We start from the raw sequence: 57391 nt of genomic DNA, 5'->3' as shown, positions 1-57391 counted from the left end.
TATTGGGGTGATTTGCCATATATGATGAGGAGGCGCTAAAGTTTATGTCCAATAAAAAAAGTTACTATGCATTTGAGGATCCCCAGGGCATTACAATTGAATTTCAAGCCACTAGCTTACAACAAGCCATGGTGATTAAAAAGAAGAAGGCTCAAGAACTGGGGATTCCTAAAGAGGCTTTTGAACTTACAAGCATACGCAAGAAACCAAGCCAGAGCGCATAGCCTTTTTCGAGTGGCTTCCTCATACATGCATAAAGCAATTACGATTACATCGTAAATGTCAATCTGCCGGGCATTCGGCAAAATTGTTATTCTGGGCAGCCGACCAAAAGATCGGCTGTCGTTTTCTCAACTAAAGGGAAAGATAGTTGAAACTCAATCGTGCTAAACCATCCCACAAGTAACGGTGAATTATATTGCGGAAGATTACAGGAGAAGCCCATCAGCCCATCCCGAAAAAAATGATGGATAGGGACTTGTTTATTCAGTCCTGTTGAACTAGCCAGAGCCAGTTTGTATGTAACTCGCAGGAAATGTAAGAAGAGCCGCAGATGCTGCTCCTGTGGCTCTTCTTAACAATCTATCTATTTATTTTGTGTATACCTCATTGTCAGAGCACCCGCTTCTGCTCCCGCTCATCAATAATAATCTGCACCGCCACTTACATGAAGAGTTTGGATGCGGCAGGCAGCCCTTCTTTACACCTCAAACTGAACACTCATCCCTTCCGTCTCCACATAATCAATGACCGTCCGGTTAGTGCTCAGGTCAATATGCAGTGTGCAGCGCAGATCACCCTTGGTCCACTCCAGCCGGACCTCATTACTTGCCGCTTCCAGTACGCGGAAATCGCCGTTAAAGGCGCCGTATTCGTTGCGGAACCGGATCAGCGCAAGAAGACGCTGGACTGCGCTTTTGCCAAGCGCCTGCTCAATCTCGTCTATACTGAAGTTATGACGGTTGATTTCCCGCCCTTCTCCTGTGCGGCGAACTCCTTCTTCATCGTTCTCTCCGGCCAAAAGTCCGACGTAATACACCTGCGGGATGCCCGGAGCGAAGAACTGGATGGCACGGGCCGCCAGATAAGCGTCATCATCGCTGTTCAGCACGGAATAGTAGGAGCAGCGGATCTGGTGCACATCGAACCCGTCCTCAGCCTTATGCTCGCCGGAGACGATAAGGCTCAGATTGGAGCCGCGTTCAAGACAAGTATCGACCAGCCTGCGCGCTTCCTTCGTGTTGATCAATCCGTCGAGATCGGGCTTGACGGGGATGCCGTCATGGCAGTCCAGCATCGTGAACTGCTTCGCAGGACGCGTGGTCAGGTATTCCTTCAGCGCTTCCGCATTTTTATTGACGAGAGTATCGAGAATGCGGTAAGGCAGAATGAAATCATAAATCCAAAAACCGTGCTCCGCCAGTTTATATTGAATGCTGTAGTGGGAATGAACCTCCGGCAGCAGCTCGATATGCAGCGAATCGGCCACCTCCTTGATCCAGTCCAGAAAGCCGTAAATTTCAGGCTCCACGAAGAAGCAGCTCGTGCCCAGCTTCTTGATGATGTAGCCTACGGCATCCAGCCGCACAATCTTGACGTTGTTGTTACGGAAATTTTCAAAGATATCGGCCAGCAGACGTTTTACCTTATCCGAATGAATGTCGAGGTCAATCTGTTCCGAAGGATCGGTTTTGCCGAAAGTCGTCCACACCTGCTCTTCTTCACCCGTCTCTTCAATAGTGAACGTGGAATACGGCAAGGGACGGCGGAGAAACATTTTGTCGATATCGGCTTGAACGGGCTGTCCGCCTGCCCAGATTTTGTCGAGTGTCAGGAATAAATCCGCGTAGGGCGAGCATCTTCCCTGCCTCAGCAAATCCTGAAAATACTCCGACTGCCGGGAAATATGATTGACCATCACATCCAGCAGCACATCATGTTTCGCACCGATCGCCCTAATGTCTTCCCAAGCACCGAATGCCGGCTCAATCTCAAAATAAGTAAGCGGAGCGAATCCGCGGTCTCCCGAGGAGGGAAATGGCGGAAGAATATGAATGCCGCCCTTGAAAATATCCGGAAAATGCTCATCCAGCACACGGTTTAAGGTTTGCAGGCTTCCGCCCAGCGAGTCGGGATACGTAATCAGTTATACTTGATTGTGAATCGCCACTACTCTCGCCCCCCTAGATTTGGTACTTCGTCTTGAATGTCTCAAGTACCGGCAGCTCTACGACCGCCCCCGTATATTGCAGCTTGTACGCGCTGACCGCCAGCCCGAACTCCAGCGCTTTGCGAACCGGATACCCCTTGACGAGCGCCGTATAAAAGCCGGACCAGAAGGCATCTCCTGCCCCTGTTGTATCTGTCACCTGCGTAGCCAGAGTATCGAACTTCACTGTTTCCTGCCCGTTGGAGACGAGCGCGCCGTCCTTGCCTAAAGTCAGAATGACCAGCTTCACGCCCAGATCCAGAAACTTCTGCATCTGATTCTCCGGGGTGTCTTTCCCGAACAGCCGCTCGGCATCGTCTTCCGACGGCTTGGCGATATCGACAAGGGGAAGAATAGATTGTAAATACTTAACTCCGTCCTCCCCTTTCTCCCAAAGCGCCGGATGGGTATTGGGGTCAAAGCAGACGAGAATCCCGTTCTGGCGGGCTTCCCGGATCACTTGCTCCAGCGCCGATCTTGCCGGCTGCCTGGACAAAGGCCAGCAGGAGAAATGGACGATCTTCGTCCGGAGAAGGGCTGTGCGCAATTCCTCTGTGTAGGCTAACCGGTAATCGGCTCCCCGGTAGAAGATCGGGATCGGCGTGGACTTGCTCTTGGTGACGACCACCAGGCTGGTTGCTTCGTCCACACGCTGTACGCAGCTTGTATCCATCTCAACTCTTCTCAAATGCTCCACCAGAAATTGCCCAAGCCCATCCGTCCCCACCGTGGATGCCACAAGCGGACGGATGCCCAGCCGCTTCGTATTCATGGCGATATTGGCCGGCGAGCCTCCGAAATACCGGTGGTACGTGCCGTTCTCAAAGGAATCGCCGTAATCCCCCGGTATCATGTCCACCAGCAGTTCCCCGACAGTTAAAAGATCCAGGTCTTTCTCTTCAAATTCCACGTTATTATCAAAATCAAACACGGGTATTCCCCCATTCATGTATAGATACGGCTTTGGTTCAGTGCTCCTGGTTGTGTTTCTTGTAGGACATGGGAGAGGTTCCCGTTATATTTTTAAACAGCTTGGAGAAGTAGAGGGAATCCGTTATGCCGACGGAAGCCGAAATCTCCTGAATGTTGAGGTCTGTCTTCTGTAGCAGTACTTTGGCGTTCTGGATACGGATTTTGCTGATATATTCCGGGATGGACATACCGGTAATCTGCTTAAAGTAACGGGAAAGGTAGGAACGGCTGTAGTTGACATGCTTGCACAGTATATCAACATCAATATGAATGTAATAATTTTGCTCGATAAAAAGAACGGCCTGCTGCACCACGCTTTCGGAGCCTGTCCGCTTGCCGGCCTCGCCGTAATGCTTCGCGCCCTGCTCAATCAGGTGAAAAATATGCAGCAGATAGCTGATGCACAGCAGCTGCCCGTCCCCCGCTTCCGGGAGCTCCTGGATCAGCAGCAGCATTCTATTAATAATGGTATGCGTCGCAATTCCCGTCAGGCAGCAGTGATTAATATCCAGCTCCATCAGGCTCAGATAGTAGGGAATATGCTGGCCGTTGAAGGAGACCCACATGATTTCCCACGGGTCTTCCGGGTCGGCATAATAAAAATGCTTTTCCCGGGAAGCAGGATAAAAATGTCTCCCTGGTTCAACATTTTGTTGACATGATCGCCCTGGGTTAAATAACCTTTGCCGCTGAGGACAAACACCATTTTATAGGTTTCCAGGACACGGGGGCCTACGACATGGTCTTTGCCGCACTTCCGGTGACCGGCCCAGGTAATGTAGGCGGACTGCTCCATTTGTGTTTTTGTCGGTGTGTAAAAATGCTGTACAATATGATCTTTCATTGCTGCTTCACCCCAAAAAAGTTGCCGTAATTTAGGTTTCTCACTGTACCGCACCGTTTTTTCTTTGTCAACCGATCAAAAAAAGCCCCAAAAAGGGGCTCAGCCCGGCAGCAGTCCGGTTATTCGGCACCGGTAACCCACTGCTCCGTGAAGGAGACAAACTTCATCGTGCGGCGGTTGCCGAAGGAATAGGCTGCATGCAGACTTCCGTCCGCAGCCTGCATCATGCATGGATACTCGTACCGGCGGTTGCGGATTAAGTTTTTGTGGCCGCTGAAGCCTTCACCTGTCTCCACATGGCGGCGGTAAGGCCACGTTCTGCCCTCGTCCTCTGAAATGGCTACAGTAACAGGGCAGCGTTCAAACGGCCAGACGGTAATATCAGGCTTGTCGTTGAAGCGCAAATCATTGTAGATGACGGCGAGCTTGCCGCTCGCAAGCTTAATGGCGGAAATGCTGGAGTTGTTGTTCGGCAGCTCGGTGCGCACCGGTTCCGTCCAGGTCTCCCCGTTGTCGTCCGATTTTGCAAAATAAATATTGTCCGCTGAGCGGCTGCGGAAGAGCCCGATCAGCTTCCCGGGCGCCATCTCGATCACGTTGCAGTGCACGCGGCCGCGGCTGCCGGGAACCTCGACATTGCGCCACGTGGCGCCTTCATCGTCGGAGATGTTCATGACCGTAATGTCGCTGCCGTTGCGGGTGTCGTCATTGAAGCAGATCCAGTTCTCAAAGATCCATCTTCCGCTGGAGAGAATCTGGATTTTCTGGCGGCAGAACGAGCCTTCACGCGGAAACATCACCTCCGCCTTCCCCAGGTCTCCCCGTTGTCCCTGGAAACTTTGCGGTAAATCTTGGAGGTGTACTGCAGGTTGAACTCCGGCGACTCGTCGCCCGTACGGGCCCGCTGGGCAGTGTAAACGACCCACAATTCGCCGTTCGGATGAAGAAACAAGGACGGGTTTTGCTCACTGAAGCCGTTGTCGTCGGAAATTCTCACAGCGGGCGTCCAGGCGTCCGAACCGGCGTTCAAACGGGACATCACGATGCTGACATCCGAGTTGCCTTCATCCGAGCCGGCAAACCAGACGCAGAGCAAATCGCCATTAGGCAGCTCCTGCAGGTCGCAGGCATGGCTTGATTCGAGATCGCAGGGCAAAAGGGATTCCACCAGTCCGAGGCGGCGGTTGAAATACAGCTTTCCGTCTTCCGTAAGGTCGTTTAATTCGAGTATCGGATGATTTAACATAATGTTCGCTCCTTATTTTAACAAATTGTCAGGAAATGGCCGAGCGGTTCCTTGCAGGCAAGACGAGCTTACTTCACGGAACCGAGCAGAATCCCCTTCTTGAAGTACTTCTGCACAAACGGATAGACCAGCACGATGGGCACCATCGCTACGAAGATAGCCGCAGCCTTCAGGTTGCCGGGATTCAGCATAATGCCGTTCTGGATAATCGTGCGGAAAGCCGTATTAGAATCGCCCGAACTGATGACAAGTTTTTTCAGCATAACCTGAATCGTCTGCAAGTTGGGATTTTGCAGATAAATAAGCGGCATCAGATACTGGTTCCAGATAAACACGGCGTAGAAGACGCCGATAGTGGCCAGAATCGGTTTGGAAATGGCGAGAAAGACGCGGCTCATAATCTGGAAATCGTTGGCGCCGTCGATTTTGGCAGCTTCCTCAAGCTCAACCGGCAGGCCGTCCAGGAATGTTTTTGTAATAATCAGAAACTGCACATTGATCGCATTGGGAATGATCATCACCAGCCAGTTGTCCACAAAACCAAGCTTGTTCAGGACGATATAGGCCGGAATAATTCCCGCTTCAAATACCCAGCTGAATACGAACAGGCTCATAATCAGAAAGCGGCCTTTAATCTGCCTGCGGGACAATACATAAGCCGTCATATACGTCAGCAGAAGCGCAACAACCGTGCCGACCACCGTATAGATGCCCGAATTCAGCAGCCCCCGGAAAATGCCGAGCCTCGAATTCGTCAAAATATATTGATAGGCTTCAAAGTTAACGTTCTTCGGAAAAAACGCGACGTCCCCTGAGGCGATGCTTCTTCCGTCACTGATGGAAAGAAAGAATATATACAGGAAAGGATACGTGCAGACAAGAGCGATCATTAGCAGAAAAATATTGTTGCAGATGTCGAACAGACTGATCTTCGTTCTCATTATCCTTCTCCTTTCTCAGAATAGCCGCGTATCCGAATATTTAGTAGACAGCTTGTTGGTACCAACAACCAGAATGTAGGCGACAACGGATTTCAGCAGATTGACTGCCGTGCCGTAGCTGTATTCCGGGAATCCCGTGCTGGCGAAAGCCAGGCGGTATACATAAGTCTGAATGACGTCGGCCGTCTCATAGACGCTTTGATTGTACATGAGCAGAATCCGGTCCAGATCAACCGTAAAAATGTTGCCGACGCTGATAATCAGCATGATGGCAATCGTCGGCTTAAGGGAAGGCAGCGTGATGTGAAGCATTTGCTGAAAGCGGCTGGCGCCGTCCAGCGAAGCCGACTCATAGACGGATGGATCAATAGCCGCCATCGCAGCAATATACACGATTGCCGAATAGCCGAAGGTCTGCCATACCTGAAGCAGCACATAGTTGCTGCGGAACCATCCCGGTTCAGCCATGAAATAGATCGTGTCCAGGCCAAAGCGGGCCAGAATATCGTTAACAAGGCCGGTGGAAGGCGAGAGCAGCGTGTACAGAATGCTGACCATAACGGCTGAAGAAATGAAATATGGCAAAAAGCTCAGCGATTGCACGCTTCCTTTGATCCAGCGGACCCGCACCTCGTTCAGCAGCAAGGCGAACAGAATCGGAATGGGAAACGTGAACAGAAGGGAATAGAAGGCGAGAATGATTGTATTTTTGACAAGGGTCCAAATATACGGGTCCTCAAAGATTCGTTGAAAATGTTCCAGACCGACAAAGGGACTGCCCAGCACCCCGCGAAAGGCGCTGAAATCTTGAAAAGCGATAATCATGCCGCCCAGCGGAGCCAGTTTGAACAATACCAGGCTGATCAAACCGGGCAATAGCATGAGCAGCAGCAGCTTGTTGGTATTCATATAGTCGAGAAAACGGCGTATCCTCGTTTTTTGGGGAAGAGGCGTCATTCGTTCACTTGTTATCACTTTCTCCACCACCCATTTGCTCTGTATTTGTACCTTGTATTTAGGAGCCACGCCGTCCCTTGGGAGGATGGCGCGGCCGGCACTGCTGTTTATTTATACATTGCGTCGTAAGCTTCTTGCTGGAGGGCTACAACCTTCTTGTACCCTGCCTTTTCCATTTCGCCGAGGAAGGTGTTCCATTCACTCATTGGGCGTTTGCCGTTGACGAATTCCGTCACTAGTGAGGTAACAGCCTCATTGACCTTGGCGGAAAGGTCAGCCAATTGTTTGGCCTGATCAGCCGTGTACGTCACCGTTACGCCGGTTTTCAAATTTTCGTCTGTGAACAGCTCATGTGCGGCATTGCGTACAAGCTCGGTGTTCCAGGAGTAGAACGCGTCGTTGTCTACCGGCTTGACGAATGTGAGACGGTCGTTGAGGAAAGACCAGCGCGGCTCTCCGGCAGGCGTTGCTTCCTGCTCCGAGAAGTCCACGATGTACTGCTTATTTCCGCCCTCTACTTTATAGCTTTCTCCTTCAACGCCCCATGAAACAAGCGTCTGGCCTTTGTCGGAATAGAGGTAATCCAGGAATTTAATAATCGTTTCCGCCTTGTCTTTACTGTCTTTGTTAACAACCATCGCTCTTAAGGTGTTGTACTGGGTTTCTGTTGTCTGCACGGAAGGTTTGCCGTTCAGGTCTTTCAGATAAGGCAGGATGGCAATATTATAGTCCGGATCGTTCTCCGGTCCTCCGTTATCCATGAACCACGATGGACGGGTCAGGTGGTCATAGCTGATGGAGCCTTGTCCTGTCAGCATTTTCGATTCCCAGCTTTCCTCCGTGCCGGAACCTGCCACCCATTCAGGATCGATCAAGCCTTCACTATAGAGTGTTTTATACCACTCCACCATTTTCTTGTACCCGTCGGAATACAGGTCAGTGCCTGTTTTACCGTTGGCGTATATACCTTTGGATATGCCGTCATCGAAGTTCGCGGCTGCATTGAATGCGCTCTGGAAGCGGAAATAGTGTTCACGGCCGACCATCGGATAGTAGTTTTTATTATCCTTGCCGTAATACGCTTTCAATTTGCGCATCGCATCGGTCAGCTCGTCAATCGTCTGCGGCGCCTTGGTAATGCCGGCCTTCTCAAAATGGTCAGCGCGGTAGAAGATGAAGTCTGCAAAACGTGGAGCCTCGGCAACCAGTCCATAGATATGTCCTTCTTTATCGGTAATCATGGTTTTATAGGTTGGGTTCTTTTCAATATAACTCTTGATATTTGGGCCGAATTTATCAATATAAGGAGCCAGATCGACAAACGCGCCTTGGGCGCCGTATACGGTAGCCTGCGAAGCGGAAACGATGCCTGAATCAGGGAAGGTGCCGCTAATAATTTTCTGGTCAACGGAAGCGTAGTACTCATCGTCGTTGGAGCCGCCGGGAACAAATTCGACTGTCGTGCCCGTTGCCTTTTCCACGTAAGGATACCACTTGTCCTCCTTGAGCCAGTTAATAAATTTATCATGCATCAAATAAGAAAAGCTGCTGCCTCCTTCCGTACCCCCGTTTCCGCTGTTGGTAGTGTTGGCGGTGTTGGCGGTGTTGGCGGTGTTCGTTTTTGCATTTTGTGAGCAGCCGGCAAGCACGGACCCTGACGCAAGCAGAGCGGCAAAGACTAAATAAAACGCTTTCTTTTTTCTCATTATTTGTTCCCCCTCATAGTGTAATTTGAATTACTAGGAGTGTCTTTATGACTAGTATCTCACAACCCAAGACTAATATTAATGCAAAAATAGCTATAACTCATGTAAAATTGTGCACAAAATCTTTTTTGTGCTACTCATTTTAAAAATGAGTTGCAATTTGCAATAGGGTTGGCAAAAATTTTTTACAGCAATCCTCTCTCCGCATAACCGGCCACCATCCGGCGCACTTCCTCCAGCGCCTGAGGTGTCAACGAAGCCACAGGCCGCCGGGCCGGGCCTGCCGGCAAGCCGATTTCGTCCAGTACAGCTTTCAGCACGGAAGGCAGGGTGCCAAGCGCGAAGGCTGCCCGCAAATCACGGAGGACGCGCTGTGCCTGCTCTGCCTGCTCATATTCACCGCAACGCCAATGCTCATAAATCGCCACCACCGTAGACGGAAAAATATTAGCCGTTGCTGCAATAGCCCCGGTGCCTCCTGCCATGAGTGTGGACAAGATCAGCGAATCGGTTCCGGCAAGCACGGAGAAGGATTCCGGTGTGTGGTCGATTAATTGCAGAATGTTATCGAAGCTGCCGCTGCTGTCCTTGATGCCAACCACATTCGGCAATTCCGCCAGCTTGGCCACAGTCTGCACGCTGAGCGTGTTGCCTGTACGGGCCGGAATCGTGTACAGCACGAGGGGCAGCGATGTATCTCCCGCTACGGCTTCAAAGTGGTATTGCAGTTCCGGCTGCGTGTAGGTCAGAAAATAGGGCGTAATCACGGAAAGCGCATCCGCTCCCGCCTGCTCCAGTCTTTGCGCAAGGCGGCGGGTCTCGCCCGTTCCGGCACAGCCTGCCCCGGCATACACAGGCACGCGGCCGCGCGCCTCTTGGATGACGATTTGCGCTACTTTCAGCTTTTCTTCAAAAGAAAGATTAAAGAATTCGCCATTGGTTCCCAGGCAAAAAAGTCCGTGCACTCCGGCGTCAATATAACGGTTCACCATCTGCCGCAGCGCCTTCTCGTCGATTTCCTCCCGCTGATCCAGCGGAGTGACCATTGCAGGTATAATTCCCTTCACTTCAAGCATTATCCTCAGCCCTTCCCTGTTATTTCAAAATATTAGAGTTTTTGTGTGTCCCAAGGATTACGCTTAAACTGCCTGCTGCGGTGCCAGCTCGACAGCGGAGCGGAGCGCCGCCAGCATGCTTTGTTCATCCGCAATGCCCTTTCCGGCGATGTCAAAAGCTGTGCCGTGATCAACGGAGGTACGGATGATGCCGCCCTTCAGGCCAACGGTGATATTGACGCCGGCTTCAATGCCAAGCACCTTGATCGGCGTATGCCCCTGGTCGTGGTAGCAGGCGACGACGATATCAAAGTCTCCCCGCATGGCCCTATAAAAGAGAGTGTCCGCCGGAGCGGGACCGTATACTTCCATCCCTTCCGCCCGCGCTTTCTCTACGGCCGGAAGCAGCTTCTCTTCTTCCTCCCCGTTTCCGAACAAGCCATTCTCCCCTGCATGGGGATTGATGCCGCACAGGGCGATGCGCGGATGCTCATTTCCTGCTGTTCTGAGCACCTGATCCGCGAGCTTCAGCACATTGTACGTCCGCTCTGGCGTAATCATCTCCACTGCCTTGATCAGCCCGACATGGGTCGTCAGGTGAATAACCTTGAGCCGGCCAGTGGACAGCATCATCGAGAAATCTTCCGTTTCCGTCAGCTTGGCCAAAATTTCGGTATGGCCGGGATAGAGATGCCCCCCCTTGTGCAGCGCTTCCTTATTCAGCGGCGCGGTACAGATTGCCAGGACTTCACCGGCCTTAGCCAGCTCAACGGCCTTGGCAATATAATGGAACGCCGCATTTCCCGCCGCAGCGGACAATTGCCCGAAAGGCACAGTGTCCGGCAGAAGATTCAGGTTGATGCAATCAATGATGCCTTGCTGGAAAAGCGCCTCCGCGACTCCCGCTACCGGGTGAATTTCCATTTCACTCCGGCCGGTGACGGCGGCTGCCCGCTTCAGTGTTCCGGCATCGCCGATGACAACCGGCCGGCACATCTCGTAAACATCAGGGTGCGATAACGCTTTCACAATAACCTCAGGCCCAATACCGGCCGCGTCCCCCATAGTAATGGCAATAATCGGCTTCATCATGTCACACCTTTCTGCAGAGCCTTCACGGAGCGAACCAGTACCTGATCGCTTCCGAAAGCCCCCGCTTTCGTAATAATATATCTGCCGGATTCGCCCGGCGTCCGCCCGAGCGGGACTCCGTTCTCCACCTCATCAATGAGCTTGATCTCCACATCGCTTAAATGGCGGCAGACCTGCTTCGCGGTATCGCCTCCGGTCAGCACCATATGGCGGATTCCGCATTCGGCGATAATATCAGCAGCCACCCGGCCAAGCGCGGCGCTGATGCGCTTGCCCACTTCCGTAGCGCTCAGGCCGCTGGCGCGCCCAAGCTCGCGGACCCGTTCGACCTCGTCAGGATCGCCCGACGTATAGAGTGCCACATGCTTCCCCTCCCGGGAGATGATGCCGGTTACAAGCTCGCGGACCCGGTTCAATTCCATCTCGCATGATCTTGGGAAGAGCAGCTTATCCGACTCAACGACGATAGCAGAAACGCTGTCCTCCTTCACCAGTTCGGTTAGCTGGCGGCGGGACCACGGGTTGACGCTGCCGACGACAATAAGTACACAATTCGTATCGTAATACACGACATTATTGCAGGATGTTGCCTGTTTCTTGCCTGACTTATTTAGTACAACACCCGCTTGCTCCGGGGCTTCTCTCAGGCTGCGGAGAATCTGCGCTGTCAGGGCGCCTGCCAAGCCCGCTGACCCGGCCCATACTACATTCGGACTTCCCGGTCCTTCGGGAAACAAAGAAGCGATCAAGGCCAGATCCTCTTCCCGCTCCGCGTCGAACACCAGATAGGGAATGCCTGACTGGCGGTACCCAGCAATCAGTTCATCAAGCGCAGCACGCTCCCCTCTCAGCTGTTCCAGCGAAATAAGGGCTGCCGGATATCGGCTTTGCCGCTCAAGAATGGCAGAGAAGGCCGATTCCGTTGCCGGATGCTTGGGATCACAAGCCATCTCTGTCTCGTGCAGCGGCATCCCGTTCACATACACAATTCCGTCCTCCAGCGTGCGCCCGACCCTTGGAAAAGAAGGGGCGATGACAACAAAATCAGGCTGCAGCGTCTCATAGACGGCGTCCAGCTCACTGCCGATATTTCCGCGCAGCGTGGAATCAAACTTTTTGTAGATGACAGGAGAGGAAGCTTCTCCGCGGCGCCCCAGAAACAGGCATACATCCTTGACTTTCTGATAAGCCTCCAGGGGAGGAAGAGAGCGGCTGTCGGTATCAAACACAACAGCCTCCTGTTTCCCCCCGCCCGTCTTCAGCTCAAGCAGTACAGAAGTGTTCAAACCCTGACGGGCCATTTGCACCCCTGTATCGTTCGCCCCGGTCAAGTCATCTGCGATGACGGCGAAGTTCATTTTCTAACCCCCTCCATACAACAGCAATCATACAAGTACGGCAGAACGCTGTTCAGCCGCCCTGTCAGTCTTCTTTTAATTTGCGCCACAGGGTCGAGCGGTTGATGCCAAGCCGCTTGGCAGCCAGCGACTGGTTCATGCCCTCCTGCTCCAGCACGGTCCGGATGATGTCCCGCTCAATGTCCTCCAGCGGCTGACGCAGGTTCAGTCCTTCCCTGCCGGGCGCCGGGGCCAATCCGCTGCGGGCTTTCCGGCTTCCTTCCTCCAGCATCGCCAGTGCTTCCCGTTCAATGAACGGTCCCTCCGCCGCTGATACAAAGAGCTCCATTACCGCGCTCAGTTCGGTAAAATTACCTTGCCACGGATGTGCGAGAAGCGCATCCATCACTTCCCCCCGGATACCGGCAATCTGCTTGCCCTGGCGTTCGTTCGTCCAGATCAGGCAGGCGCGGATGCTGCGTTCCAGCCATGGCGTATCCCGCAGGGCCGGAAGCGAGATTCTCCGGTTCTGAAAGCTGCGCAGCAGCTTACCAGCCAGCCGTTCCTCCTCAGCGAGCACCCCCGGGTCCCTGTCAAACAGAAACACCGTCTTCATCTTGCGTTTGATAATGAACTCAGCCAGCTCCCGCTGTTGCTTGGCAGACAGCATCTCCGCCCCTTCTATGGCGGTTACACGCCCGCCGCCGTACAGCATCAGCTCCATCATGGCCTTCAGCACCTCTTCCGACGACCTGCGGATATTGAGGTACAGGATGCCGTCCCTTGATTCGGAGAGGGCGGCGTTGATGACGTAACGCTTGCGGCCGCTGCCTTTTTCCCCGTATACGGCTATGGGATAAGCCTGAAAGTCCGTCTTCTGCCCGTCTTCTTCCTGATGGGAGAAAAAGGGGGCTTCCGCCAGAAGGTAACTGGCCGCAAGACCGCTGTGTTCCGGCTCTTCCTCCGATGCGGTCAGCATATACAGCCGGCGTTCATCCGCGGCAGGCAGCAATTGCGCCCGCAAATACAAACCCTGCTCAGGCTCATAAACGGATGTCGCCCGGTCAAAGTCTGCCCCCGGCCGGCATCCCTGAACATTTCGCGCAGTCCCGGGTACATGGTATAGAGCGTATCTGCCGTTTCAGGAAGCTTCAGCAGATGCTTGAACAAAGGGTTGGCGAACTCCAGCTTGCCGCCTTGGTCCGCTACCGCATATCCGCCCTGCAGCTTGCCCAGCATTGCCTCGTACATTTCATTTTTTATCTTCAGCTTCTCGGCCGATTTATAGAGCTGTCCTGCCCGCGAGAACGCTTCCATTAAAGACTCTTTGCCGGAGGTGATTAACACGCCCTGCAGACCGTTCTCTGCCGCCATTTTGACCGTAATGCTGTCGCCAATGACGACCTGAATGCCCCTCGCCTTGGCGTCCGCCAGGGCAGCGCCGACTTCCTGCTCCTGATGGATAACCGTGTATGAAATATCGACCTCCATCAAGCTGGACACGGACATAAAGCCTTCGATGATATTGGGAAATCCGATCATTTCACATTTGGCGCTATATCCTTTTACCAGCGTCAGGATCCGCAATATGTCGAATCCGGAAATGGGAATTTCTACAACCGGCAGGTAGGAATGTTTTTGCAGCAGCTTTGCCGTCCCGCCTCTGCTGATAATGACATCGTAACCCTCTGTGTGAATGCGGCCGATCAGCGGCAGCACCCTCGACAGATCTCCATGCTCCACTACAATTTCAAACTCCAGCAGCTCATTCTGCAAACTTAGCGTTAATTCGGATAACCCCGGGTAAGGAGCAATGACGATTGTTTTAATTTTCATGTAACTATTCATCCTTGTTTTTAATGCCATTATAACCCAGCCGTTGCTCTTTAGGCAGTATTAAACAGTTCCCGCAGTTCTTAATGAAACAGCTTGCCGTATACCGCCCCGATATCATCCAGCGTCATTGCCTTCGGATTGTTGCCCATCAGCCGGGTAACCTGCGAAGCCGCGAGCGAAAGCTCGGGAATATCCTCGCGCGCAGCTCCGAAGAGCGTCAAATCCTGAGGAATGCTCATCTCCCGCGTCCACAGCCGGATCTGCTCAATCACCTGCTCGGCATCGCGCTGTCTTCCCGCTCCCGTCTGAAGTCCCATCGCTCCGGCAACAAGAGCCAGCCGTTCCACAATAACATCAAAATTAAATTCCATCACATGCGGTAAAAGCATGGAATTGGCAACTCCGTGAGGTACATGAAATTTCCCGCCGATCGGATAAGCCAAGGCATGCACAGCCGCCGTTCCGGCGCAGGTCAGTGCCATTCCGCCGTACATGGAACCAATCAGCATATCCTCCCGCGCTTTTCTGTCGTTTCCGTGGTGATAGGCCTGCAGCATGCCTGCAGAAATGTTGCGGATGGATTCAAGCGCGAACATGTCGCTGAACCGGTTGGCCTTGTTGGAAATAAACGATTCCAGCGCGTGGGTATAGGCATCCATTCCCGTTGAAGCCGTAATATCAGGCGGCAAACCAAGCGTCAACAGCGGGTCCAAAATAACAAGCGCAGGCAGCAAGTAGCGGCTGACAACGCCTATCTTCAGCTCTTCCTCCGGTAAAGTCACAATGGCGTTCGGTGTCACTTCCGAGCCCGTTCCCGAGGTGGTGGGGATCAGTACCGTCGGAATGCCCGGATTCGGAATCAGATCAGTCCCCAGCATTTCCCGGACAGAGAGGCTATTGGTTTTCATGACAGACAGCAGCTTTACAACATCCAGCACACTGCCTCCGCCGATACCGATAATTGCATCGCAGGGAACTTCGGCTATTGCGCTGTAGAGCTCTTCCAGTTGGGCGATGGTCGGTTCAGGCTGAACATCGGTATTCCAGTACACGGCGATACCGCCGCTCTTCAAGAGATTTGTAACTTCGTCCAGCGTGCCGCTGCTTTGAAGAAAGGGCTGGGATACAAGCAGCACCGATTCTAAAGACCCTAGCTTTTGCAAATGCTCCACAATCCGCTCTAAGGAACCGCAGCCCGCGATAATGCTGCGAGCCGTTTGAAAAAAATACTGTTCCATCTTATCTTCTCCTCTCCTCTGAACGTCTTGATACATCAATTATCGTATTCAGTATAGCATAGCGTTGCTTTATTACAACAGTTAATTGATTTTTGTTGATGCAAAATAAAATAATGTTGTTTTATGCAACGATTATTATATTAAAACCGTGGTCCAAGGCCCAGTCGCGGGTCGACTTGATAATTTCCCCGATTATCCTGTCATGCCTGGAGTCTTGATTGTAGAAGCACTGGCACAGGTGGGTGGTATTGCTATGTCCAATGTAGAGAGAAATAACCATACGATAGGGTTACTGACTGGTATTGATAATTGTCGGTTCAAAAAGCAAGTAAAACCAGGGGATCAGCTCCATCTTGAATTCGAAGTGACCCGAACCAAGGGACAGATTGTCAAAGGAACAGGCATCGCAATGGTAAACAATGAAATGGTTTGTGAAGCAGAAATAATGTTTGCATTTAATTCTATTGAGGCATTCAACTAAAGGGAAAGATAGTTGAAAATCAATCGTGCGAAACCATACCACAAGTAACGGTGAATTATATTGCGGAAGATTACAGGAGAAGCCCATTCCGAAAAATGATCGATAGGGACTTGTTTATTCAGCCCCTGTTGAACTAACCAGAGCCAGATTGTATGTAATTCGCGGGAAATGTAAGAAGAGCCGCAGATGCTGCCCCTGTGGCTCTTCTTACAAACTATCTATTTAATTTGTGTATATCTCTTTGTCAGAACACCCGCTTCTGCTCCCGCTCATCAATAATAATCTGCACCGATTCCTTGAACCGCAGCGCATGTACAATCTCACGCTCCCGCAGGAACTTCAGGCTGTCCTGCAGGTCTATGTCATCGGTCATATCGATCAGCCACTGGTATGTAGCCCGGGCCTTTTCTTCGGCAGCGATGTCCTCGTAGAGGTCAGCCAGCGGATCACCCTTGGCCTGGATATACGTTGCTGTCCATGGCACACCTGCCGAATTCTGGTAGCATAGCGCATGGTCGCGCTGTGCATAGTTCGGCCCGAGTCCGGCGGCTTCAAGCTCGCTGATGGAGGCATCTTTTGTTAATTTATATATCATCGTGGCAATCATTTCCAAATGGGCGAATTCTTCTGCGCATTGAGGTTATCAGTTATGTTTTACAGGTTAGATTCACGAGGAACTAAGCCCGTCAGAGATGTTTTTTTCTAGCGAGAGCATTTTGTTTTAATCACAAACAACACATTTTTAGATTTTGATTTAAAGAAGTTTCTCCATAATCATTACATCAATAAACTCTCCATCCATAATCCCCTGTTTCTCAAAAACACCAACCTGTCGATAACCCATTTTCTGATATAATCCCTGGCCGCTCTGGTTAAATGGAAAAGTAAAGAGAACGATTTTATAAAAGCTATTTTCCTTTGCGACCTTGTGTAAAGACTCCAAGAGAGAGCTCCCTACACCCTGCCCACGAAAGCCGCGATCAATATAAACCGAGAGATCAGCGACCCCATTATAAGCACAGCGGTGGGAGTATGGATTCAAGGAGGCCCAACCAATCACTTCACCTTCTTTTTCAGCCACCAAAACGCTAAAGCGGCCATGGTGATCTTTAAACCATGCTTTCATATAAGAAAAATCCTTCGTCTCCATTTCGAGTGTAGCGATCCGGTCCTCAATCCCCTGATTGTAGATACGAAGGATGCTTTCGATATCCTTTAAAGTCGCCTGACGGACAATTAATGTAGTATTCATATGAACACCCTCCTACTACTTACTTTCTCGCTTTAATTACAGCAGAAACGATGTATTGGTCAACGTTCGCACCGGGAACCCAGTCTTTGATGAATGTCCTGGATTCGTCTTTTGGCTCAATACTGATTTCCGTAAAGCCGCTTTCTTGAAGCATCAATTCTACATCTGCAATGTAAGAAGCTCCGGAGATACAACCGGAATATAATTCGTCCAGATCATTTTTGATCTCAGGAGGAAGCTCAGCTGTTGTTACGATATCAGAGATGGCCAGACGACCGCCAGGCCGAAGGACACGATAGGCTTCATGGAATACTTGCTGTTTATCCGGTGAGAGGTTAATCACACAGTTGGAGATAATGACATGTACCGAATTGTCGGCGACGGGAAGATGTTCAATTTCACCCAACCGGAATTCCGTGTTGTTAAACTTTCCTTTAATGGCGTTATCCCTTGCACGGCTGATCATTTCAGGTGTCATATCTACTCCGATAACATGGCCTTGCTCCCCTACCTGCCGGGAGGCGAGGAAGCAATCGAATCCGCCGCCGCTCCCGAGGTCCAGAACATGTTCACCCGCCTGCAGTTCAGCAATAGCCTGGGGATTACCGCATCCAAGGCCTAAATTTGCGCCTTCAGGAGCAGCTGCCAAATCCTCGCTGGAATAACCCAGCTTAGCGGATATGGCATCGAAATCAGCAGGTGAATCACAGCAGCTGTCAGCAGGGGCGCAGCAAGAAGAGGCAGCTTCGACCTTTTTTACAGCTATCTTTTGATAGCGCCCCCGTACATTCTGACGGATTTGGTCATTTGTAAGTCTGCTCATGATTAAACACTCCTTATAGAGATTATGATTGGATTTTTCTTTCGACTTTGCTCAACTAGCAGCATGGTTCACAGCAAACAGATTGTTTCGGACTAAAAAACGAAGGGGAAGAGGACCACTCCAAATTGTCTTTTTTCTTAAGGTATTTCCAGGCGTGGAGTGTAACTTGATGTAATTGCTCCTGCCGGTGTTTGTGTAAAACTTCGGTTACGTATAGATCTCTGAGCATCATTAAACCCTCCTAGTCATTAAATATATGCATCAAAATAATTTGCAAATTGCAAATATTAACGAAGAGAAATCACCCTTTTACAGGTGCACAGCAATTACTGGATTTCCCCATAGATTCGTTGAAAAGCTTAATGGATCGTAGTAAGGTTTCTACTTCAAACTCACTCATGTGTGAGAAAGCTTCATTCAGGTATGCATTCATTTGATGGTCAATGGTTGTAGCCACCATTTTTCCTTCAGGAGTAAGTGACAGGTTATAGATTCTTCGATCCGTAGGATCAGGTGTCTTGTTAACCAAGTTCATTTTCATCAAAGACTGGACTTGCCTGCTGAAGGTAGTAATATCAGTGCCAAGTGTTTCAGCGACCTGTTGCATGGAAGGATTATGGCTCCGATCTATCTCATATAGCAGGTGGCTTTGGGTCGCGGAAAGATTACATCCCCCTACGCTGCAACAGTCTTTATTGAGCAATCCTAAACGCCGGGTCATGATTTGGAATAGTTCTCGTGGAGTTTCCATTGTTTTCACCTCTTGATAAAGTTATAGCGTAATTATTTGCAAATTGCAATCATTAATTTTGCTTAGTTGTTAATTGATCATAAAGGTCTTAGAATATAAGTATCGTCTTATATATACGGGGAGAGGAGATTTTTAAATGGATTTACTAAATGATCTTGCAGAAGATTTAAAACTCCTTGGAGATAAAACACGTCTCACGATTTTAACACTTTTAAAAGAGCGAGAGTGGTGTGTTTGTGAATTTGTGGATCTTTTTGACATCTCACAGCCAGCCGTTAGTCAGCATCTACGCAAACTAAAAAGCAGTGGATTGGTAAAGGAACAGAAAAAGGGACAGTGGGTTTACTATTCTTTAAATATTGAAGATAAGCCCCATGTTAAGGCCATTCTTAATCTTACACCGGATGCTCATACAGTTTTATCTAATTTGAATAAGCCGTCTAATGCCGTTTGCTGCGAATAACATCTTTGTCGTTAAATGTATAAGTGTATAATTATATAATAATGTTCGAGATTAAACTTAACTCTTTGGAGGGGTGTTGAGATGCGTGGAATTTAGACATAAATTGGGGGAAGTAACTTGGTAGCTCTGGCAAGCCTTATATTTATAGTCACATTGATTTTTGTCATTTGGCAGCCTAAAAATTTGTCCATTGGATGGTCTGCCTGCGGCGGAGCGGTACTTTCCTTGCTTGTAGGAGTAGTCAACTTTAACGATGTTCTTAACGTTACTCAGATTGTCTGGAATGCTACGTTGGCATTTGTGGCCATTATTTTAATCTCCCTGATTCTTGATAAAATCGGCTTCTTTGAATGGGCTGCGCTCCATATGGCTAGAGTTGCCCGCGGAAACGGCACGCGAATGTTCATTTATGTCACCATTCTGGGAGCAATAGTAGCCGCGTTCTTCGCCAATGATGGTGCGGCGCTTATTTTAACTCCAATTGTGCTGGCGATGGTTCGCGCACTCCATTTTGACGAAAAAAAAGTATTTCCTTTCATCATTGCCAGTGGCTTCATAGCAGATACTACTTCTTTACCACTGGTTGTCAGCAACTTAGTAAACATCGTATCGGCTGACTTTTTTGGACTCACCTTTATGGAATATGCCGGGCGGATGTTAATACCTACCTTATTTTCATTGGGTGCAAGTATTTTTGTACTCTATCTCTTCTTCCGGAAAAGCATTCCGCGGAACTTTGACAACTCACAGCTGATAAAACCTGAAGAGGCTATTAAAGACATGCAGATGTTTAAGTTGTCGTGGGTGGTGCTTGCGGTTTTGCTGGTGGGATACTTCGTCAGTGAATTCCTGAACATTCCGGTTTCTTTGGTGGCAGGGATCATCGCGATCTTTTTCCTACTCATGGCAAGAAGAAGTCCCGCAGTACCGACAATGGAAGTGGTCAAAGGGGCCCCTTGGGCAATTGTTTTCTTTTCCATTGGTATGTATGTCGTCGTTTACGGGCTGCGGAATGCGGGCCTTACGGATGTGTTGGCTGATATCATTCAGACCTTTGCGGATCAGGGACTGTTTGCAGCTACGATGGGAATGGGCTTTATTGCCGCAGTTCTCTCGTCTGTAATGAATAACATGCCTACTGTTATGATTGATGCGCTGGCCATTGATGCTACGCATACCTCGGCCCTGATTAAGGAAGCCTTGATTTATGCAAATGTCATCGGCTCTGATCTGGGACCGAAAATCACACCCATTGGTTCACTGGCCACCTTGCTATGGCTGCATGTGTTGTCTACCAAAGGCGTGAAAATATCTTGGGGAACGTATTTCAAGACAGGCATTATTCTTACGATCCCAACATTGTTTATCACGCTGCTGGGCCTCTATGTAACATTGACTCTATTTTAAACTCAAAGGAGATTAGACTCATGGATAAGAAAACTATTTATTTTTTGTGTACAGGAAACTCCTGTCGGAGCCAGATGGCCGAAGGCTGGGCCAAAAAGTACTTAAGGGATGAATGGAATGTTTACAGTGCCGGTATAGAGGCTCACGGTCTGAATCCGAAAGCCGTTCAAGCGATGAGCGAAGTAGGCATTGATATCTCAGCCCAAACATCAGATATTATTGATCCGCAGCTTCTGAATAATTCTGATCTTGTCATTACATTGTGTGGAGATGCAGCAGATAAATGCCCAATTACCCCGCCTAAAGTGAAACGGGAACATTGGGGATTCGATGATCCGGCGAAAACCCTAGGAACGGATGAGGAAAAATGGGCTGTCTTCCAGCGGGTTCGTGATCAAGTGGGCGAGCGCATCAAACAGTTCGCTGAAACAGGAAAATAAAGAATAACAGCGGGGAGCATATAATGGCAAATTATCATGAACTGATCGAAGGTAAAGTGTACATTGGCGGTGAGAATGCACTACTTGAAGCCCTTCAAGAGCAGGAAATCTCAGATGTGTTTGACTTAAGAGATACTGGTACCAAAGCTGAGGGCTTTCCTGCCAAGGTAACCCGTCATCACTTTCCGATTGTAGAAGATGAAAGCGGCCAAGAAAGTTCGGTTCAAGCAGCAATCCGGGCAGTAACAGCAGCAGTAAATAGCGGAAAGACGGTTTATTTCCATTGCGCTGGAGGACGGAATCGAACAGGAACGGTCGCGACGGGTGTACTGCTTGAATTAGGCCTTGCTGCAACTGTAGATGAGGCTGAAGCCCTGGCTAAAGAAAAACGTCCAGATATCAACATCAAGCAGGATATGCGTGATGTGCTGAAGGGCTTTTATCCATCCAAATAAACTGGAACGTACTAACAAAAAGGCTATTTCCTATTGGAGATAGTCTTTTTGTTTAGTACGCCCAGTTGGGCGTCATCTCCAGGGTGAAAGTCCCGAACAGGAGCTGGCAAGTGTTTAGTCAAGGGCGAGTGTGTCCACTGCAGTTGGAAGTAAAGCAAGCCTGAGGAAAAGTACGGCCCGCGTTGCATGAATCCAATTGAAGTAAGTGTTAGACTGCCAATAGTCGCGGGAAATGTAAGAAGAGCCGCAGATGCTGCTCCTTTGGCTCTTCTTATCTAACTATCTATTTAATTTGTGTACACCTCATTGTCAGAACACCCGCTTCTGCTCCCGCTCATCAATAATAATCTGCACCGACTCCTTAAATCTTAACGCATGCACAATCTCCCGCTCCCGCAGGAACTTGAGGCTGTCCTGCAAATCCACATCATCGGTCATATCGATCAGCCACTGGTATGTAGCCCGGGCCTTTTCTTCGGCGGCGATGTCCTCATAGAGGTCAGCCAGCGGATCACCCTTGGCCTGGATATACGTTGCTGTCCAGGGTACACCTGCCGAATTCTGGTAGAATAGCGCATGGTCGCGCTGCGCATAGTGACAGTCGGCTTCTTTCATTCCGCTTGGATTCGAAATGACCAGCGAAATGTTCAAGGATCAAGCGCGTCAACCTAAGCCAACATTAGACAAATAGCAAGCGGAGGAGTTTAATATAACAAGGCTTGAACATTTAGAGAATATTGGTAATACATAAGAGAAAAAGATAATAATTATAAGTTAGAAAATTTATTAGGAGGTATAGGGATGGCAAGAGTGGTGGCACCATCAGGAGCGGGCATCGCAGCCTCTTATCAGGGTGTTCATTCTGGTGGTCTTCAAATCGACACGTTTTTTATTGGGGATGATGGCGCTCTATATGTTGCTTGGGTGTTTGGCACGGGTACTTGGAATCGACCAGTAGGCATTAGCAGGCCGAATATCGCACCGCCAGGCGCGAGGGTTGCGGTTGGATGGCGAGGCGGCATTCCATTGGCGGTATATCCAGGCGCGGAGGGCGGAACGGATGCTGTATACTATACGTCTCAAGTTAATGTCTTTTTCATCGGAACGGATGGTGCTCTCTATGTCGCCTCGGTGATCGGTCTCGGTACATGGAACGAACCGGTCCGTGTAAGCCCTCCGAATATCGCACCGCCGGGCGGAAGCGTGGCAATAGGTTATCAGACTTCCGGACAGTTGGACGTCTTCTTTTTTGACAACAATGGTGTACTCAATGTTGCATGGGCAAGCACGTCCGGCATAAGCGCCCAAGATTGGAAGGGACCCGTCGGTATTAGTCCACGGAATACTGCGCCACCGGGAGCAAAACTCGCTACTGGCGGTCAGGGGTCCAACCAGTTAGATGTGGTGTATTTTGGAAATAACGGTGCGCTCCATGTTTCTTGGGTGGTCGGCTTCGGTACGTGGCAAGGTCCTGTCGGTATTAGTCCACCGGATATTGCGCCGCCAGGGGCTGGTGTCAGCACCGCAAAACAGACAAGAGATCAATTGAATGTCTTTTTTATAGGGAAGAATGGCGCACTCAATGTTGCCTGGGTGGTCGGCGGCGGTACGTGGCAAGGGCCCGTCGGTATTAGTCCGCCGAATATTGCACCACCAGGCGGGAACGTTATCTCGGCACCACAGACCAGCAATCAGTTGGACGCGCTCTTTATAGGTAATAACGGCGCGCTTCATGTTTCTTGGGTGGTCGGCGTCGGTACGTGGCAAGGTCCTGTTGGTATTAGTCCACCGGATATTGCGCCGCCGGGAGCACCCCTGGCTTGGATCTTTCAAACAAATACACAGCTCGATGTATTCGTGAACGGACGTGAGCGCTGGGTATTTTGGACGGGGCCGAATAAATGGGAAAGTTTCGCTCTGCCAAATTAACGCGAAGTAGCGTTCTTCCGGATTCGAACGATCCTTTTCAGGGGCTTATTCAGGTTGGTAAGGAACTTCAAATTGTCATTCGAAAACTGGATGGGGTCTATTTCGAAAACAACCGATTGATGTATTTACGCTAACGGAAAACAATAGTTTAAAACCAAAACGACAGCAGTCGGTAAGCAAGCGCCTGCTGTCGTTTTGATTTATAGAGGGTCAATATTTTCCTGCCTACATCGGGAATAAAGTCAATATTTCGAGGGGGAACGTAGGAATCCGTATCAAACCAGCGGGATTCTACGCGATAGCCAATCATAAAGGACCCTATGAAACTATGCCGGAGACACATGAGAGAAAACAGGACTGTAATATATCCCTATCTACTTTGCCCCTGGTGACAGCTACGCTGGTAATGCCCCTGTACGGATTGATGGACGGTCAAATAAAGCCCTGTTGAACTAGCCAGAGCCAGATTGTATGTAACTCGTGGGGAAGAAGAGCCGCGGATGTACAACCCAGCGGCCCTTTTTAACAACTATCTATCTATTTACTTCCGTCTCTACATCTTGTCAAAACACTTTTTTCTGATCCCTATCCTCAATAATAATCTGCACCGACTCCTTAAATCTTAGCGCATGCACAATCTCCCGCTCCCGCAGAAACTTCAGGCTGTCCTGCAGGTCTACGTCATCGGTCATGTCGATCAGCCACTGGTATGTAGCCCGGGCCTTTTCTTCGGCGGCGATGTCCTCATAGAGGTCAGCCAGCGGATCACCCTTGGCCTGGATATACGTTGCTGTCCAGGGTACACCTGCCGAATTCTGGTAGAACAGCGCATGGTCGCGCTGCGCATAGTTCGGGCCGAGTCCGGCGGCTTCAAGTTCACTAATTGATGCATCTTTTGTTAATTTATATATCATTGTAGCAATCATTTCCAAATGAGCGAATTCTTCAGTTGAAATATCCGTCAGCACGCCTATGACTTTATCCGGAATGGCATACCGCTGATTCATATACCGCAGCGCGGCTGCCAGCTCCCCGTCCGCTCCTCCGTACTGCTCTGTCAGATAACGCGCCATCCGCACATCGCATTTGCTGACACGCACCGGATACTGCAGTTTTTTCTCATATATCCACATTCGGGAATGATCCCTCCTAAAGGTTTTGTAAGTGTAAGCATCCGTGAATCAGCTTCGTCTAAAACTTCATTTGCATACATGCCCGCTAGACCTGCCAAGGCCAAGGAGTCTGGTTCCATTCCCATGGACATTTCGAATAGGCGCGGCCGAAGTTCTGCAGCGGACCGTACAGCTCCTGGAACTGATTTGCCAGCCGGGTACGTTCCTGGGTCAGCTGGTTGAACTGCTCTATAGCTTTAAGGTCCTCAAGATGAGTATTCAGATACAAATTCAGTTCCACCAGCGCAAAATCCAGAACCTGGAGCTGTTCCAGCATCTCATAGTAACGGGGCTCGCAAGGATTTGCTTCCATGGACTACTTGCCTCCTTTACTCTTGGATTCATAAGGGCTGAAAAGCGCAGGCCACAGCGTACCTGCCCTCAAAGCCTCGGGCAGCGAAAACTGCGGCCAATTAGGCGGCTGAAAATTGATAAATTGGTTCGGCGGGACAACATACGTCTTGAACGGCACCGGCGGGCATGGATCGAACGGGCCCCTGTACGGTATCCATACACGTTCCTGGGAATTCATGCTTTTTCCTCCTCTGGTTTACTTGCAGCCTTTTAACGGAGTAAACACAGTATTTTGTAATCATTCTATGTTCCCCGCCTGGTCAGTAGACCAAGGAATCTCATCTCCCCCAGTCACCCATATCAGAAAAAATCATAAATTTCCTGAACACAAAAAAACGCCCCAAGAACCGCTAAACCGGCCCTTGGGGTACTCTGCCCACTACGCTCTACTTTATTTTGCCACGCGCTCTACAGTTCTTTCCTATTCCAGCTAACCTGTTCACCATCTATCCGTATATCCAGCCTGCGGTTCCCGCAGCATAATATATGTTGCTCATTTTTTTGGAAAAGTAGAAATAAATCATCGTGACCACACCCACAATAACCGCCGTCGCAAAACCGACCGCACTTCCGTAGCCGAGCTGCTGCTGGGTCTGCACTTCCGGTGAAATCGGGAACAGCAGCTTGAACAGGATACAGATACATAACTTCGGTCTTGCTGTACGGTCCGCCTTGGGTCAATACCATAATGCTCTCGTAGCCCTTGAGTGAAATCGTAATTGCCAGCATGATGATCATCTGCATGACCGGACCCAGCAGCGGAATGGTGATGCTCCACAGCTTACAGGTTTCACTTGCTCCGTCTATGGACGCAGCTTCGTACAGATCCTCCGGTATGCCCTGCAGTCCAGCCAGGAAGAGCAGCATATAGTTTGCCGACAGCTCCCCAGATAGCAATCATAATGGTCGTCAGCATTGCATATTTAGGTCCCAGCCAGCTTACCGGCTCACTCACCAGATGATATTTCAGCAGGAACTGGTTCAGCACCCCGTTATAGGAATTAAAAATAATGAAGAATACGATGGACATCACTGATGCGCTGAACACTGTAGGCAGATAATAAATGCCCCGGAGCAGCGTGCGCCCCCTGATTTTCCGGTTCAGAATGAATGCGAAGATCAGCGACAGCGGAATCGTAACTACCAATTTTCCCGCCGCGTAAATCCCGGTATTGAGCACTGAATTCCAGAATTCATGATCCCTCATCAGACGTATATAAGAGGGAAGAACTTCGGCGAGATAGGCGTATCAACTTTATCATGTACGGTAATATTACTTTGATTCCTAAATGAAAAGGGATACATTTCTTTTCTCATGAATCTGACGTCATGAAACATAACGTTAAATCCTCTTTGAAGTCTGTCGGCATAAGAACGAACCGGATGCTCTCTGTCCAGTGAAGGACGGTGCAGCCGGTTTGGATTTCATTCCAGCATTAATTTGCCCCAGCACCCATACATCAATTGCATTTCGAATGCGTAATGTAAGAACATCTAAAAAATAAAATACAGGCGCCATTTCTGGCGCCTGTCTCTCCCTACCAAGGTGTTTCCGTTTTGTGTTCAATCATTTGCAATACTTTGGGTTCAACAGCCTGTTTCAATTGTTCCAGCGTATGATCGTCAACAGCAGCTCCACCATTCGGATCGTCTTGGATTTGTTTTTTTGCCTGCGTAGTTGCGATTATGTCCACGACTTGTTGTTTGGAAATCTTTTTAGATGCAGCGATCTCGACGACAGATGCCCCCTTCGCCAATTCTTGTTTCAAGTCTTCTGGACTCATGTCAAGTAAAGCAAAGAGCTTTTCATCGTTTAAAAAGTTATCCGCATAATAGTCAGGCTTGCCGTTTGTCGTGAAAAAGCCTTCCACGGATGGAGCCGGGCCGCCTCCGATCAGAGAAACGCTGATCGTATTCCCTTGAACGGACGCCTGATAAAACGGCGTGGTTGATCCCTTTTCAGTGTAGTTCAATATAAGTGTTTTTTGGTCCGGTCTCTGCATCGGCTCCATGCTAAATTCGTACTTACTGGAGCTACCGTACAGTTTGTTAATGAGATCATCTACTTTCGATTTGATTTCTTGATCGGTTAAGGAGATGACCGGTTTCTCCTGAGGCTCCCAATTCTCTTGGTTCACATGTTCGATTTTACCCGTGGCGTCCAAATCAAGCCGGATCTTTTTGCCGTGAGCTCCCTTTTCCTGCAGCACGATGCTTGTTTGAATGGCTTTCCCCTGACTTGCATTCGCGGGGTCTCCTCCAAGCCGGCTGGCGTCGATGATTTCAAACGACTTGGTTTCCGGATAAGAGTGATACAACTTTTCAAGCGCTGCTTGGCCAACCGCATCCATCTTGACTTGTTTGGCTGTCATCGGTGTTCTCGTAATCATTTCAATCAGGGGAGGGGCCGCGAGGGCTGCGGTTGGAATCATAATTACTGCAGCAACGATGCTGCCGATCAATCGTTTTTTCATTGTTTTTTTGCTCCTTTTCTGTTGTACGTATTGAGAATAAGATTGTTCGATTCGTTTGGAAACAGCCGGGGGACATTCCATCGTCTCTGCCTTTTGGTGCAGGTATTCGCTGATTTGACCTTCAATAGGCATTGTTCTCTTCCTTCCTTTCCAACGGGAGATTTCCCAATTGTTTTCGAAGCAGCTGCAGGCCGGCATGATATCTGGACTTGACTGTACCCAGCGGAATATTGAGTAATGTCGCAATCTCCTCCAGCTTATAGTCGTGATAAAAGCGGAGGATGATCACCGTTCGCTGTTTATCGGTCAGCTTGTGCATGGCCCTCGATATCTCGGGGTCTGTCCCATCCGTCCTCAACGTGGGCTGATCCCAATGATGCTCTTGCCGGGAAAAGACACGGATACGTTCGAAAATTCGGAATCTCCTCCAGCTTTTCACCCGGAACCTTTGCACTTGTCGGATGACCAAGCCGTGCAGCCAGAAGTGGAAAGGACGATTCGGATCGTAGTTGGGAAGCGAGGTCCACATTTGCATATAGATCTCATTCATAATATCTTCGCGATCCTGCGGATGATCCACCAGAAAAGAGACGGTCCGGTATATATCCTTATAGGTGGCATCATACAACGCATGAAACGCCTGCTGATCTCCTTCGATCATTTTTGTGAGCACGTGGTACATAGATTCACTTTGCATTCAGAGGGCCCTCCTGAGTAAGCAGCTTACACCCTATATTGTCGCTCGATGGAAAAAAGGTTCGTTTTTTTTATTTTCGGTTGGGGGCCTATGGATTGCGGGAAGGTGAGCAGGCGCTCTTGGAATAAGGATTTCTGGAAGCTGGCTTCGCGCGTTGTGAGTACCTCTGCGGACAAGCTGTGCTCCCTTCACGGCATATTTGCGGCTGTTGTGGACAGGAAAGCCGTTATTTGGGCGGATTCGCCCATTCCACAGGCCAAACAGACTGAGGTGCTTTTATTTGGGCGTTTTCCCTTTATTCGAGGCTCCATCGAACGATATAACGACTCCTGAGTCCGTAACTTCTGAAAAAGTAAGGTTTTTGGCAAAATAAGGGCTTCTCTGTCCGCTTCATTCCGCAGGCAGAGTCCCTTCCTCCCGCACCCCTTCTATCCTCTGAAGCTTCGAAAATATGCACATGGTTTGGTATTGACTAATTACCTGCACAACTAAATACTTGCACAAAAAGGCTGTCCAAATCATCGTGTGACTTGGACAGCCTTTGGCATACCATATCAAAACAAAATCAAATGCAGAACGCGTACAATCAGAATGCTTATGCACACAGGTACATTAAAGCAGCCGGGACGTTCGCCTACTTCGCGCCGTCCTCATCTTCACCGGCTTCATCCTCTTCGGATACCAGGGGCGTTTCACGGTGGATGTTGATTCGGGTGATCCGCAGACGCGTGGCTTCCTCCACCTCGAAGGTAACATCACCGACGACTACCCGCTTGCCTTTGGACGGATTGCCCTCCAGCTCCTTGAAGAGCCAGCCTCCGATGGAGTCGACCTCGTCGTCCTCAATCACTACGCCGGTAAGGTCGTTCACATCTTCAATCAGCATGCGGCCTTCGACGGAGATATAATCGCCGTTGCGTTCCACGCTTGGACGTTCATCCTCGAATTCGTCATGCAGGTCCCCTACGATTTCCTCAAGGATCTCCTCGGCAGTGAGCAGCCCCGCAGTCCCGCCATATTCATCTACAACGAGTGTAAGCTGGGCCTTGTTCTTCTGCATCAGCCGCAGCGCATGGCTGATCTCTATGGATTCCGGCACATTGAGGATAGGCCGGACCAGCGATGCCAGATCGTTCTGCTGCTCCAGCGGCGCAAACAGCAGATCGGTGATATGAATGAAGCCGATAATCCGGTCCTTGTCCTCAAAAGCCACCGGATAACGGGAATGCTTCGTCTCCGTAATAATCCGCATATTTTCTTCCAGAGAAAGATTGCTGTATAACACATCCATATCTGTACGCGGAAGCATGACCTCGCGGGCCAGCAGATCAGAGAATTCAAAGATGTTGTCCATCAGCTTCATCTCATCCTTGTCAATGACACCGCTCTTGGCACTTTGGTTCATGAGAATGCGGATTTCTTCTTCCGAGTGGGCGGCTTCGGCTTCACTGGCCGGCTCTACTCCCACCAGCCTCAGGAGCGCATTGGCCGATGCGTTCAGCACCCAGATAAACGGCAGAAACACATTATAAAAGAACATCAGCGGCGCCGACAGCAGCAGCGCGGAGCCTTCCGTTTTTTGGATAGCCAGGGATTTCGGCGCAAGCTCACCCAGCACAATATGTAAAAAGGTAATGATCGAAAAACCTACAACTACGGATACCGTGGAGATCAGCGTATGATCGGTAACCCCAATCTGGACCATCAGCGGCTCCACCAGCAGTTCGGAAATGGCCGGTTCCCCGACCCAGCCCAGCCCCAGCGAGGCAAGCGTAATCCCGAACTGGGTCGCCGACAGATAGGCATCCAGCTTCTTGTTGACCTTCAGCGCATATCCGGCCATCTTGTTTCCTTCGCTGACGAGCTGCGTCAGACGCGACTGCCTCACCTTTACGAGCGAGAACTCCGCTGCCACAAAGATGCCGTTCAACAATACGAGCACCAGAACCAGTAAAAGATTGAGCAGCAATCTCCCCACTTCAAATTCCGTATGCACTATAACAACGCCCCATTTCTACAGAGTGATCGCTTTTCTTGTTTTGAAATCAACCTTCGGATAATACATATCGGCTACGAGAAGATTGGGACCACAGCAGCCGGCTTCATCACAGTGGCAATTCACCTTCTGATTGAGCGGATGCTTCAGCTGCCACTCGGTAAAAATATCATCCAGCTTGCCGCTGCCAATGTTGCCAAAGGCGGATATATCGGCAAAATCCGTCACAAACACGTCTCCTGTGAACATATTGACATTCACACGGTTTCTGCCGTCCGGATCGTTGCGCAGGGTTACATTTCTTTCCTCCCGCAATCTGCGGAGAAGCTTCTGGTCTTCTTCCAGAAAGCTGCAGGAAAAGAAAGGAAGCGTACCGAACAGCATCCACATGTCTGGATCACGGTGGTCCAGCAGGTCATGGATCGCTGCTCCCATTTCCTTCAGGGACAGTACAGGGAGCTTGGAAGCAAAGCTGGAAGCATACATCGGATGCACCTCATGCCGCCGGGCCCCCATGTCCCCGATTAGCTTATGGATGGCCGGCAGCTTTTTATGCGTCCGGTAATTGATCATCGATTCCGCAGAAATCAGCATCCCGTCACTGCTTAAGCGGCGGGAATTTTCCAGCATCGTGTCATACAGCCGGTAAGCCGCTTCCTTTGACACCGGGTGGCCGCTGTTCGCAAAGCCGACCTCATGAAAGTCATCTCCATTTACGTAGTTGAAGGAGATATGCATGACATCCAAATAGGGCAGCAGCTGCTCATACCGGGAATAAGGCATGGTCAGGTTGGAATTAATCTGCGACCGGATGCCCCGCTCACGGGCATATTTGAGCAGCGGCACAATTGTTTTTTCGACCGTACCGGCCCGGAACATCGGCTCGCCGCCCGTAATGCTGATGGTCTGCAGATGTTCAACCTCTTCCAGGCGGTCCAGCATAGTTTTAAGCGGCAGCATGTCTCCTTCTTTAGTGGTCAGGCTGTCGCCGACCGCACAATGCTCACAGCGCATGTTGCACAGATTGGTAACCGTCATCTCGACGCTGGTCAGCACATGACGCCCGTGCTTGCGCAATGAAGTGATCGGGTCCCAAGGATCATAGCTTGGCGACAGCTCTCTTATTGGTGTTGAGGATGGCTCTAATATACTCATTTTCGTGGTGCTCCTTCGATACGTATTCCTATTATTAACCCAAAATAAATGAAAAAGAACGGTGACTTAACCTATATCATACCACGACTGGGCAAAAAACTGCACTTTGGCAGCCCTCTGCCCCTCTTTTTGCGGAAAATAGTTCCAATAGAGGAGGAAAATCAAAAAAAAGCGGGAGAGCAACGGAGCTGCGCAATAATGCGTTTGCCCGTTACCCAGCCTCGCTTCGAACCGGAAGTCACATCGTTTTTACCACAGCTCCGTCTTCATCCGTCACATCCACAATCACTACAGAAAGCTTGCTGCCCAGATCAAGCTCAAAGGGAACCACGGGCTCACCGTCAGGGTCGTGCAGCACACGCACAACCGGCCTGTGCGGGATGGTCGGGTCAATTTTGACCACCACTCCGCTCTCACCGGTGCTAAGCTTGACGGTCAGACCCAGCGGATAGATCGCCACACGGTCCCGGAACAGCTCCAAATGCTTCTGCTCATACAGCGTTCCTGAACCTACATACAACGCTTCTACTGCCTGATGCGGCAGCATGGCCTTCTTATAGATCCGGTTCGAGGTCATGGCATCATAGGAATCCGCAACCCCCAGCCATTTGGCATATTCATGAATCTGCGGCCCTTTCAGCCCGCGCGGATAACCCGAACCATCGATGCGCTCATGATGCTGCAGTGCACAGTGTGCCGCGAGCAGCGGGATATTCGGCTCATCCTTGAGAATCCGGTAGCCGATCTCGGTATGGGCCTGCATGTGACGGAACTCCTCTTCGCTGAGCATACCGGGCTTCTGAATGATTTTGACAGGAATCTGCGTTTTGCCTATATCATGCAGGAGTGCGCCCATGCCGATGACCCGCAGCTCTTCCCTGCTGTAACCATGGGCAATTCCGAGCACTAGCGTATACAGACAGACATTCAGGGAGTGAACATACAGGTAGTTGTCGGCCGTGTGCATATCAAGCAGCATAATCATAGGATCTTCTTGTGTGGCCAGATCATCCAGAATGGAATCCATCACCTTCGAAAATTTTTTGTCCAGATGATAAAAACCCTTGGTAATGCCGGAAGCGCCTGACATCTGCTGAAACTGGCTCCGGACCACCTTGAGCGCCTGATTGCGCGTCTCGTCCTGCAGCATGCCCGTAATCTCAACATCCTCCGTGACGGAATCTTCTATGTAGATATAGCCGATGTCGATCTTGGCCAGCCGCTTGATCAGCGCATCCGTTAGCTCTACTCCATCCGCGAGCAGAACCAGCCCTTCATCATTATATATTTTTTTACCCAGCTTCATTCCCGCCTGAAGCCGATTCACGGATACTAGACGCACCTTGGTTCACTCCTGCCTTTAACGGTAAATTGCTATATTGTTCCAAAATCCCCAGTTGACACTCTCTGTATATACCGTTACCTTGAGCGATTAGTCAAGAGCCTATAGATTAACGCATAATAAACAACCAGAACACCGCAGCCAGAATAAAGCGGTAAATCGCGAAATGGGTCGGCCGGATCTTCTGGATCAGCTTCATGAACGCAACCACCACCAGATAGGCGACAATAAATGAAATGACAAATCCGACCGCAAAATCCATAATCGTATCTTTGGTGAAATACTGATAGGAATCAAGCAGCTCATAACCGGATGCCGCACACATAATCGGAATGGCAATCAGGAACGAGAAATCCGCCGAAGCCTTGTAGCTGACCCCGCTCAGCATACCGCCGGAGATGGTCGAGCCGGACCGGGAGAATCCCGGCCACAGCACGGAAATAATCTGGTAGAGGCCGATAGCCAGCGCCTGTCCGTACGATAAGTCATCCAGCTCATGCGCGGTAATCCGGATCTTCCGTCTGTTCACCCATTCTGCCACGATCATCAGCACCCCGCCGGCGACAAGCGCCCAGAGCACGGTGGAAGCTCCAAAGAGTCCTTTAATGAAATCACGGGCGAAAAAAGCCACTGCCAGCGCCGGTACTATCCCAAGAATGACATGAATCAGATTCAGCCTGGAGGCCGGCACCACCCCGCCTCTGCCTGTGCGGCTGCGTCCGATCCCCAGCAGGTTCAGAATCCGCTGGCGGTACACCAGGGCAATGGCCAGAATGGCCCCAAGCTGGATGACAATCTCATAGGTCTTCATAATCGGCGACTGCTCGTCAAAGCCCAGCAGCTTAGTGGTTAGAATCATGTGCCCCGTGGATGATACCGGGATAAATTCAGTTATTCCTTCTACAATTGCCAGAATTATTGCTGTAATCGTGTCCATATAATCCTCCTGATATTGAAAAAATGAAAATGAAATTATCGCAGTTAGTCAGACCCGTTCTCCCAGCGGAGAGCTGCACATTCATCCAGGCTTCCCGGTCTTTGCAGCTCCATCCGCAGCAGATCCCGCAGAAAATGAGGCAGGAGATACAGCGGCTCGGTTCCATCCGCAAGACTCTCATACCCTATCCGGAAAGTGAACATATCCAGTGTTCCGACAGAATAGACAGCCTTGTCATCCAGCGGCTCCCCGCCGACAAAAACGGCGATACCGTTACCGTTATCATAAGGCAAGACCCCTGGATCGTACAGGATTTTTAATCCATCGACGGCCAGGCTGCCCAGCACCTTCCCCCGGAAGCCGTAGCCAAAAATTGCCTTATTGTAGAAAGCTTCCGTCCTGCTCTGCTCAAGCGCCTTGCGGATGTCCTCCCCTTTAAGCCGGATAATGCAGGCATTAACCGGAGAAGGGCACAGCGCATGCAGCATCCCGGCCGTAATGGTGCCCTGCGGCAGCGGTCCAAGCAGTTGTCCGCTGTTGACCAGGGATATTGGAGTTCCTGTGAAGCGGCGGACAGCCTGCGCCAGCAGATTGCCAAAAGGAGACTCCCCTTCTGTATCCAGGGAAAGCTCCCGGTCTGTGATGGCTACAGTTTCGTTAAGAACCTCGCGCCCATGCTGCAAATGCAGCGCCGCCGCAGGCGCGAGCACATCCTCGGTTAGCGAAGGATCAACCGTGAAGCAGCGGCCGCTCACCAGCTCGAAGGCTGACCCGGCGTGAGCCCGCTCAAAAATAAGCCGTCCGACATAACGGCCGAATTTACCGGCCCCGCAGACAGCCGTTCCGTTGATCATCTGCGGGGTCTCCAGCATATGGTGCGTGTGGCCGCCCAGAATGGCATGAACCCCCTGAAGCTGCTCTGCCAGCCGCTGATCCGCCGGAAGCCCCAGATGGGAAAGGATAATCAGGAGATCCACTTGCGGAGCCAGCAGCTCACATTGTTCACGCAGTGCTTCTTCCGGGTCCAGCGCTTCCCAGCCCAGCAGCCCGTAGAACGAGGCGAAGGCTGCAGTAGCCCCGGTAATGCCTATCTTGATGCCATCCTTCTCCAGAATAACATGGCGCTTCATCCAGCCGGGCGCCTCTCCGGTTGCACTCTCCAGGATGTTGCAGCATACCACCGGACATTGAAGCCCTGCATACAAGGCAGAAAGAATCTCCCGGGTGAAGGTCAGCCCTTCATTATTGCCAATCGTAATTGCATCATAGCCGGTCAGGTTGATCATATCGATGTTGGCCTGTCCCATAGTGCCTTCAGTCTCTACTGCCGCCCGGTCCATATGGTCGCCAATATCCAGCAGCAGCACGGGCTCTTCGCCGGCCGCCGCCTTCAGGTTGGCGATTTCTGCAGCAATGGGGCTCATCATTTCAAAGTGGCTATGTATATCATTCGTATGAATTAGGGTCAATCTTTGCAATGCTCGCTCCATATGCTTGTCTTCCCTCCCACCTGTAAAGCCGTTTTATTTTAAGCGGCAGGCATGTAATCTTACAGTGCCTAGCATAACATTTTCAGGCTCAATATGGTATATTGGAATCATTATTGAAAGTTACATATCCTATACATTCCGAGGTGAATCAAGCATGCACGTGACAATTCGTCTGTTCGCCGGCCTGGCAGAGGTGATCGGTTCCTCCTCACTGGCCTTTCACTCCCATGAGTCTCCGCTTACTGCGGGAAGATTGAAGGAGCTGCTCTCTGCGTCCTATCCGGAAGCCGCTCCGCAGATTAAGGTATCCTTAGTTGCCATTGACCATGAGTATGCACCGGACGACTCCGTCATATCCGAAGCTTCCGAGGTTGCGCTGATTCCTCCCGTCTCCGGAGGAGAGCCGGATGCAGAGGAGCAGGAAACACCGGACGGAAGGTTCAGCATCACGGATCAGCCCTTGAACGGGGAGGCCCTGCTGGATAAAGTGCTGGATGTAAATCATGGCGCTTCCCTGCTGTTCGTCGGCACAACCCGGGAAATGACCGGCACCCAGCGCACAACCGCGCTGCATTATGAAGCCTATGTCCCCATGGCCCTCGCCAAGCTGGAGGAAATCGGCAGGGAGGTCGGGGAGCGGTGGAACGCCCGCTGCGCTATTGCCCATCGTACCGGACTCGTGTCCCTCAAGGAAGCAAGTGTAATGATCGCAGTGTCTGCGGCCCACCGTGACATCTGTTATGAAGCCAGCCGGTATGCCATCGAGAAACTGAAGGCCTCCGTACCTGTATGGAAAAAAGACATCAACGACTCTGGAGAACAGTGGCTGGGGGCTGATCCCCAGGCTAAGGATTACCCCAGCCTGTGAGCTTTGCCCGTTCACATTACAAACCATTGAATAATTCCTGCTTTGTTGCTATGCTGGAAAAAATCGCTAATGTAAGGTGGCATAGTCATTGAGAGTACACGTAACGGATCTGAAACCGGGTGATTACCTGAAGGTGGATACCTTTAGCTCAAAAGGGCTGCATGTATTACCCAAAGGATCACAGCTTCGAATCGAAGAGATCGCTAAGCTGATGCAGCACGGAGTAGATTATGTTGATATCGAAGCCATCCAGGAGGAACCTGCGCCTTCCAGCAGATCTTCCGTCATTCAGTCCGCTTCCAGAAATTTCGATACCATGATTGACGGGTTTGAATCGGTATATATGGAAGCGTTGACGAAGGGCAGCTTCAACCAGTCCGTTGTGGATGACATTCTTCAGCCCTCGCTGGAGTCCTTGGACAAACACAAGGATGTGGTTTCATTACTGCTTCTGCTTGACCGGGAGGATAATTATACATACAATCATTCCCTGCAAGTGGGCATGCTTTCTTATTATATAGCAACCTGGCTTGGATATTCCAAGAAGGAGTGTTACGAAATTGGCCGGGCCGGCTATTTGATTGATATCGGCAAATGCCGGATTTCCCCGGAGCTTCTGAACAAACCGGGCAAACTCACTGCCGCCGAATATGACGAAGTGAAACTACATACGATTTATGGCTATGAAATTATCCGCAATTCCATGGATGACCCCTACACCGCCCTGGTGGCCCTTCAGCATCATGAACGTGAAGACGGTTCCGGGTACCCGCATAACCTGACCAAAGATGATATACACCCCTATTCCCAGATTGCTGCCGTGGCCGACATTTACAGCGCCATGACCTCTGCGCGGATCTATCAATCCAAGCAGGAGTTGATCTCCGTACTGCGTGAGATTAACACACTCAGCTTCGGCAAGCTGAACGGCAAGCCGGTACAGGCCTTCATCCAGCATCTGATGCCCAATTTTATTGGAAAACGGGTGCTGCTCAGTACTGGTGACATGGGCGTGATTATCATGAACAATCCGCTGGACGTCTTCCGGCCGCTCGTACAGATTGAAGGCAAATTTCTGGATCTGGCCCGTGAACGCACGATTGCGGTGGTCGAAATTTATATGGAGTAGGGGCAGTTTCGATCCCACAATAAGAAAAACAGGAGCATCCCTCACTGTAGGTTTGGGATGCTCCTGAACATCAAGACATCATATTGAAGCGAAGTGATCCGCAAAAGATCATTTTCAGAATTCAGTGCAAATGAGGTTTTCAACAGGAAATGTTGAAATCTATTGCTCAAATTACAGCAGAATGTGATCCTTCGCAAAATGAGGCGAATTCTGTTGCAGAAAGTGCAATCACACGGGCAATCCGCCCACAGCAAATCTGCCCTCAGCGCTCCAGCCTACAAGCTCAGCCTATTGAGCTGCTGCTTCCAGCGGCGGGCCATTCAAGCAAAAGCGGCCCCGCCGTCCTTATAATGCAGAGTACCGTCCATGCGGCCCCCTACAGCTCCGCGCCGTTGCTGGCGATGACTTTTTTGTACCAGTGAAAGGAGTCCTTCTTCGAACGGTTCAAGGTTCCGTTGCCGTCATCATCCAGATCCACATAGATGAAGCCGTAACGCTTGGACATTTCGGAAGTGGACATGCTCACCAGGTCAATCGGTCCCCAGCTTGTGTAGCCGATCAGCTCTACACCGTCAAGGATCGCTTCCTTCATCTGGGCGATGTGCTGGCGGAGATAGTCGATACGGTAGCTGTCATGGATAGAACCGTCAGCCTCTACTTTGTCATACGCGCCGAGGCCATTTTCCACAATAAACAAAGGTTTCCGGTAACGGTCATACATCGTATTCAGCATAATTCTTAGCCCGACCGGGTCAATCTGCCAGCCCCATTCCGAAGCCTTCAGATACGGATTTTTCACACCGCCGAACAGGTTGCCCTGCGCCCGCTCCCCTTCCGGACTGGCCGATACGGTCAGCGTCATATAATAGCTGAATGCTACATAATCCACAGTGTGGAGCTTCAGGATCTCATCGTCACCGGGTTCTTTGTGGAGAACGATATTGTTTTCGGCGAAGTAGCGGTCCATGTATTTAGGGTATTCTCCCCGGGCATGCACATCCGTAAAATACAGATTCATCTGGTTCTCATGCTGGTTAAGCCTTACATCCTCGGGATTGCAGGTATTCGCGTAGCTCTCCATCCGGGCCAGCATGCAGCCCATTTGCGATCCCGGGATGATCTCATGCAGCAGCTTAGTGGCCAGAGCGCTCGCCACGAATTGGTGGTGAAGCGCCTGATAGATCGTCTGCAGCTTGTTCTCCGCCCGGTCAATGACAACGCCGCCTCCGGTGAACGGACTCAGGGTCATCATGTTGATCTCATTAAAGGTAATCCAGTACTTCACCTTATCCTGGTAACGCCGGAACACCGTTTCCGCATAACGGGTGTAACATGCAATGACTTCGCGTGAGGCCCAGCCGTTATATTTCTGCGTCAGGCCCAGCGGTGTCTCGTAATGGGCGAGCGTCACCAGCGGCTCAATGCCGTATTTATGCAGCTCGTCAAATACATTGTCATAGAATTTCAAGCCCGCTTCATTCGGCTCGGCATCATCGCCATTCGGAAAGATCCGCGCCCAGTTGATTGACAAGCGGAACACCTTGAACCCCATCTCGGCAAAAAGAGCAATGTCCTCTTTGTACCGGTGATAGAAATCCACCCCTTCCCGTTTTGGAAACCGTGCCTTAAATTCCCCGGACAAAATCTGCTCGATCCGCCCGGACGTAATCTCAATCGTATGGTCATTGCTGCGCTCCGCCTTAGGCACATAAGCGACCATATCCGCACTGGACAAGCCCTTGCCATCTGCATCGAATGCGCCTTCCAGCTGATTCGCGGCGGTTGCCCCGCCCCATAGAAAATTCTCCGGAAATCCTTTTTTCGCATCAGTCATAATTACGCTCCCTCTCTTCCAATCTTCTTATTGTCCCTTAAGACTCTAGTGTATTAGTGTTAGCAAAAGCTCGCCATTACTTATTTCCGTATCGCCGCCAGCAAGCGTAATGATCTGTTTGGACAAGTCCTTGCTGCTCATATTGTTTGCTCCTTTGAAAGGATTATGTTGGGATGACCTTATGATCGTTGGTTTTGCCTGCCTAACCAGTAACACCTTGATAGATGATCGTTAGTTTGCACCAAAAAAGCCTGAGTTGATCCCAATATCATTAACAAAATGATACTCGAATCAGCTTAGGTTTTGCATCCGGGTTTGGAAGCCATTTTCAATGGCCAAGCTGATAACATTACAAAACGTTCAGGAGGGAAAACATGCTGGGCATCCATCAGCGGCTTGCGGAGCTGTACATGTTAAGCTGTCAGCGGGCGCTGACAAGCGATGAAGAAACCGAGCAGCGGCATTGTCTGCAGGCAAACGCCATGTACTGCTGGGAAATGGCACGGCTGAACAACGAGGCAAGGCTGGCCGCAGATACGGATGATGCCCAGTGGCAGCAAGAGATCAGCGCGCAGATGTACGAAGTCCGCGTGACCGGCAGAGCGGGCAGGCGGCGCAAGTAACCGCAGACTCAGCAGCGGCTGTGCTACAATGAGTTAATCTTCAAGTCAGTCAGCTCCTAAGGAGGAAGCAGCATGATTAAAGGAATATTGGAAACCCATATCAATGTCAGCGACTACGCCAAGTCCGCCCAATTTTACGAAAAACTGCCCGGCGTTCTGCCTTTATATGAAGACACTGCGCGGAAATCATAATTCTATTGGGTGGGCAAGCCCGGTGAATCCATGCTGGGTATCCGGGAGAAATTATCCAACCCCACTCGTGCATCGGCAGCATTATACGTTTAGAATAATACTGCTGATTCGGATTAACCGGCGCTAACTGCATTTCATACCACTAAAAAGCAGATTCCCGCCGCTGTCTCAGCTTTAGTTGCACTTCGTACACTTAAAAACCTGTCATCTTAGAAAATGAGAGCAATTCGCCATTTTTAATTGTACGAAATACAGTTGTCTCCACAATTATGTAATCTTGCGCCATTCTAATTGCAGTAAATACAGTTATCTGCCCATTAGAGGTCAAGGACTGATATTTCTTAATTCAATGTACTCATTAAAATAAAGCAGCCCCTTCCACACTTGAACGTGCCGGAAAGGGCTGCTGCTGTTTTAGGCTACAAGAAGCGAAATTGTGCTTCGATCAAGCCGTTATAGATGCCATCATGCGCCGTAAGCTCGGCATGGGTTCCTTCTTCCTTGATCTCTCCGTGATCAAGAACGACAATCTTATCCGCATGGCGGATGGTTGACAACCGGTGGGCGACAATGAAGGAGGTCCGGCCCTGGAGCAGAATCTTAAGCGCCTCCTGAATCTTGATCTCTGTCTCGGTGTCAATGCTTGCTGTCGCCTCATCCAGGATCAGAATCCGCGGATTGGCCAGCAGCGCCCGGGCAAAGGACAGCAATTGGCGCTGTCCCATAGAGAGCGCACTGCCGCGTTCCTCGACCTCAGTCTCGTAGCCTCCGGGCAGCTTGCTGATGAATTCATGCGCATCCACGGCTTTGGCTGCCTCCTCAACCTCCTGATCCGTAGCATCCAGCCGCCCGAAGCGGATGTTGTCCCGGATCGTCCCCGAGAAAATAAAAGTATCCTGCAGCACAATCCCGATCTGCTCGCGCAGGCTCTGCAGCGTAACCTCGCGTGTGTCTTGGCCGTCGATGGTGATGCTGCCGCTCTTGATATCATAGAACCGGCCGATCAGGTTAATGATTGTGCTTTTGCCGGAGCCGGTATGCCCGACAAGTGCAATCGACTGGCCGGCCTTGACGTCAAGATCAATACCCTTCAGCGCGGCCCGCCCTTTTTCATATTCGAAGACGACCTTATTAAATTTAATGTCGCCCTTAATCTTCGGCAGCGGTGTTGCCCCAGGGTTATCTTGTACAGCAGGCTGCTCATCCAGATATTCAAAGATCCGTTCCGAAGAAGCCATCGCCACCAGCAGCTGGTTATACATCTGCCCGAGCCGGTTGATCGGGTCCCAGAAATTGCTGACATAAGAGCTGAACGCCACCAGGAACCCTACCGTGAGGTCACCGGTCTGGATCAGATAAGCCCCAAACCAGAACAGAATCATCGTGCCGAAGCCGCCTGTAATTTCGATAATCGGGCCAAACGCCTGGTTCATCGCCGAAGCCTTGTTCCAGGATTTCCGGCTGTCCATGTTCATGGCGTCGAAATAGTTCATATTTTCCTTCTCCTGGGTATACGCCTGAGTGACCCGGATCCCTTGAATCGACTCATTCAGATGGGAGTTGATCCGCGAGTTCTTCATCCGCACATCCTGCCAGGCTATCCGGATCTTCTGGCGCAGCTTCGTGGAGACAAAAAACATAATGGGTACCGTAATCATCACTGCAAGCCCCAGCTTCCAGTTGATCAGCAGCAGAATCACCATGATTCCGAGCAGCTGCACGCAGTCGATCATCAAGTTGACGACGCCGTTCGTGAACAGGTCCTGCAGGGAGTTGATATCATTGGTAACCCGCACCAGCACTGAACCCGCCGGACGTTTATCAAAAAAGTTGAAAGAAAGCTTTTGAATATGCCGGAACAGGTCTGAGCGCAGATCATAGATCACCCGCTGTCCGATGACATTCGTATATTTGATCCGGTAGACCCCGGCAATCCATTGGATCAGATAAAGCACAATCACAATAGCAGTCAGTGTATACAGCAGGGTCAGGCTGGGATTTCCCGACTTGGGGGCAATCGCCTTGTCAATGGCCATACTCGTCAGGTAAGGGACGGTCAGCTTCGTAGCGGTGCCGAGGATCATCATGACCAGCACCAGCGGCAGCATCTGCCGTGCGTAAGGCTTCATATAACTGAACAGCCGGGTGAACTGTTTCCAGTCAAACGCCTTGTCGATGACATCATCGTCCTTGTATACGAACCGTTCCTCCAGCGTCTGCTCCTGGGCCGTACTTTGCTTTATTTTTGCGGTATTCCCTTGGTTCGCTTCCAGCTTCATGCCGGATCACCTGCCCCTCTTCCATTGTCCCTGGCGAGATAATCGGCGTACTGAATCCGGTAGACATCCTGGTATGGGCCCGGAACCTCAATCAGCTCCTGGTGGGTGCCCTGCTGAACCATGTTCCCCTCGTTCATAACGATAATCTGATCAGCATGCCGCAGCGAGGAAATCCGGTGGGCAATAATCAGGGTAGTCCGCCCGCGCATAACCTCCTGGAACCCGGCCTGGATCTCATGCTCTGTCTCCATATCGACGGCACTGGTTGCATCATCGAGAATAAGAATCCGCGGATTCTTCAGGAGCGCCCTGGCAATGGCTATGCGCTGCTTCTGGCCGCCCGATAGCCCCATCCCCCGCTCGCCAACCACCGTATCATACCCTTCGGGCATTTCCATAATGAAATCATGGGCTTTGGCGAGCTTGGCAGCGCGGATGATCTCCTCCATGCCCACATTTTTCAGGCCGTACGAAATATTATTGCGGATGGAAGAGGAAAATAGGAACGTTTCCTGGAACACCGTGGCAATCTGCGACCGCAGGCTGCGTACATTATATTCACGGATATCCACACCATCCAGCCGGATACTGCCTTTATTCACATCATAAGCCCGCATCATCAACTGAATAATTGTCGACTTCCCGGAGCCGGTCCCGCCGAGGAACCCAATGACCGCCCCCGGCGGGGCACTGAAATGAATATCCTTGACCGCAGGCATTTTGTTGCCGTAGGCAAACGTCACATGATCAAAAACAACCTCACCCTTCACTTCAGCAGCCACAAGCTCACGGGCATTCTCTTTATCCTTCACATCGATGTGCTGGTTAAGCACTTCAAGCACGCGTTCTCCGGAAGCTTTGGATTGCGTATAGTTGTTGATATGGAAGCCAAGACCCCATACAGGGCCGATAATATACCAGATTAAGCTGAAAAAGGCTACAAGCTCACCAAGCGACATATGCCCCTTGATTACCAGCGTTCCGCCAACCCCGAGCAAGATGGCCACACTGACCGAAGCCAGAAGCTCCATCACCGGGAAAAACTTGCTCCACAGCTCTGCGGCAAAAATCTGATTATCCTTATAGCGTTCATTACGGTGCGAGAACTTCTCTACCTCGTAAGCCTCCCTGGCAAACGATTTGACGGTCCGCACACCGGTGACATTCTCCTGGACAGCCGTTGTAAGAGAGCTCAGCGCAAGCCGCATCTCCTGAAAGGCCGGATGAATTTTGGATTCGAACCGGAAGGCGACCGCAGCCAGAAACGGCATGGTGATCAGCGTAATCAGTGTAAGCTGCCAATTGATCGTGAACATCATAATGGAGCCGAACAACACCATAAAAAACACATTCAGCAGTTGGGCAAATCCGAAACCGATGAACAGCCGGATCGCCTCAAGGTCCCCGGTCAGCCGGGACATCAGGTCACCTGTCTTCGCGGTATCATAATAGCGGAAAGACAGGAATTGCAGCTTCTCATAGCAGGCATTGCGCAGCCGGTAGGCCAGAAAGTTGCCCAGCCGTCCACCAAAAAATCCATGGGCGAACTGCAGACAGGCTTTGACGAACACTACCGCCAATACACTGATCGCAAGTACGGGCACCTCAGTAAACTTCAGGGGAACAATAACCTCATCAATCAAACGTCTTAACAAATTGGGGGTAATAAGCCCCACTGCAGTTGCGGCAGCCAAACAAAAAATCGACAGAATCAGATAATGCAGCTTCTCCCGATAAAAGCCCCGCAGTTGCCTGAGAACATCCATATCTCTCCTCCTTACAGCGTTAAAATTTTTAGCGCTTCCATTTTAGTGACTTTATGCAGTTTATCACCCCTGTTTTAATGCAGCAAAGTGGAGAAATCACCGTTTTCACGGGTATTCCCGATAAAAGCAGGCTTCATCCGCAGGAAAAGGATGGCTTCAGCTTTAAATGCTCCTATTTCCTCTTAAATACTATTGGATTAAGATTATCCAAGATTCAGTCTTTTTTCGCGTCGCCAAGGGCCAGCCTTTTTTTGTATATTCTGCATAGTTATCCTTTTTTGAATAGCGTGAGCAGCAAAAAGCTGCCCCTCCAACAGATGAATCTGTTAAGGAACAGCTTCTACGGACATTTGATTCTCCAAGTTCCTGAACGGCATAGCTTAAGATGCTTTTGGCTGCTTCATAGGCGTATCCCTGTCTCCAGTAATCCGAATGAATAATATACCCCAAGTCGTTTTCCACCCTGCCGTTCAATTCCGACTTCATGATTCCGGCATCCCCGATAAGCCGGCCCGTCTCTTTTAATTCAACTGCCCATCTTCCAAAACCTTGTGTGAGATAAGATTGGATATTCCGTTCAATCCACTCCTCAGTTTGCCTGGATGTGAAAGGAGCCGGCCAGAAGGCCATCGTTAAGGGATCTGACAAAACGGCGGATAAAGCAGCGGTATCCTCATCTGTGTATTTCCTGATGTTCAGCCGTGCGGTCTCAATGACAATCATGTTCCCGCTCATTTAGATACTCTCCTTACTTACTTTGTTATCCAATAAAGCCATACTATACATTACAATAAAGAACCAGCTGATTTCAAGCCGTTTCTTCAGACTTAATCCATATGTTAAGATTGGAAATATCAAACTGCTGGAAGAATTTCTGTCACAGGTAAGCAGTGAATCTGGAACGGGGAAGAGAAGATGCACATCCGAAGGTTAAATGCTAACGAGGTACCGCCATTTGAACTGCTACTGCTAGCCGATCCATCCCGAAAGCTTGTTGAAGAATATCTCCAAAGAGGACAGTGCTTTATCGGCTCTCTGAATGGCCAAATCATTGGAGTCTATGTTCTACTGCCCACAAGACCCGATACAGTTGAATTAGTGAATGTAGCAGTCGATGAAAAGCATCAAGGCAAGGGAATCGGAAAACGGCTTGTAGAGCATGCTGTACAAATAGCCGCTGAATTGGGGTTCAAAACCATTGAAGTGGGTACCGGAAATTCTAGCGTAGGGCAACTTGCCCTTTATCAGAAATGCGGATTTAGAATCATTGGGATAGACAGGGACTTTTTTATTAGACATTACGATGAAGAAATATTTGAAAACGGCATGCAAGTTATAGATATGATACGACTATCCCAAGATTTATAACCGCCTCCCCAAAAAGAAGAAGGCGAACTTCATAAGTTCGCCTTCTTCACTTACCGCAAGGTTATCCTATACTGCCTTCCATTTCGAACTTGATTAATTGGGGTATTCAGACCGTTTCAAATCTAAGTGAGGTGCTTGTCAAATCAATTATCGGTTTCAAACGAATTCATTGCTTATCAATCAGAATCGGCACGAAATCGGCACGAATTTATTTGTTCTCAAACTGTCTTTCTACTATATAATATGTAATAGCTATTTTTTTTCACATCATAGCCATAGCAGTTCTTCATTTTATTAAACCTTTACCGCTGAACGTATGCCACAGAAGTGTAGCAATACCATGCCATACCCTTTTGACATGTGCAATGGTTTGATTTTCCATAAACGCACAAAAGCCCGCCGACCAATTAAGGTTGACGGGCTTTTGCCGATGCTTTCGGACGAAATAAGATTACCATGGATGGGGCAATTTGTAATTCAAAATCCCAAGCGTTTGAGATTTACTTTCCCACTTAATCCCAGCATATTAAAAACACCTATCGCGGAGCTTATTTTCACATTTAAAGTGTTCATTGCCATTCTATCCTTCGGATTTCCGAAGCAGTCTTTCCTCCACATAATCTATTCCTTTAGCAGAAATAAGTATTGTTAACCGTTCCTCAGGTCTCTCTCCGGAAGGGCTAATTATTATTAATTCTTTTCCAATAAGATAGTGATAAGCTTTAAGGTGTTCATGGTCCGGATATAATTCTTTTTTTGTACCCGTCAAAGCTTCTGGACCTGTCGAAAACCAAAGAGCATATAGATTTTGAAGTAATTTGAGTCTTAACCTTCTCCGGTCCTCAATTTTTTCAATTTCTATCAATTTTGTCTTCCTCCTAAAAAAGTAAAATAGTTACCTTGTAAAGAAAGATAACATCTTTTTCACAAGATAACCATTGAACGTCAACGATCCATAGACAGGCGTTTCGCAGTATGGCTCGGTAGTTGATTAAAAGCGAGGATAAAGAGTTTGTTTACCTGGAGCCGCGGATGCGAGCGAGGGTACGAATGAGGAACTGGACCAAATCCGGCATGCTGCGGAGTCCGGTATTTACAGAGTTTTTAGTTTAAAAGATAGCCGTCCAGGATCAATTACTGTGGCGGCTATTTTACATGTTTTATTTTGTTTTGTTATTATTTTCGGACGTGACCTACTTGGGAATACGCCCTTTTTCGGTTCTCCGGTCGCGCATAAGAGTGTTTCAACATATCGTGTAATCAGAGACAAGTACTTAGTAGGAATGCCTGGTGCCCAAAATTTCTGTAATTATGCCGGTCTACAACAACGTTATGTATTTACAGGAAGCAATTAACACAATCTTGTGGCAGACGTTAAACGACCTAGAACTGATAATCATTGATGACGGATCAACAGACGGATCAGCGGGAATCATACATGATATTAAAGATACCAGAGTAAAAAAGATATTTCATTCTGTGAATATGGGGGTTGTCACTTCACTGAATCAAGGACTCGATCTGGCTCAAGGTGAGTACATCGCCCGTATGGACAGCGATGACGTTGCAGCACTAAATCGCTTAGAAGTGCAGGCTTATTTTATGGACACTAATCCCACCATAGATATTTGCGGAACAGGATATACAACGAACTACCTCGGGCCTGTCAAATTAAATCCTATGCATCACGAAGAAATTAAGGTCTGGCTGTTATTTCACAGCTGCATTCTACATCCTTCTGTTATGATGCGCCGAAGCTCGATAGATCGTCTTGGGATTAGTTATGATTATAATTACCCTCATGCAGAGGATTACGAACTGTGGAACAGGCTTTCCTCAAGCGCCAAATTAGCGAATCTCCCTCACAATTTAATGTACTATCGGCCTCATGAAGGACAAGTGTCCAATAAACACCGGGTAATACAAGATGATTCTGCACGAAGAATCCGACAGAGACAACTTTCTCAACTAGGCATCCAATTGTCGGATAATGAATACGATATAATGGTTAAATTAGCTGAGTATAGGGTTAATTCTGAAGATTTTGAGGACTATCGTATAGCAGAGGGTTTTGCGAATTGGCTAATTGATCAGAATCGTCAATACCAGGTATTCGACCAGGAGGCACTCAAAATGGCTTTATCCAGATGTATATCAAGAATGCCCTACTAATATGTAACCAACATCGTCAAATAGTTTCTGTCTTAAGAAGGAAAAACATCCCGTCAGGCACGCGCCCGGCGGGTTATTTTATGTATGCTCTAAACTCAAATCTCTCCCGGATGAACCGACCACCAGCTATCTTAATACTCTCTGGAGAGTATCCCTCAACTATGCCTCCGTAGTCCATTATACGGGTTTCAGGATCATCTTCTGGCCGGAACCATACAGATACCTTTGATTGCGTCAAGGCTGCTGTCAGAAAGTCGGCATCACTCTCCAGGACTTTATATGTAGTACTCAAGCAATCACTCCTTATGAAAATACCCCGCCGAAATTGGCAGGGTACAGTACTTCCGTTACATCTATTTTAGCTTGACTGGAACAATGTGTAAATGCTATTTGGCAGAATATTCGTCTACACTGAATGTTAGGATTTTATCAAATATAACGTAATCCTTCCGGTTGGTAAAAGGGCCTTTGTTATTGTCGTGCTTATCAATGGCATACGATGCCTTCCCTGTACCGGCTTGCTTATTCTCATACCAAGTGATAAAGGAATTCACTTCATCCATGCTCAGGTCAAACTCTTTTTCAAGGCCGGTGTTCATCGTCACGACCAGGATTGCACGGTTACCGGTCGGGTGCTCTGGAGTTGGTGACGGTGTCGGCTCAACCGTTGGTGTTGGTTCAATAGTAGGTTCTGGTGAGATTGTTGGCTCAGGTGTCGTTGAAACTTCAGGAGTGCTTGTGGGTGTGGGATCAGTTGTAATGTTATATACATTTAATTCCGCCACCTGATACGTACTAGTGTTGCTATGATAAAAAGTAACTGTCTTTACATCGGAAATAGGATTAGGCAGATAAAATATCTTATTGTCACCGGCGTTAGGACTTAGTGGAATTCTTGATACCAAATCTCCAGAGCTATTAAAGTATGCGAGAAATACGGGGCCATCATCATAATTGGTTATGTACATTTTGTATGCGTTAATGGTAACTGGACTTGAAAATTCATAATAAATAGTATCCTTAATTATGGGACTTGATGCTACTGTTGGAAAACTGATAGTAGTTGATGGATCGTTATCAGTAACGTTTGTTGTATACGCTAAAGGATTATGAATGCTGGTTCCTAAACTCATTGTAACACCATCTAATAACCCCGTGGGCTGGTCAGCAGCTCTAATTGCACTAGGAACAAGAATGAACATGAGAGTGCACACAGCCAAAAATCCAGCAATTTTCTTCTTCATAGAACTCAACTCCTTTAATTTGTATTCATCAAGCCTACATTAAATAAAGGAGAACAAACAGTCTGTTTCTCGACAGAAATTTACAATACACTTAAGGGTTACGGAGGAAATATGTAGGTTTATCCAAACGTCCAATTCTTTGTCAACGCTAAGGAAATTTTTCCTTCAAATATCAAACGAGGTGTGTAATGATCAGAAAAGCCCGGAGGTACGGTCATGGATAAAAAGCTAAAACAAAGCTTGAAGGTCGCTGCACTGAGACGGGAAATGATTGTTGTATGGCTTTTTAACGGGGATAAAGGGTATCGCGGAGGTATCAGCAGATCCGGAGCGAGTAAAGATCAACACCATTGATAGACCAGTGTGGGTGCCATACACTGATGTGGAGAATATTTCACGAGTAATTAGATTGCGAGTTGAAGGAGAAACAGATAAATGAAACTACCCCACCATTACTGGCAGAGCACGGCGCTTTCGCGTAATCTAAATATATTTAATTAGGAACTTTTGTATGTGACCATAAGGAAAATTTTCCTGAACGCAAAGAAATCCCCCGCCAATACTGGCAGGGAAGAATAGTGAATGACTGTTTTGTGGTGGACATTAACGCACCTGCTTTCGATCAAAAACTAACAGGTCTCTTCAACACGACCAAATGAAGTATCATTAATCAAGCAATATTTCTTACAATCTCCTTCTAATTTTTCTAAGTCCACATTCCATATCTCCCTATCCAACATATGCCTTTTAATTAAATAAAAATTCTCGTCACTTAATAGAGCATATGAACATGTAGTGCTGTACTCTGCGTCTGGCTGGCAGGATTTCAACAAGTTTCCGACTTTACTTATGAGTTCGTTCTCTTCTTCTATCATTTTTGTCCCATTTGTTTTTTCAATCCACTTCACTAGATTATCAAGTATTTCAGCTACTGCATTACCAATTTTAAATCGTGGTAATAGTAACCTATCTCCATCATTTAATTGCAGAAGTCTTATAGTTCGTTTACCGATCTCATCTTTATTTTTCATTCGGTAATTTTGCATATACAAATGTTGTCTTGGATCATTTTCTGTAGGGTTTATAATTGGGATTAACTTTGTATCGTGGTCCCTCTTCAAGCCATTGCACCGTTTACAGATAGACAATAGATTTGACCACTTGAGTACCTCTTCTGGGTATAATGATTTTGGATGAAAATGCTCAACTTCTATATATTTGCTTTCCTCGCCAAGGATACACTCACAAAAAACACATTTATTATGACTCATAAATAACAGAGCATTTTTTATATATTCTTGATTCCAGACATTTTTATTATTTTGAATATATTCAAGAGTCAATTCTCTTACCTTTTCATCTGTTAGCTGCATTGGCCGTAAAGTTCGTTCTATCTTGATCATAATCCGCCTAATGAACCTAACTGCAGTTCATAAACCTTTCTCATAGGACTACGAGGATGCAACATTTTATTAAGCGTTGAATAAAGACTTTTTGCCGTGTTAACATCATTGTCATCAAGCGCTGATTCGAATTGTTCTTTAAGATTAAGATAATCATTAGAACGGGTTTCGTTTAATCCCATAACATCTTCAAGAATTTCTTCGATGGTCCACCCTTTGAACCCGAATTCATTTTTATCCAAATTTATCAAGCGCACTTCACCATTTCCATCTATTCCTAATGGAATTAATTCGTTCGCAGCTGCCTCTTGAATCATATGAGGACTGTGCGTTGTGATAATGAGTTGAGCGTTTTTGAACACTTCCTTTAATACTGAGATAAAAATCCCTTGCCAGTATGGGTGTAAGTGAGCATCCACTTCATCAATTAGAATAACACCTTCAAATTCATCCACTTTTACATTTGGACTTTTGAAATTATATTCTATTTCCTTAATAATACCAAAAACTATAAAGGCACATGATTTGAACCCAGATGAAAGATATTCAAGAAATACTTCTCCTCTTGGTGTATTCAACATAATGTCAATTGTTTCATGTGCAATATGAGAATACTCTACAGTTGGATCTAACTTTGAAAAAAACCTTTTTGCAATATTAAAATTATGTATTTCTGCATCTGTGAATTTCCCCTGACTAATGAGAGCAGCACGATTTATAAACCATGTCTTAATTGATTCTGATTGAACGCCATTCACAATATATTGTGAATATTCGTTATCATCTCTAATTTCATCGGGTTTAATGAAGGATTGTCTATAAGGAATACTTCTCTGCTCTTTTACATAAATAATATTTTTACTTTTATTCATTAAACCATCTTGATTGTAATCCTGCTCATTTGGCAAAAATTTCTCTAAACTATTCATATAATCACAATCATCTACTTTTATCTGCCAACTCCCAGAAGAAGCTCTGGAACTTCTTTTAATCGCAGTCGAGAGATAGTGAGAAAATGTATTAATAATACATTCTAGGATCGTCGTTTTTCCTACCCCGTTCATACCGCAGATTAAATTTAGTTTTGGATTGAATTCTAATTTTAATTCCTTGATGCCACCGATATCTTTTATTAATAAATTCTGAATCTGCATCACCACAGCTCCTTGGATTCGAAAAAATTTGTAAGTATTTACTATCCATTATAGGGTAAATAATAGTTTTCTAAAAGTTCATTTTTATTAATAAGCCAACATGAATCAAGCCAGTTTCTTTTTTCTCTCCCGTCGACAGGCCCAATCACTATAGCTTCTCCTTGGTGATGCACTGCGAATACAACAAAAGCAGCGCCTTTCTTATCATTAACAATCACATTTGGCACTGATCCAGGAACTAAAATATCAGATAAAGTCTGCATTCCATATCACCTCAAGTTCAAATATATTCAATTTAGAAAACGAAAAGACCTTGCCTCCAACCTCAGGTACATCCTTTACAATAATAAAGTTCATATATTGCATCTGCTGCTTTACGAAGATTTTATAGATGTTTTTAGGATGATTTTCAGATGTTTAGGGGATGATTTTAGGTGCCTTAATAAATAAGTAGATTAGTCTTCTGTCTCTACAACTAAAATTAATAACGCCCACCAGCCGAAGTCAGTGGGCTCAAGTCCGTTATATATAACGGGCAAATAAGAGACAAAATTACAACCAACAAATTTATTCTTTATCAGAGTAACCGTTGCCAGCTTCCGGATTACTTACGATCCCCAGCACCACCAGGATGCCCAGAACTGCATTCACTCCGGGGCCAGTTGAAACCCGGAAATTACCCCGCTGTCTACACGCCCAGCAGAACTCCTGTGGTTAATAGCGTGTTTAGATTCATCATCCTTATACCGCTCCAATAGCCGGAAAGATCAGTTGCAATCCGCAAACAATGAGTACTTCCATCAGGGTTAATAAGTTAGAAATCATAGCTGCCTCCTTTATAAATTCACAAAATGAGCTAGAAAAATAAAATAAAACCTCACCGCTAGGATGAGGTTTCAACACTGCTCTTAATTTGTCCGTCTTAAGTTTTGCACATCGTCATACATGCTTCCATAAATCTCTACTTCCTTAATGATTCAGGTAACTAAACAACTAACTTACTTTCATACTCTTTCACCCTGCGATAGAATGTGGGCTTCTTCATTCCGATCCTCCCCATCACTTTCGTAGCAGTAAACTCACCGGATTTCCATGCCCCATACACTTCAATGAATCTGTTATCAATTTCATGTTTGGGACGACCAAACATAACCCCTTCCGTCCGAACTACCTCAACGCCCTCTGCCTGCTTCAAACGATTCTTTTTCCGTTCCTGCTCGGCCACATATGTCAGCAGGCTAAGAAATTGATCCTCCATAACCTTTCCAAAGTCCCCCATCATCTTGAATTTCCTGGAATCAAACAACGTTTCATTATCCAGACACACAATGTCCGCACCAATTTCGCGCGTAATGTATTTCCACTCTGCAATGATACCGTCATAGTCCCGGCCCAGCCGATCCAGAGCATCCACGTAAACCAAATCATTTTCCCGAATCATGAGCCGCATCGCCTGGTAACGCGGACGGTCAAAATTTTTGCCGCTCTGCTTATCGACAAAAACAAATCGCTCTTCAATCCCCAACTCTCGGAATTTCGAGCTGCCGCACTGCATTTTGCTCCTTGGTCGAAACTCTTCCATATGCGATCCTCAATAGGGACCCCCCCTAATTAAAAAAACGTCTCAAATGATTCATTGCATCACTGAGACGTTTCATAACTGATTTTATGACTTTTTGAAACGATATAATAACCTACTGTTCACCTGTCTCAAAAGCATGCTGGTTAGCAATATCCTCAAGGAGATTGAGCACTCCGGCAGCATTCTGAAACGCGCCTATTTGATGGCCGGTCAAGCCATCCAGCGCCGGATTATGCAGGATACCTATCAGCTGCGGAAGGAGCTAAAGCAGCGGAATATCAAGGTGCTAGAGGACGGCCAGGAAGAACTCATCGTTTATCATAAAATATTTTGCCGGGGCTACCAGGAACGCTTTGGCATGATGCGGGATGTTATGCGTACCGAGATTAGCCTCCGGCTGACCAAGTACACGGCCGAGCTGGGCGAATTATTAAAGGATCATCTAAAGTAATGAACGACACAGTGCTACGCATTAATGTTTGCGCTCGCAATCCTCGGAAATGAATACTCCCGGATAAGTCTGATAAGCAACTACCGGGAGTAAAGCTCTATACTTCCTTGATTTAAGATAAGTTCGTGTTTTTTCTTTCTTATCGAGTCTCCTTATTTAAGGTGATGTTTAATCCAGCTCAACAGTGGCTCCTCTTTGGGCTCCCAGCCCAATAAATTCCTCGCATTCACCGCGCGTACTCTGCTGTTAGAACCCAAAGATGACCGTACCCAACCCCCCAGCTCTTCTTTCGCCTCGTCAACCGGCCAACTTATCGTTTTACCTTGATAACCAAGGGCTTCACCGACAGCTACCGCAATGTCCCCGAAGGACTCTTCTCCGTTTTCAGCAAAAAAATAAGAAGCTGATGGAGCTTTCTCAAGAGCCAACAGGTAAAGTTGTGCCAAATCATTAATATGGACGTTGGACCAGCGGTTAACACCTTTCCCGACATAAACGCCTGCTCCCATTTCCCGGGATTTTCGAATAATCTGCGGCACCTGAGCACTTTCTGCAGGTAATCCAAGTGCATCTCCATAAATCATGGTCGGAACGATCACGATACTTCTGATCCAATCATCAATACCGGCCTTCCGGACAAGTTTATTAATCTCCGCGCGATCCTCTCGGATATCCATCGGAACAAAAGGGGTTTCCTCGTCATATATTTTTCCGCTCAAACTATCGCCACCGGCATCATCGCCAATAACGCTTGAGCCGGACGTGTGTACAAAGGGTTTTCCCGTACCACGTAAAGCCTCAATAAACGTCTTCACGGTGTCTAGGTGATCAGCATTTGCATTGTTAATGACAGCATCACTACATTGTGCGTACTTTATTAAGAGGTCCGCATCATCCAAGGTTCCTACTACAGGCTCTATACCAAGTTGTCGAAGTGGGGCCACTTTCCCCTGATTGCGGACCAGACCGTATACGGTGTGTCCTGCATCGACCAAAGTCTTTGCAACTGATCCACCGATATAGCCTGAAGCACCTGTTATAAATACTTTCATCTATACTCCCCCATCCCTATTTTTTTCAGCAAGGATTGAGTTAGGAATTACACCTAACTCGATACATCCCTTCGTTCATGACACGTCCTTATAATATAAGCTGCTTAACCTGTAAAACAAAAGTAATTGAAAAAAGTTCACTATGTGAAACTTATTAACGATAAAGCTGCCAACCCGGTGCCCTTAATTTCTTTTTGCACTAACGATTTTTAACAAACAAAAAAAGCCTTACAGCGAAAGCTGCAGGCCTAAATCGTGTAATCTTGATGCCTTAAAATTCTACTTAAAAATTGTCTTGTTCTTTGTTCCTTTGGATGGCTGAATATATCCTTAGCGGTCCCTTCCTCAACGACTACACCGCCATCCATAAATAAAACCTACTTGTTGTTGTCGTTACGTGAGCTCCTAATGCTTTTTGTCTTTCTCCAATATCATCTGTTTGATTTGTAAGTATTTCGTAAACCGGAGTAATTATATAATCAAAAATCACGCTTTTATAAGTACGTACTTTTTTGTTCTATAGTTTCTAATAAGTGCCTATACATGGGATGGTGTTAAGACCGGAAGCAGGTCAATTGTGTTTCTTTATTAGAAACTTTCTAACTTTTTTTGAATTCCCCCAACGATTTACCTAAGATGAGGCCATGATATCAGCAATTCTCTAACACAAAAATGCTTCTTTAGGAGTGATTCGTGATGAATAATTGAAAAATTGGTTAGAATACTTATCAACCCGGTCTGACATTAGTATCTGAATATAACTTAGGCATCGGTGTACATAATGATTTCCATTACAAATTCATCATTTTGTTATCATCAACTAAACTTGTTTCTAAGGGAGTGCACTGCATGACTGTCATTACAATTTGTGCGATTCTAAAAGCAAAATCTGGTAAAGAAGAGCAGCTACTCGGTGAATTACTCAAACTCATTGAACCGTCGCGTGCAGAAAAAGGCTGCATACAATATAAGCTGCATCAATCAATCGAAGAGAAAGGAACATTTGTCTTTTATGAAATTTGGGCAGATGAATACGCCATAAATGAACATGTAAATACCGAGCATTACATAACATACCGAAAAAATATAGAAACAATTATTGATACAATGAACGTGTATCGATTGCATAATCTGGAATCCTAATATCACCATTAATCACGATGTTAATAAAGAGCAATACGTTCTATTCTTGTTATTATCACTGCATTGTACCGAATAAAGTTTCGATTATAGGAACTTATTCTCTTTATTTGAACTTTAGTGATATCTAACTTAATATTAGCCTACATAAAGGAGGTGAATGTATGAATTCAAAAATCATAATTGCACTTATCTCCCTTGCGTTAAGTGCTTTTGCCATTGGAACAACAGAATTTGTTATTGTCGGTATTCTACAAGAGGTGGCAACCGATCTTGGGATCACGGTAACGCAAGCAGGAACACTGGTATCTGGATATGCAGTAGCCCTTGCCATTGGAACACCGATCGTCGTAGTAATGACCGGAAAGTTGCCTAAAAAAGGATACTTGGCATTCCTCATGATCGTGTTCACTGCAGGGAATGCTCTTGCATCTGTAGCTCCAACCTATTCCATCTTGCTCTTGTCTAGAATAATTACAGCTGTTTCTCATGGTGTATTTTTCGCTGTTGCAGCTACAGTGGCAGCTGATATGGTACCGGCTAACAAAAAAGGCACCGCAATTTCCATTATGTTCACCGGGTTAACCGTGGCCACCATTCTTGGGGTTCCCCTTGGAACCTATATTGGACAAGTATTTGGTTGGCGGATGTCGTTTGCCGTAGTCGCTGTACTAGGTCTAATAGCATTGTTGGTCAGTCTTGTAGCCGTTGAAAAAGTCCCGCGTTCAACGCACTCGCCGAGCTTGAGAGATGTGGGGAGTTTGGTTGCAAACCCTCGGATCATTACTGCTTTGCTCATGACGGTTCTGGGTTTCGGTGGAACTTTCGCCTTATTTACGTATATCTCTCCTATCCTTGAAGAGATCAGCGGGTACGCAGCATCGTCTATTTCATGGCTGCTGTTGGTTTATGGTATTGCCGTGGCAATTGGGAATATCGTCGGGGGAAAATTAGCAAATGGGCATCCCGTAAAGTCACTTCGTTTCGTATTCCTGTTTCAAGGCATTGCCCTACTGCTGCAAATCTGGCTACTTCCTAACAAGACCCTAACCATTTTTTCCCTGATAATAATCGGCTTGTTCGCATTTATGATGTCTCCTGGCGTACAGGCCTATATTCTAATGCTTGCAGAAAAGTTGGTACCTTCTGCAAAGGATGTCGCTTCAGCATTAAATATATCTGCATTTAATATTGGGATAGCCGCTGGTTCAACATTGGGTGGGCTTGCAGTAGACCATATGCATATTATGGACACGGCTTGGATCGGTGCAATTATGGCGGGATTCGCCTTTTTACTGGCAGTAATCAATTACAGAATGGACAAGAAACAGAAACTTTTTATTGAGGAGAGAGGATAAATGGATTTAAATGCATTTGACCTTTTGGAGAAAGAATTGGAATTTACAAGTTTTAGCCATCAAGATGCACTTGCTATTGGGAACCGTATTGTGCAGTATGCCCAAGAAAACAATGTGGCTGTTGCCATTCATATTGAACGTAACCGAGTTCCGGTGTTTACGCATCTGATGGATGGAACCTCGGAAGAAAATTACACATGGTTGTTTCGCAAAAAACGTATCGTCGATCACTATAACCGCAGTTCCGCCTACATCGAGGAGCGCTTTATCCAAAGTGGTGCTTCACATGCAGAACACTCCCTGCTTTCTACTGCAGAATATCAGGCGGTGGGCGGCTCTATACCAATCCGTGTCAAAGGTGTTGGTGTAGTGGGATCTATTACGGTCGGAGGATTGACCGGCGAGTTGGATCATGCATACGCAGTCGAGGGCATTCGCCTGTTTTTGAATGGAAAATAAGCGGTCCAAGTTAAGACTATTATCACTTTAATATACATGAGAGGGTTGGGCGTAAAGCCCTTGCCCTCTTTTTTGCATTCGTACTCAGTCCATAGAGTACCACTTTCTATGGAAAATAACCTTAGAGCATTATTGGGCATACTTGGAAGTATCCAAATTGTTTCGTAATGCTGAGGCTCTTTTAAAAACTGAATTACCCAAACCTGTACATCTTCACTTCATACATTCTACAATGGAACATGTAAAGGTTTTTGTTTATTTGTCAA

At 48.1% G+C, this 57391-nt stretch carries 57 protein-coding genes and 8 pseudogenes; 20 read left to right on the top strand and 45 right to left on the bottom strand.

Going from position 1 to position 57391, the window contains the following annotated elements; translation table 11 throughout:
- Positions 1-44 precede the first annotated feature (44 nt).
- The gene (locus JI735_RS20125) at positions 45-224 is read left to right on the top strand and encodes a hypothetical protein (RefSeq protein WP_039835966.1); all 180 of its coding nucleotides are present in this window, start codon (positions 45-47) and stop codon (positions 222-224) included.
- 476 nt (positions 225-700) lie between these two features.
- Here the strand turns inward: JI735_RS20125 and gtfA are convergent, their stop codons facing one another.
- The 16 genes and pseudogenes from gtfA to JI735_RS20050 all read right to left on the bottom strand — a co-directional run bounded on the left by gtfA (position 701) and on the right by JI735_RS20050 (position 15433).
- Complete coding sequence (gene gtfA, locus JI735_RS20120; RefSeq protein WP_233476501.1) at positions 701-2146, bottom strand: sucrose phosphorylase; 1446 nt, start codon at positions 2144-2146, stop codon at positions 701-703.
- 37 nt (positions 2147-2183) lie between these two features.
- Positions 2184-3140 (bottom strand): carbohydrate kinase family protein, encoded by a 957-nt coding sequence (locus JI735_RS20115; RefSeq protein ID WP_039835965.1) that lies wholly within the window; start codon positions 3138-3140, stop codon positions 2184-2186.
- Between the two features lie 37 nt (positions 3141-3177).
- Entirely contained in the window at positions 3178-3636 is a 459-nt protein-coding gene (locus JI735_RS20110) for a helix-turn-helix transcriptional regulator (protein WP_233476500.1), read from the bottom strand.
- Positions 3625-3774 (bottom strand): annotated as a pseudogene (locus JI735_RS36085) (hypothetical protein); the annotation flags it as partial. The pseudogene JI735_RS36085 and the gene JI735_RS20110, both read right to left, overlap by 12 nt.
- Positions 3705-4025 (bottom strand): cupin domain-containing protein, encoded by a 321-nt coding sequence (locus JI735_RS37405; RefSeq protein ID WP_202676356.1) that lies wholly within the window; start codon positions 4023-4025, stop codon positions 3705-3707. The pseudogene JI735_RS36085 and the gene JI735_RS37405, both read right to left, overlap by 70 nt.
- A gap of 119 nt (positions 4026-4144) precedes the next feature.
- Entirely contained in the window at positions 4145-4822 is a 678-nt protein-coding gene (locus JI735_RS37400; RefSeq protein WP_202676355.1) for an exo-alpha-sialidase, read from the bottom strand.
- A complete protein-coding gene (locus JI735_RS37395; protein WP_202676354.1) occupies positions 4822-5271 on the bottom strand; it encodes an exo-alpha-sialidase in 450 nt (149 codons plus the stop codon). The genes JI735_RS37400 and JI735_RS37395 overlap by 1 nt, the downstream gene beginning before the upstream one ends.
- Positions 5272-5339: 68 nt before the next feature.
- Positions 5340-6212: a carbohydrate ABC transporter permease gene (locus tag JI735_RS20090; RefSeq protein WP_039835963.1), complete on the bottom strand. Its 873-nt coding sequence runs from the start codon at positions 6210-6212 to the stop codon at positions 5340-5342.
- 15 nt (positions 6213-6227) lie between these two features.
- The gene (locus tag JI735_RS20085) at positions 6228-7196 is read right to left on the bottom strand and encodes an ABC transporter permease (protein ID WP_233475979.1); all 969 of its coding nucleotides are present in this window, start codon (positions 7194-7196) and stop codon (positions 6228-6230) included.
- A gap of 80 nt (positions 7197-7276) precedes the next feature.
- Positions 7277-8875 (bottom strand): type 2 periplasmic-binding domain-containing protein, encoded by a 1599-nt coding sequence (locus JI735_RS20080; protein WP_039835961.1) that lies wholly within the window; start codon positions 8873-8875, stop codon positions 7277-7279.
- Between the two features lie 185 nt (positions 8876-9060).
- Positions 9061-9951, bottom strand: a complete 891-nt coding sequence (gene dapA, locus JI735_RS20075; protein ID WP_039835960.1) for a 4-hydroxy-tetrahydrodipicolinate synthase — start codon at positions 9949-9951, stop codon at positions 9061-9063.
- Positions 9952-10014: 63 nt separating this feature from the next.
- On the bottom strand, positions 10015-11019 hold the full coding sequence (gene pdxA / locus JI735_RS20070; protein WP_039835995.1) for a 4-hydroxythreonine-4-phosphate dehydrogenase PdxA: 1005 nt from the start codon (positions 11017-11019) through the stop codon (positions 10015-10017).
- A complete protein-coding gene (locus JI735_RS20065) occupies positions 11019-12380 on the bottom strand; it encodes a four-carbon acid sugar kinase family protein (protein ID WP_039835959.1) in 1362 nt (453 codons plus the stop codon). Before JI735_RS20065 ends, pdxA begins: the two co-directional genes overlap by 1 nt.
- Positions 12381-12444: 64 nt before the next feature.
- Positions 12445-13383, bottom strand: coding sequence for a helix-turn-helix domain-containing protein (locus JI735_RS20060; RefSeq protein WP_233475978.1), 939 nt, complete (start codon positions 13381-13383; stop codon positions 12445-12447).
- Positions 13332-14195: a PrpR N-terminal domain-containing protein gene (locus JI735_RS20055; protein ID WP_202676352.1), complete on the bottom strand. Its 864-nt coding sequence runs from the start codon at positions 14193-14195 to the stop codon at positions 13332-13334. Before JI735_RS20055 ends, JI735_RS20060 begins: the two co-directional genes overlap by 52 nt.
- Positions 14196-14275: 80 nt before the next feature.
- Positions 14276-15433, bottom strand: a complete 1158-nt coding sequence (locus JI735_RS20050; RefSeq protein WP_039835957.1) for an iron-containing alcohol dehydrogenase — start codon at positions 15431-15433, stop codon at positions 14276-14278.
- Between the two features lie 181 nt (positions 15434-15614).
- On the opposite strand from JI735_RS20050, the pseudogene JI735_RS20045 reads away from it, so the two are divergent.
- A pseudogene (locus JI735_RS20045) lies at positions 15615-15914 on the top strand (hotdog domain-containing protein); the annotation flags it as partial.
- A gap of 244 nt (positions 15915-16158) precedes the next feature.
- On the opposite strand, the pseudogene JI735_RS20040 reads toward JI735_RS20045, so the two are convergent.
- The 4 genes and pseudogenes from JI735_RS20040 to JI735_RS20025 form a co-directional block, all read right to left on the bottom strand.
- Positions 16159-16542, bottom strand: a pseudogene (locus JI735_RS20040) (manganese catalase family protein); the annotation flags it as partial.
- 126 nt (positions 16543-16668) lie between these two features.
- Positions 16669-17166, bottom strand: coding sequence for an arsinothricin resistance N-acetyltransferase ArsN1 family A (locus tag JI735_RS20035; protein ID WP_039835953.1), 498 nt, complete (start codon positions 17164-17166; stop codon positions 16669-16671).
- Between the two features lie 19 nt (positions 17167-17185).
- Positions 17186-17989 carry an arsenite methyltransferase gene (locus JI735_RS20030; protein ID WP_039835952.1) on the bottom strand — a complete coding sequence of 268 codons (804 nt, stop codon included), beginning with the start codon at positions 17987-17989 and terminating at the stop codon, positions 17186-17188.
- 301 nt (positions 17990-18290) lie between these two features.
- Positions 18291-18740: a MarR family winged helix-turn-helix transcriptional regulator gene (locus JI735_RS20025; protein WP_039835951.1), complete on the bottom strand. Its 450-nt coding sequence runs from the start codon at positions 18738-18740 to the stop codon at positions 18291-18293.
- A gap of 136 nt (positions 18741-18876) precedes the next feature.
- On the opposite strand from JI735_RS20025, the gene JI735_RS20020 reads away from it, so the two are divergent.
- From JI735_RS20020 to JI735_RS20005, 4 genes are all read left to right on the top strand, one after another.
- The gene (locus JI735_RS20020) at positions 18877-19203 is read left to right on the top strand and encodes an ArsR/SmtB family transcription factor (protein ID WP_039835950.1); all 327 of its coding nucleotides are present in this window, start codon (positions 18877-18879) and stop codon (positions 19201-19203) included.
- A 117-nt stretch (positions 19204-19320) separates the two neighbouring features.
- On the top strand, positions 19321-20610 hold the full coding sequence (locus tag JI735_RS20015) for an arsenical efflux pump membrane protein ArsB (RefSeq protein ID WP_039835949.1): 1290 nt from the start codon (positions 19321-19323) through the stop codon (positions 20608-20610).
- A gap of 20 nt (positions 20611-20630) precedes the next feature.
- Positions 20631-21050: an arsenate reductase (thioredoxin) gene (gene arsC, locus JI735_RS20010; RefSeq protein WP_039835948.1), complete on the top strand. Its 420-nt coding sequence runs from the start codon at positions 20631-20633 to the stop codon at positions 21048-21050.
- Between the two features lie 23 nt (positions 21051-21073).
- Complete coding sequence (locus tag JI735_RS20005) at positions 21074-21505, top strand: protein-tyrosine phosphatase family protein (protein WP_039835947.1); 432 nt, start codon at positions 21074-21076, stop codon at positions 21503-21505.
- Positions 21506-21814: 309 nt separating this feature from the next.
- Here JI735_RS20005 and JI735_RS20000 read toward each other — a convergent pair.
- A pseudogene (locus JI735_RS20000) lies at positions 21815-22102 on the bottom strand (manganese catalase family protein); the annotation flags it as partial.
- Positions 22103-22306: 204 nt separating this feature from the next.
- Here JI735_RS20000 and JI735_RS19995 point away from each other — a divergent pair.
- Positions 22307-23434 (top strand): beta propeller lectin, encoded by a 1128-nt coding sequence (locus JI735_RS19995; protein ID WP_051051865.1) that lies wholly within the window; start codon positions 22307-22309, stop codon positions 23432-23434.
- 563 nt (positions 23435-23997) lie between these two features.
- Here JI735_RS19995 and JI735_RS19990 read toward each other — a convergent pair.
- The 6 genes and pseudogenes from JI735_RS19990 to JI735_RS19965 form a co-directional block, all read right to left on the bottom strand.
- A complete protein-coding gene (locus JI735_RS19990) occupies positions 23998-24567 on the bottom strand; it encodes a manganese catalase family protein (RefSeq protein WP_039835946.1) in 570 nt (189 codons plus the stop codon).
- A gap of 85 nt (positions 24568-24652) precedes the next feature.
- Positions 24653-24919 (bottom strand): spore coat protein CotJB, encoded by a 267-nt coding sequence (locus tag JI735_RS19985; RefSeq protein WP_039835945.1) that lies wholly within the window; start codon positions 24917-24919, stop codon positions 24653-24655.
- Positions 24920-24922: 3 nt separating this feature from the next.
- On the bottom strand, positions 24923-25138 hold the full coding sequence (locus tag JI735_RS19980) for a spore coat associated protein CotJA (RefSeq protein WP_039835944.1): 216 nt from the start codon (positions 25136-25138) through the stop codon (positions 24923-24925).
- 268 nt (positions 25139-25406) lie between these two features.
- Positions 25407-26173, bottom strand: a pseudogene (locus JI735_RS19975) (carbohydrate ABC transporter permease); the annotation flags it as partial.
- A 325-nt stretch (positions 26174-26498) separates the two neighbouring features.
- Complete coding sequence (locus JI735_RS19970) at positions 26499-27566, bottom strand: hypothetical protein (RefSeq protein ID WP_202676351.1); 1068 nt, start codon at positions 27564-27566, stop codon at positions 26499-26501.
- Positions 27556-28131 (bottom strand): sigma-70 family RNA polymerase sigma factor, encoded by a 576-nt coding sequence (locus tag JI735_RS19965; protein ID WP_202676350.1) that lies wholly within the window; start codon positions 28129-28131, stop codon positions 27556-27558. The genes JI735_RS19970 and JI735_RS19965 overlap by 11 nt, the downstream gene beginning before the upstream one ends.
- 105 nt (positions 28132-28236) lie before the next feature.
- Here JI735_RS19965 and JI735_RS19960 point away from each other — a divergent pair, with 105 nt between their 5' ends.
- Complete coding sequence (locus JI735_RS19960) at positions 28237-28464, top strand: hypothetical protein (protein WP_157771281.1); 228 nt, start codon at positions 28237-28239, stop codon at positions 28462-28464.
- Positions 28465-28765: 301 nt separating this feature from the next.
- On the opposite strand, the gene JI735_RS19955 is transcribed toward JI735_RS19960, so the two are convergent.
- The 5 genes from JI735_RS19955 to JI735_RS19935 all read right to left on the bottom strand — a co-directional run bounded on the left by JI735_RS19955 (position 28766) and on the right by JI735_RS19935 (position 35051).
- On the bottom strand, positions 28766-30127 hold the full coding sequence (locus JI735_RS19955) for a hemolysin family protein (protein ID WP_039833792.1): 1362 nt from the start codon (positions 30125-30127) through the stop codon (positions 28766-28768).
- A gap of 18 nt (positions 30128-30145) precedes the next feature.
- On the bottom strand, positions 30146-31282 hold the full coding sequence (gene yfkAB / locus JI735_RS19950; RefSeq protein WP_039833793.1) for a radical SAM/CxCxxxxC motif protein YfkAB: 1137 nt from the start codon (positions 31280-31282) through the stop codon (positions 30146-30148).
- Positions 31283-31520: 238 nt separating this feature from the next.
- Positions 31521-32624, bottom strand: coding sequence for an HD-GYP domain-containing protein (locus JI735_RS19945; RefSeq protein WP_020426728.1), 1104 nt, complete (start codon positions 32622-32624; stop codon positions 31521-31523).
- A gap of 109 nt (positions 32625-32733) precedes the next feature.
- Positions 32734-33561, bottom strand: coding sequence for an undecaprenyl-diphosphate phosphatase (locus tag JI735_RS19940; RefSeq protein WP_039833794.1), 828 nt, complete (start codon positions 33559-33561; stop codon positions 32734-32736).
- A 44-nt stretch (positions 33562-33605) separates the two neighbouring features.
- Positions 33606-35051: a bifunctional metallophosphatase/5'-nucleotidase gene (locus JI735_RS19935; protein WP_202676349.1), complete on the bottom strand. Its 1446-nt coding sequence runs from the start codon at positions 35049-35051 to the stop codon at positions 33606-33608.
- Between the two features lie 154 nt (positions 35052-35205).
- On the opposite strand from JI735_RS19935, the gene JI735_RS19930 reads away from it, so the two are divergent.
- Together JI735_RS19930 and JI735_RS19925 are read left to right on the top strand one after the other, a co-directional pair.
- Positions 35206-35919: a molybdenum cofactor biosynthesis protein gene (locus tag JI735_RS19930; RefSeq protein ID WP_202676348.1), complete on the top strand. Its 714-nt coding sequence runs from the start codon at positions 35206-35208 to the stop codon at positions 35917-35919.
- 88 nt (positions 35920-36007) lie between these two features.
- A complete protein-coding gene (locus JI735_RS19925; RefSeq protein WP_039833797.1) occupies positions 36008-37048 on the top strand; it encodes an HD-GYP domain-containing protein in 1041 nt (346 codons plus the stop codon).
- Between the two features lie 376 nt (positions 37049-37424).
- Here JI735_RS19925 and JI735_RS19920 read toward each other — a convergent pair whose 3' ends face one another.
- Positions 37425-38882 (bottom strand): glycoside hydrolase family 1 protein, encoded by a 1458-nt coding sequence (locus tag JI735_RS19920; protein ID WP_039833798.1) that lies wholly within the window; start codon positions 38880-38882, stop codon positions 37425-37427.
- 374 nt (positions 38883-39256) lie between these two features.
- Here JI735_RS19920 and JI735_RS19915 point away from each other — a divergent pair, with 374 nt between their 5' ends.
- Both JI735_RS19915 and JI735_RS37940 read left to right on the top strand, forming a co-directional pair.
- Complete coding sequence (locus JI735_RS19915; RefSeq protein ID WP_039833799.1) at positions 39257-39505, top strand: DUF7667 family protein; 249 nt, start codon at positions 39257-39259, stop codon at positions 39503-39505.
- A 72-nt stretch (positions 39506-39577) separates the two neighbouring features.
- A complete protein-coding gene (locus JI735_RS37940) occupies positions 39578-39697 on the top strand; it encodes a VOC family protein (protein WP_411829936.1) in 120 nt (39 codons plus the stop codon).
- A gap of 419 nt (positions 39698-40116) precedes the next feature.
- Here JI735_RS37940 and JI735_RS19910 read toward each other — a convergent pair whose 3' ends face one another.
- From JI735_RS19910 to JI735_RS19900, 3 genes are all read right to left on the bottom strand, one after another.
- On the bottom strand, positions 40117-41976 hold the full coding sequence (locus tag JI735_RS19910) for an ABC transporter ATP-binding protein (RefSeq protein WP_039833800.1): 1860 nt from the start codon (positions 41974-41976) through the stop codon (positions 40117-40119).
- Positions 41973-43742 carry an ABC transporter ATP-binding protein gene (locus JI735_RS19905; RefSeq protein WP_039833801.1) on the bottom strand — a complete coding sequence of 590 codons (1770 nt, stop codon included), beginning with the start codon at positions 43740-43742 and terminating at the stop codon, positions 41973-41975. Before JI735_RS19905 ends, JI735_RS19910 begins: the two co-directional genes overlap by 4 nt.
- Before the next feature lie 189 nt (positions 43743-43931).
- Positions 43932-44465: a GNAT family N-acetyltransferase gene (locus JI735_RS19900; protein WP_157771282.1), complete on the bottom strand. Its 534-nt coding sequence runs from the start codon at positions 44463-44465 to the stop codon at positions 43932-43934.
- Between the two features lie 192 nt (positions 44466-44657).
- Here JI735_RS19900 and JI735_RS19895 point away from each other — a divergent pair, with 192 nt between their 5' ends.
- On the top strand, positions 44658-45110 hold the full coding sequence (locus tag JI735_RS19895; protein ID WP_039833802.1) for a GNAT family N-acetyltransferase: 453 nt from the start codon (positions 44658-44660) through the stop codon (positions 45108-45110).
- 580 nt (positions 45111-45690) lie between these two features.
- Here JI735_RS19895 and JI735_RS19890 read toward each other — a convergent pair.
- On the bottom strand, positions 45691-45975 hold the full coding sequence (locus JI735_RS19890; RefSeq protein WP_039833803.1) for a hypothetical protein: 285 nt from the start codon (positions 45973-45975) through the stop codon (positions 45691-45693).
- Positions 45976-46109: 134 nt separating this feature from the next.
- Between JI735_RS19890 and JI735_RS38150 the strand changes: the two are divergent.
- Positions 46110-46223 (top strand): annotated as a pseudogene (locus tag JI735_RS38150) (ATP-dependent DNA ligase); the annotation flags it as partial.
- Positions 46224-46421: 198 nt separating this feature from the next.
- Positions 46422-47282 carry a glycosyltransferase family 2 protein gene (locus tag JI735_RS19885; protein ID WP_233475977.1) on the top strand — a complete coding sequence of 287 codons (861 nt, stop codon included), beginning with the start codon at positions 46422-46424 and terminating at the stop codon, positions 47280-47282.
- Positions 47283-47355: 73 nt separating this feature from the next.
- Here the strand turns inward: JI735_RS19885 and JI735_RS19880 are convergent, their stop codons facing one another.
- A complete protein-coding gene (locus tag JI735_RS19880) occupies positions 47356-47574 on the bottom strand; it encodes a hypothetical protein (RefSeq protein ID WP_039833805.1) in 219 nt (72 codons plus the stop codon).
- 94 nt (positions 47575-47668) lie between these two features.
- Entirely contained in the window at positions 47669-48526 is an 858-nt protein-coding gene (locus tag JI735_RS36075; protein ID WP_233475976.1) for a procyclic acidic repetitive family protein, read from the bottom strand.
- Between the two features lie 216 nt (positions 48527-48742).
- Between JI735_RS36075 and JI735_RS19870 the strand changes: the two genes are divergently transcribed.
- Positions 48743-48880, top strand: coding sequence for a hypothetical protein (locus JI735_RS19870; RefSeq protein WP_157771283.1), 138 nt, complete (start codon positions 48743-48745; stop codon positions 48878-48880).
- Positions 48881-49155: 275 nt separating this feature from the next.
- Here JI735_RS19870 and JI735_RS19865 read toward each other — a convergent pair whose 3' ends face one another.
- The 4 genes and pseudogenes from JI735_RS19865 to JI735_RS19850 form a co-directional block, all read right to left on the bottom strand.
- Positions 49156-49929, bottom strand: coding sequence for an HNH endonuclease family protein (locus tag JI735_RS19865; RefSeq protein ID WP_039833807.1), 774 nt, complete (start codon positions 49927-49929; stop codon positions 49156-49158).
- Positions 49926-51083 carry an AAA family ATPase gene (locus JI735_RS19860; RefSeq protein ID WP_039833808.1) on the bottom strand — a complete coding sequence of 386 codons (1158 nt, stop codon included), beginning with the start codon at positions 51081-51083 and terminating at the stop codon, positions 49926-49928. The genes JI735_RS19865 and JI735_RS19860 overlap by 4 nt, the downstream gene beginning before the upstream one ends.
- 41 nt (positions 51084-51124) lie before the next feature.
- Positions 51125-51346: a hypothetical protein gene (locus JI735_RS19855; RefSeq protein ID WP_157771284.1), complete on the bottom strand. Its 222-nt coding sequence runs from the start codon at positions 51344-51346 to the stop codon at positions 51125-51127.
- Positions 51347-52068: 722 nt separating this feature from the next.
- A pseudogene (locus tag JI735_RS19850) lies at positions 52069-52678 on the bottom strand (recombinase family protein).
- Between the two features lie 123 nt (positions 52679-52801).
- Here JI735_RS19850 and JI735_RS19845 point away from each other — a divergent pair.
- Positions 52802-53116: a YhjD family protein gene (locus JI735_RS19845; protein ID WP_051051594.1), complete on the top strand. Its 315-nt coding sequence runs from the start codon at positions 52802-52804 to the stop codon at positions 53114-53116.
- Positions 53117-53268: 152 nt separating this feature from the next.
- Here the strand turns inward: JI735_RS19845 and JI735_RS19840 are convergent, their stop codons facing one another.
- Positions 53269-54168, bottom strand: a complete 900-nt coding sequence (locus JI735_RS19840; protein ID WP_039833809.1) for an NAD-dependent epimerase/dehydratase family protein — start codon at positions 54166-54168, stop codon at positions 53269-53271.
- A gap of 248 nt (positions 54169-54416) precedes the next feature.
- Positions 54417-54545 (bottom strand): annotated as a pseudogene (locus JI735_RS37935) (amino acid ABC transporter ATP-binding protein); the annotation flags it as partial.
- A gap of 472 nt (positions 54546-55017) precedes the next feature.
- Here JI735_RS37935 and JI735_RS19835 point away from each other — a divergent pair.
- The 3 genes from JI735_RS19835 (at position 55018) to JI735_RS19825 (ending at position 57125) form a co-directional block, all read left to right on the top strand.
- Entirely contained in the window at positions 55018-55311 is a 294-nt protein-coding gene (locus JI735_RS19835) for a putative quinol monooxygenase (protein WP_039833810.1), read from the top strand.
- Positions 55312-55472: 161 nt separating this feature from the next.
- Positions 55473-56666, top strand: a complete 1194-nt coding sequence (locus JI735_RS19830) for an MFS transporter (protein ID WP_051051595.1) — start codon at positions 55473-55475, stop codon at positions 56664-56666.
- Positions 56667-57125, top strand: a complete 459-nt coding sequence (locus tag JI735_RS19825) for a heme-binding protein (RefSeq protein ID WP_039833812.1) — start codon at positions 56667-56669, stop codon at positions 57123-57125. It abuts the gene before it with no gap.
- Positions 57126-57391: the final 266 nt, after the last annotated feature.

It is taken from the genome of Paenibacillus sonchi, assembly GCF_016772475.1.
In the GTDB taxonomy this organism is placed as follows: Bacteria; Bacillota; Bacilli; order Paenibacillales; family Paenibacillaceae; genus Paenibacillus_AQ; species Paenibacillus_AQ sonchi.
The sequence above is the reverse complement of the archived record's forward strand: the minus strand, read 5'-3'. Positions and strand labels throughout refer to the sequence as shown.

Bases quoted from the DNA above. Each gene is read 5' to 3' on its own strand.
- JI735_RS20125 (WP_039835966.1), top strand. From the start codon at position 45: ATGTCCAATAAAAAAAGTTACTATGCATTTGAGGATCCCCAGGGCATT.
- JI735_RS20110 (WP_233476500.1), bottom strand. From the start codon at position 3,636: ATGCTGCTGCTGATCCAGGAGCTCCCGGAAGCGGGGGACGGGCAGCTG.
- JI735_RS37405 (WP_202676356.1), bottom strand. From the start codon at position 4,025: ATGAAAGATCATATTGTACAGCATTTTTACACACCGACAAAAACACAA.
- JI735_RS37400 (WP_202676355.1), bottom strand. From the start codon at position 4,822: ATGTTTCCGCGTGAAGGCTCGTTCTGCCGCCAGAAAATCCAGATTCTC.
- JI735_RS37395 (WP_202676354.1), bottom strand. From the start codon at position 5,271: ATGTTAAATCATCCGATACTCGAATTAAACGACCTTACGGAAGACGGA.
- JI735_RS20090 (WP_039835963.1), bottom strand. From the start codon at position 6,212: ATGAGAACGAAGATCAGTCTGTTCGACATCTGCAACAATATTTTTCTG.
- JI735_RS20080 (WP_039835961.1), bottom strand. From the start codon at position 8,875: ATGAGAAAAAAGAAAGCGTTTTATTTAGTCTTTGCCGCTCTGCTTGCG.
- dapA (WP_039835960.1), bottom strand. From the start codon at position 9,951: ATGCTTGAAGTGAAGGGAATTATACCTGCAATGGTCACTCCGCTGGAT.
- pdxA (WP_039835995.1), bottom strand. From the start codon at position 11,019: ATGAAGCCGATTATTGCCATTACTATGGGGGACGCGGCCGGTATTGGG.
- JI735_RS20065 (WP_039835959.1), bottom strand. From the start codon at position 12,380: ATGAACTTCGCCGTCATCGCAGATGACTTGACCGGGGCGAACGATACA.
- JI735_RS20055 (WP_202676352.1), bottom strand. From the start codon at position 14,195: ATGAAAATTAAAACAATCGTCATTGCTCCTTACCCGGGGTTATCCGAA.
- JI735_RS20050 (WP_039835957.1), bottom strand. From the start codon at position 15,433: ATGGAACAGTATTTTTTTCAAACGGCTCGCAGCATTATCGCGGGCTGC.
- JI735_RS20035 (WP_039835953.1), bottom strand. From the start codon at position 17,166: ATGAATACTACATTAATTGTCCGTCAGGCGACTTTAAAGGATATCGAA.
- JI735_RS20030 (WP_039835952.1), bottom strand. From the start codon at position 17,989: ATGAGCAGACTTACAAATGACCAAATCCGTCAGAATGTACGGGGGCGC.
- JI735_RS20025 (WP_039835951.1), bottom strand. From the start codon at position 18,740: ATGGAAACTCCACGAGAACTATTCCAAATCATGACCCGGCGTTTAGGA.
- JI735_RS20020 (WP_039835950.1), top strand. From the start codon at position 18,877: ATGGATTTACTAAATGATCTTGCAGAAGATTTAAAACTCCTTGGAGAT.
- arsC (WP_039835948.1), top strand. From the start codon at position 20,631: ATGGATAAGAAAACTATTTATTTTTTGTGTACAGGAAACTCCTGTCGG.
- JI735_RS20005 (WP_039835947.1), top strand. From the start codon at position 21,074: ATGGCAAATTATCATGAACTGATCGAAGGTAAAGTGTACATTGGCGGT.
- JI735_RS19995 (WP_051051865.1), top strand. From the start codon at position 22,307: ATGGCAAGAGTGGTGGCACCATCAGGAGCGGGCATCGCAGCCTCTTAT.
- JI735_RS19990 (WP_039835946.1), bottom strand. From the start codon at position 24,567: ATGTGGATATATGAGAAAAAACTGCAGTATCCGGTGCGTGTCAGCAAA.
- JI735_RS19985 (WP_039835945.1), bottom strand. From the start codon at position 24,919: ATGGAAGCAAATCCTTGCGAGCCCCGTTACTATGAGATGCTGGAACAG.
- JI735_RS19980 (WP_039835944.1), bottom strand. From the start codon at position 25,138: ATGAATTCCCAGGAACGTGTATGGATACCGTACAGGGGCCCGTTCGAT.
- JI735_RS19970 (WP_202676351.1), bottom strand. From the start codon at position 27,566: ATGCCTATTGAAGGTCAAATCAGCGAATACCTGCACCAAAAGGCAGAG.
- JI735_RS19965 (WP_202676350.1), bottom strand. From the start codon at position 28,131: ATGCAAAGTGAATCTATGTACCACGTGCTCACAAAAATGATCGAAGGA.
- yfkAB (WP_039833793.1), bottom strand. From the start codon at position 31,282: ATGAGTATATTAGAGCCATCCTCAACACCAATAAGAGAGCTGTCGCCA.
- JI735_RS19940 (WP_039833794.1), bottom strand. From the start codon at position 33,561: ATGGACACGATTACAGCAATAATTCTGGCAATTGTAGAAGGAATAACT.
- JI735_RS19935 (WP_202676349.1), bottom strand. From the start codon at position 35,051: ATGGAGCGAGCATTGCAAAGATTGACCCTAATTCATACGAATGATATA.
- JI735_RS19930 (WP_202676348.1), top strand. From the start codon at position 35,206: ATGCACGTGACAATTCGTCTGTTCGCCGGCCTGGCAGAGGTGATCGGT.
- JI735_RS19920 (WP_039833798.1), bottom strand. From the start codon at position 38,882: ATGACTGATGCGAAAAAAGGATTTCCGGAGAATTTTCTATGGGGCGGG.
- JI735_RS19915 (WP_039833799.1), top strand. From the start codon at position 39,257: ATGCTGGGCATCCATCAGCGGCTTGCGGAGCTGTACATGTTAAGCTGT.
- JI735_RS37940 (WP_411829936.1), top strand. From the start codon at position 39,578: ATGATTAAAGGAATATTGGAAACCCATATCAATGTCAGCGACTACGCC.
- JI735_RS19910 (WP_039833800.1), bottom strand. From the start codon at position 41,976: ATGAAGCTGGAAGCGAACCAAGGGAATACCGCAAAAATAAAGCAAAGT.
- JI735_RS19905 (WP_039833801.1), bottom strand. From the start codon at position 43,742: ATGGATGTTCTCAGGCAACTGCGGGGCTTTTATCGGGAGAAGCTGCAT.
- JI735_RS19900 (WP_157771282.1), bottom strand. From the start codon at position 44,465: ATGATTGTCATTGAGACCGCACGGCTGAACATCAGGAAATACACAGAT.
- JI735_RS19895 (WP_039833802.1), top strand. From the start codon at position 44,658: ATGCACATCCGAAGGTTAAATGCTAACGAGGTACCGCCATTTGAACTG.
- JI735_RS19885 (WP_233475977.1), top strand. From the start codon at position 46,422: ATGCCGGTCTACAACAACGTTATGTATTTACAGGAAGCAATTAACACA.
- JI735_RS36075 (WP_233475976.1), bottom strand. From the start codon at position 48,526: ATGAAGAAGAAAATTGCTGGATTTTTGGCTGTGTGCACTCTCATGTTC.
- JI735_RS19870 (WP_157771283.1), top strand. From the start codon at position 48,743: ATGGATAAAAAGCTAAAACAAAGCTTGAAGGTCGCTGCACTGAGACGG.
- JI735_RS19865 (WP_039833807.1), bottom strand. From the start codon at position 49,929: ATGATCAAGATAGAACGAACTTTACGGCCAATGCAGCTAACAGATGAA.
- JI735_RS19860 (WP_039833808.1), bottom strand. From the start codon at position 51,083: ATGCAGATTCAGAATTTATTAATAAAAGATATCGGTGGCATCAAGGAA.
- JI735_RS19855 (WP_157771284.1), bottom strand. From the start codon at position 51,346: ATGCAGACTTTATCTGATATTTTAGTTCCTGGATCAGTGCCAAATGTG.
- JI735_RS19845 (WP_051051594.1), top strand. From the start codon at position 52,802: ATGCTGGTTAGCAATATCCTCAAGGAGATTGAGCACTCCGGCAGCATT.
- JI735_RS19840 (WP_039833809.1), bottom strand. From the start codon at position 54,168: ATGAAAGTATTTATAACAGGTGCTTCAGGCTATATCGGTGGATCAGTT.
- JI735_RS19835 (WP_039833810.1), top strand. From the start codon at position 55,018: ATGACTGTCATTACAATTTGTGCGATTCTAAAAGCAAAATCTGGTAAA.
- JI735_RS19830 (WP_051051595.1), top strand. From the start codon at position 55,473: ATGAATTCAAAAATCATAATTGCACTTATCTCCCTTGCGTTAAGTGCT.
- JI735_RS19825 (WP_039833812.1), top strand. From the start codon at position 56,667: ATGGATTTAAATGCATTTGACCTTTTGGAGAAAGAATTGGAATTTACA.